This is a genomic window from Stappia indica, assembly GCF_001696535.1.
Lineage (GTDB): Bacteria > Pseudomonadota > Alphaproteobacteria > Rhizobiales > Stappiaceae > Stappia > Stappia indica.
In genome coordinates this window covers 399,115-456,785 of the sequence record NZ_MBQE01000002.1, presented here as the reverse complement: position 1 = coordinate 456,785, position 57,671 = coordinate 399,115, and the positions used below count along the sequence as shown (strand labels likewise).

At 61.0% G+C, this 57,671-nt stretch carries 53 protein-coding genes (2 of these 53 only partly in view); 27 read left to right on the top strand and 26 right to left on the bottom strand.

Annotated elements, in window-relative coordinates; translation table 11 throughout:
- Both BBX35_RS10000 and BBX35_RS09995 read left to right on the top strand, forming a co-directional pair.
- On the top strand, positions 1-309 hold the end of the coding sequence (locus BBX35_RS10000) for a TRAP transporter large permease (RefSeq protein ID WP_067219273.1). The gene continues 987 nt to the left of window position 1, outside the view; the window shows 309 of its 1,296 coding nt (coding positions 988-1,296); its start codon lies off the left edge, out of view; the stop codon is at positions 307-309.
- Positions 300-1,280, top strand: a complete 981-nt coding sequence (locus tag BBX35_RS09995; RefSeq protein ID WP_141687849.1) for an alpha/beta fold hydrolase — start codon at positions 300-302, stop codon at positions 1,278-1,280. Before BBX35_RS10000 ends, BBX35_RS09995 begins: the two co-directional genes overlap by 10 nt.
- A 326-nt stretch (positions 1,281-1,606) precedes the next feature.
- Here BBX35_RS09995 and BBX35_RS09990 read toward each other — a convergent pair whose 3' ends face one another.
- From BBX35_RS09990 to BBX35_RS09965, 6 genes are all read right to left on the bottom strand, one after another.
- The gene (locus BBX35_RS09990) at positions 1,607-2,671 is read right to left on the bottom strand and encodes a Gfo/Idh/MocA family protein (protein ID WP_067219264.1); all 1,065 of its coding nucleotides are present in this window, start codon (positions 2,669-2,671) and stop codon (positions 1,607-1,609) included.
- Between the two features lie 11 nt (positions 2,672-2,682).
- Positions 2,683-3,429: an SDR family NAD(P)-dependent oxidoreductase gene (locus tag BBX35_RS09985; RefSeq protein ID WP_067219261.1), complete on the bottom strand. Its 747-nt coding sequence runs from the start codon at positions 3,427-3,429 to the stop codon at positions 2,683-2,685.
- A gap of 187 nt (positions 3,430-3,616) precedes the next feature.
- Positions 3,617-4,552 (bottom strand): amidohydrolase family protein, encoded by a 936-nt coding sequence (locus BBX35_RS09980; RefSeq protein ID WP_171901424.1) that lies wholly within the window; start codon positions 4,550-4,552, stop codon positions 3,617-3,619.
- An 11-nt stretch (positions 4,553-4,563) separates the two neighbouring features.
- Positions 4,564-5,628: a TRAP transporter substrate-binding protein gene (locus BBX35_RS09975; RefSeq protein ID WP_141687848.1), complete on the bottom strand. Its 1,065-nt coding sequence runs from the start codon at positions 5,626-5,628 to the stop codon at positions 4,564-4,566.
- Positions 5,629-5,677: 49 nt separating this feature from the next.
- Positions 5,678-6,964 (bottom strand): TRAP transporter large permease, encoded by a 1,287-nt coding sequence (locus BBX35_RS09970; protein ID WP_067219253.1) that lies wholly within the window; start codon positions 6,962-6,964, stop codon positions 5,678-5,680.
- Between the two features lies 1 nt (position 6,965).
- Positions 6,966-7,517: a TRAP transporter small permease gene (locus BBX35_RS09965; RefSeq protein ID WP_067219251.1), complete on the bottom strand. Its 552-nt coding sequence runs from the start codon at positions 7,515-7,517 to the stop codon at positions 6,966-6,968.
- A gap of 159 nt (positions 7,518-7,676) precedes the next feature.
- On the opposite strand from BBX35_RS09965, the gene BBX35_RS09960 reads away from it, so the two are divergent.
- The 3 genes from BBX35_RS09960 to BBX35_RS09950 all read left to right on the top strand — a co-directional run bounded on the left by BBX35_RS09960 (position 7,677) and on the right by BBX35_RS09950 (position 11,005).
- Entirely contained in the window at positions 7,677-8,684 is a 1,008-nt protein-coding gene (locus BBX35_RS09960; protein ID WP_067219248.1) for a LacI family DNA-binding transcriptional regulator, read from the top strand.
- Between the two features lie 37 nt (positions 8,685-8,721).
- On the top strand, positions 8,722-9,897 hold the full coding sequence (locus tag BBX35_RS09955; protein WP_171901423.1) for an enolase C-terminal domain-like protein: 1,176 nt from the start codon (positions 8,722-8,724) through the stop codon (positions 9,895-9,897).
- 268 nt (positions 9,898-10,165) lie between these two features.
- The gene (locus tag BBX35_RS09950; protein WP_067219242.1) at positions 10,166-11,005 is read left to right on the top strand and encodes a fumarylacetoacetate hydrolase family protein; all 840 of its coding nucleotides are present in this window, start codon (positions 10,166-10,168) and stop codon (positions 11,003-11,005) included.
- 355 nt (positions 11,006-11,360) lie between these two features.
- Here the strand turns inward: BBX35_RS09950 and BBX35_RS09945 are convergent, their stop codons facing one another.
- Both BBX35_RS09945 and BBX35_RS09940 read right to left on the bottom strand, forming a co-directional pair.
- Positions 11,361-13,895, bottom strand: coding sequence for a GGDEF domain-containing phosphodiesterase (locus BBX35_RS09945; RefSeq protein ID WP_171901422.1), 2,535 nt, complete (start codon positions 13,893-13,895; stop codon positions 11,361-11,363).
- Positions 13,896-14,016: 121 nt separating this feature from the next.
- Positions 14,017-14,955: a GGDEF domain-containing protein gene (locus BBX35_RS09940; RefSeq protein WP_141402591.1), complete on the bottom strand. Its 939-nt coding sequence runs from the start codon at positions 14,953-14,955 to the stop codon at positions 14,017-14,019.
- A 266-nt stretch (positions 14,956-15,221) separates the two neighbouring features.
- On the opposite strand from BBX35_RS09940, the gene BBX35_RS22860 reads away from it, so the two are divergent.
- Positions 15,222-15,635, top strand: coding sequence for an RrF2 family transcriptional regulator (locus BBX35_RS22860; protein WP_083206181.1), 414 nt, complete (start codon positions 15,222-15,224; stop codon positions 15,633-15,635).
- Between the two features lie 320 nt (positions 15,636-15,955).
- Here BBX35_RS22860 and BBX35_RS09935 read toward each other — a convergent pair whose 3' ends face one another.
- The 6 genes from BBX35_RS09935 to ccoN are packed head-to-tail and all read right to left on the bottom strand — an operon-like array spanning position 15,956 to position 20,419.
- The gene (locus BBX35_RS09935) at positions 15,956-16,774 is read right to left on the bottom strand and encodes a DUF2189 domain-containing protein (RefSeq protein WP_067219234.1); all 819 of its coding nucleotides are present in this window, start codon (positions 16,772-16,774) and stop codon (positions 15,956-15,958) included.
- Positions 16,775-16,785: 11 nt separating this feature from the next.
- Positions 16,786-16,977, bottom strand: coding sequence for a hypothetical protein (locus BBX35_RS22855; protein ID WP_083206180.1), 192 nt, complete (start codon positions 16,975-16,977; stop codon positions 16,786-16,788).
- Positions 16,974-17,855: a cytochrome-c oxidase, cbb3-type subunit III gene (ccoP, locus tag BBX35_RS09930; protein ID WP_067219231.1), complete on the bottom strand. Its 882-nt coding sequence runs from the start codon at positions 17,853-17,855 to the stop codon at positions 16,974-16,976. Before ccoP ends, BBX35_RS22855 begins: the two co-directional genes overlap by 4 nt.
- Positions 17,843-18,016, bottom strand: a complete 174-nt coding sequence (locus tag BBX35_RS09925; protein WP_067219229.1) for a CcoQ/FixQ family Cbb3-type cytochrome c oxidase assembly chaperone — start codon at positions 18,014-18,016, stop codon at positions 17,843-17,845. The genes ccoP and BBX35_RS09925 overlap by 13 nt, the downstream gene beginning before the upstream one ends.
- Before the next feature lie 12 nt (positions 18,017-18,028).
- Positions 18,029-18,781, bottom strand: coding sequence for a cytochrome-c oxidase, cbb3-type subunit II (ccoO, locus tag BBX35_RS09920; protein ID WP_067219227.1), 753 nt, complete (start codon positions 18,779-18,781; stop codon positions 18,029-18,031).
- A 3-nt stretch (positions 18,782-18,784) separates the two neighbouring features.
- A complete protein-coding gene (gene ccoN / locus BBX35_RS09915) occupies positions 18,785-20,419 on the bottom strand; it encodes a cytochrome-c oxidase, cbb3-type subunit I (protein ID WP_425274578.1) in 1,635 nt (544 codons plus the stop codon).
- 634 nt (positions 20,420-21,053) lie between these two features.
- On the opposite strand from ccoN, the gene BBX35_RS09910 reads away from it, so the two are divergent.
- Positions 21,054-22,190, top strand: coding sequence for an HPP family protein (locus tag BBX35_RS09910; protein WP_208979811.1), 1,137 nt, complete (start codon positions 21,054-21,056; stop codon positions 22,188-22,190).
- A 238-nt stretch (positions 22,191-22,428) separates the two neighbouring features.
- On the opposite strand, the gene BBX35_RS09905 is transcribed toward BBX35_RS09910, so the two are convergent.
- A complete protein-coding gene (locus BBX35_RS09905; protein ID WP_341871218.1) occupies positions 22,429-24,708 on the bottom strand; it encodes a TonB-dependent receptor family protein in 2,280 nt (759 codons plus the stop codon).
- A 247-nt stretch (positions 24,709-24,955) separates the two neighbouring features.
- On the opposite strand from BBX35_RS09905, the gene BBX35_RS24085 reads away from it, so the two are divergent.
- From BBX35_RS24085 to BBX35_RS09880, 6 genes are read left to right on the top strand one after another with little or no spacing between them, the layout of a single operon-like run.
- Complete coding sequence (locus tag BBX35_RS24085) at positions 24,956-25,420, top strand: YbaN family protein (protein ID WP_083206179.1); 465 nt, start codon at positions 24,956-24,958, stop codon at positions 25,418-25,420.
- Complete coding sequence (locus tag BBX35_RS09900; RefSeq protein WP_067219215.1) at positions 25,417-25,914, top strand: hypothetical protein; 498 nt, start codon at positions 25,417-25,419, stop codon at positions 25,912-25,914. Before BBX35_RS24085 ends, BBX35_RS09900 begins: the two co-directional genes overlap by 4 nt.
- 3 nt (positions 25,915-25,917) lie before the next feature.
- A complete protein-coding gene (locus tag BBX35_RS09895) occupies positions 25,918-26,913 on the top strand; it encodes an ABC transporter substrate-binding protein (protein ID WP_067219212.1) in 996 nt (331 codons plus the stop codon).
- Positions 26,914-26,952: 39 nt separating this feature from the next.
- Positions 26,953-27,792 carry an ABC transporter permease gene (locus BBX35_RS09890; protein WP_067219209.1) on the top strand — a complete coding sequence of 280 codons (840 nt, stop codon included), beginning with the start codon at positions 26,953-26,955 and terminating at the stop codon, positions 27,790-27,792.
- Positions 27,789-28,538: an ABC transporter ATP-binding protein gene (locus BBX35_RS09885; protein ID WP_067219207.1), complete on the top strand. Its 750-nt coding sequence runs from the start codon at positions 27,789-27,791 to the stop codon at positions 28,536-28,538. Before BBX35_RS09890 ends, BBX35_RS09885 begins: the two co-directional genes overlap by 4 nt.
- Positions 28,539-28,594: 56 nt before the next feature.
- Positions 28,595-29,827 carry an NnrS family protein gene (locus BBX35_RS09880; RefSeq protein ID WP_067219205.1) on the top strand — a complete coding sequence of 411 codons (1,233 nt, stop codon included), beginning with the start codon at positions 28,595-28,597 and terminating at the stop codon, positions 29,825-29,827.
- A 297-nt stretch (positions 29,828-30,124) separates the two neighbouring features.
- On the opposite strand, the gene BBX35_RS22845 is transcribed toward BBX35_RS09880, so the two are convergent.
- The 8 genes from BBX35_RS22845 to BBX35_RS09840 form a co-directional block, all read right to left on the bottom strand.
- A complete protein-coding gene (locus BBX35_RS22845; protein WP_083206177.1) occupies positions 30,125-30,430 on the bottom strand; it encodes a DUF2249 domain-containing protein in 306 nt (101 codons plus the stop codon).
- A 210-nt stretch (positions 30,431-30,640) separates the two neighbouring features.
- Complete coding sequence (locus tag BBX35_RS09870; protein WP_067219200.1) at positions 30,641-31,636, bottom strand: FAD:protein FMN transferase; 996 nt, start codon at positions 31,634-31,636, stop codon at positions 30,641-30,643.
- A 9-nt stretch (positions 31,637-31,645) separates the two neighbouring features.
- Positions 31,646-32,173, bottom strand: a complete 528-nt coding sequence (locus tag BBX35_RS09865) for a nitrous oxide reductase accessory protein NosL (protein ID WP_067219197.1) — start codon at positions 32,171-32,173, stop codon at positions 31,646-31,648.
- A complete protein-coding gene (locus BBX35_RS09860) occupies positions 32,170-32,997 on the bottom strand; it encodes an ABC transporter permease (RefSeq protein WP_067219194.1) in 828 nt (275 codons plus the stop codon). The genes BBX35_RS09865 and BBX35_RS09860 overlap by 4 nt, the downstream gene beginning before the upstream one ends.
- Positions 32,994-33,911, bottom strand: coding sequence for an ABC transporter ATP-binding protein (locus BBX35_RS09855; protein ID WP_067219958.1), 918 nt, complete (start codon positions 33,909-33,911; stop codon positions 32,994-32,996). The genes BBX35_RS09860 and BBX35_RS09855 overlap by 4 nt, the downstream gene beginning before the upstream one ends.
- On the bottom strand, positions 33,911-35,281 hold the full coding sequence (locus tag BBX35_RS09850; protein WP_067219192.1) for a nitrous oxide reductase family maturation protein NosD: 1,371 nt from the start codon (positions 35,279-35,281) through the stop codon (positions 33,911-33,913). Before BBX35_RS09850 ends, BBX35_RS09855 begins: the two co-directional genes overlap by 1 nt.
- The gene (nosZ, locus tag BBX35_RS09845; RefSeq protein ID WP_067219189.1) at positions 35,281-37,197 is read right to left on the bottom strand and encodes a TAT-dependent nitrous-oxide reductase; all 1,917 of its coding nucleotides are present in this window, start codon (positions 37,195-37,197) and stop codon (positions 35,281-35,283) included. The genes BBX35_RS09850 and nosZ overlap by 1 nt, the downstream gene beginning before the upstream one ends.
- 18 nt (positions 37,198-37,215) lie before the next feature.
- Positions 37,216-39,531, bottom strand: a complete 2,316-nt coding sequence (locus BBX35_RS09840; RefSeq protein WP_067219186.1) for a 4Fe-4S binding protein — start codon at positions 39,529-39,531, stop codon at positions 37,216-37,218.
- Positions 39,532-39,776: 245 nt separating this feature from the next.
- Between BBX35_RS09840 and BBX35_RS09835 the strand changes: the two genes are divergently transcribed.
- From BBX35_RS09835 to BBX35_RS09800, 10 genes are all read left to right on the top strand, one after another.
- The gene (locus BBX35_RS09835) at positions 39,777-40,583 is read left to right on the top strand and encodes a ferritin-like domain-containing protein (RefSeq protein ID WP_244271602.1); all 807 of its coding nucleotides are present in this window, start codon (positions 39,777-39,779) and stop codon (positions 40,581-40,583) included.
- Between the two features lie 593 nt (positions 40,584-41,176).
- On the top strand, positions 41,177-41,593 hold the full coding sequence (locus BBX35_RS23640; RefSeq protein WP_171901421.1) for an integrase core domain-containing protein: 417 nt from the start codon (positions 41,177-41,179) through the stop codon (positions 41,591-41,593).
- Between the two features lie 579 nt (positions 41,594-42,172).
- Positions 42,173-42,535 carry a hypothetical protein gene (locus BBX35_RS22830; RefSeq protein WP_208979810.1) on the top strand — a complete coding sequence of 121 codons (363 nt, stop codon included), beginning with the start codon at positions 42,173-42,175 and terminating at the stop codon, positions 42,533-42,535.
- Between the two features lie 72 nt (positions 42,536-42,607).
- Positions 42,608-44,161, top strand: coding sequence for a multicopper oxidase family protein (locus BBX35_RS09825; protein ID WP_067219180.1), 1,554 nt, complete (start codon positions 42,608-42,610; stop codon positions 44,159-44,161).
- 126 nt (positions 44,162-44,287) lie between these two features.
- Positions 44,288-44,413, top strand: a complete 126-nt coding sequence (locus BBX35_RS23990; protein ID WP_256431521.1) for a hypothetical protein — start codon at positions 44,288-44,290, stop codon at positions 44,411-44,413.
- Between the two features lie 16 nt (positions 44,414-44,429).
- Entirely contained in the window at positions 44,430-44,816 is a 387-nt protein-coding gene (locus tag BBX35_RS09820) for a DUF302 domain-containing protein (RefSeq protein WP_067219176.1), read from the top strand.
- A 1-nt stretch (position 44,817) separates the two neighbouring features.
- Complete coding sequence (locus tag BBX35_RS09815) at positions 44,818-45,492, top strand: TVP38/TMEM64 family protein (RefSeq protein ID WP_067219173.1); 675 nt, start codon at positions 44,818-44,820, stop codon at positions 45,490-45,492.
- The gene (locus BBX35_RS09810; RefSeq protein WP_067219170.1) at positions 45,489-46,799 is read left to right on the top strand and encodes an APC family permease; all 1,311 of its coding nucleotides are present in this window, start codon (positions 45,489-45,491) and stop codon (positions 46,797-46,799) included. The genes BBX35_RS09815 and BBX35_RS09810 overlap by 4 nt, the downstream gene beginning before the upstream one ends.
- Before the next feature lie 80 nt (positions 46,800-46,879).
- A complete protein-coding gene (locus BBX35_RS09805; protein ID WP_067219167.1) occupies positions 46,880-49,213 on the top strand; it encodes a heavy metal translocating P-type ATPase in 2,334 nt (777 codons plus the stop codon).
- Between the two features lie 39 nt (positions 49,214-49,252).
- On the top strand, positions 49,253-49,732 hold the full coding sequence (locus tag BBX35_RS09800; RefSeq protein ID WP_067219164.1) for a DUF411 domain-containing protein: 480 nt from the start codon (positions 49,253-49,255) through the stop codon (positions 49,730-49,732).
- Positions 49,733-49,920: 188 nt separating this feature from the next.
- Here BBX35_RS09800 and BBX35_RS22825 read toward each other — a convergent pair.
- Positions 49,921-50,675, bottom strand: a protein-coding gene (locus BBX35_RS22825; RefSeq protein WP_088946071.1) for an IS5 family transposase whose coding sequence is annotated in 2 segments (ribosomal slippage) — positions 49,921-50,342 and positions 50,342-50,675 — 756 coding nt in all. Because the reading frame shifts where the segments join, the coding sequence is not laid out codon by codon here.
- A gap of 446 nt (positions 50,676-51,121) precedes the next feature.
- Between BBX35_RS22825 and BBX35_RS09785 the strand changes: the two genes are divergently transcribed.
- Both BBX35_RS09785 and BBX35_RS09780 read left to right on the top strand, forming a co-directional pair.
- Entirely contained in the window at positions 51,122-51,808 is a 687-nt protein-coding gene (locus BBX35_RS09785; RefSeq protein ID WP_171901420.1) for a type IV toxin-antitoxin system AbiEi family antitoxin domain-containing protein, read from the top strand.
- A gap of 2 nt (positions 51,809-51,810) precedes the next feature.
- On the top strand, positions 51,811-52,728 hold the full coding sequence (locus tag BBX35_RS09780) for a nucleotidyl transferase AbiEii/AbiGii toxin family protein (protein ID WP_067219158.1): 918 nt from the start codon (positions 51,811-51,813) through the stop codon (positions 52,726-52,728).
- Positions 52,729-52,743: 15 nt separating this feature from the next.
- Here BBX35_RS09780 and BBX35_RS09775 read toward each other — a convergent pair whose 3' ends face one another.
- Entirely contained in the window at positions 52,744-53,706 is a 963-nt protein-coding gene (locus BBX35_RS09775; RefSeq protein ID WP_067219155.1) for a hypothetical protein, read from the bottom strand.
- Positions 53,707-53,925: 219 nt separating this feature from the next.
- Positions 53,926-55,287, bottom strand: a complete 1,362-nt coding sequence (locus tag BBX35_RS09770; RefSeq protein ID WP_067219152.1) for a hypothetical protein — start codon at positions 55,285-55,287, stop codon at positions 53,926-53,928.
- Positions 55,288-55,465: 178 nt separating this feature from the next.
- On the opposite strand from BBX35_RS09770, the gene BBX35_RS09765 reads away from it, so the two are divergent.
- A complete protein-coding gene (locus BBX35_RS09765; RefSeq protein ID WP_067219150.1) occupies positions 55,466-57,025 on the top strand; it encodes a Fic family protein in 1,560 nt (519 codons plus the stop codon).
- A 254-nt stretch (positions 57,026-57,279) separates the two neighbouring features.
- On the top strand, positions 57,280-57,671 hold the 5' portion of the coding sequence (locus tag BBX35_RS23410; RefSeq protein WP_141687846.1) for a restriction endonuclease subunit S domain-containing protein. The gene runs 160 nt beyond the window's last position; only the first 392 of its 552 coding nucleotides appear in the window; it begins with the start codon at positions 57,280-57,282; its stop codon lies beyond the right edge, outside the window.

Here is a 57,671-nt window from a genome sequence, read left to right as displayed (position 1 = left end):
CTGCCCTTTTTGTTCCTCGGGGCCGTTGTCGACGGTCTCTCGATGATCCTGCTGATGATGCCGATTGTTTTCCCGATCATCACCGATGCCGGCATCAATCCGGTCCTCTTCGGCATCCTGGTTACCAAGATGACCGAGATCGGCGTCATCACCCCTCCGGTCGGCCTGAATGTCTTCGTGGTGAAGGGCGCCTATCCCGAGCTCAGGATTTCCGAAGCCTTCAAGGGCTGTATCCCGTTTGTCGTGATCGAACTGATCCTGACCGGGGTCCTGATCTTCTGCCCCGGCCTGGTGCTCTGGTGGCTGTGATGGAAAAGGGCCCGGCAATCGCGCTGGCCGATTTCGGCAGCTTTCACGTGGAAGGACGCCTTGTCGAGATAACCGGCGAAGACTGCACCAAGATCCGCCTCACGGAGACGATCACCGAATTCGTCCACGACCCCAACGGCCGCTACGCGATCGAAGGGGCCTATGTGCAATACATGATCCCCGAGGCGACGACGGGCGACCCGGTTCTCCTGATCCATGGCGGCGGCATGAACGGTTCCGTTTGGGAAACCACTCCCGACGGGCGCAAGGGCTGGATGCGCCTTCTGCTGGAGGCCGGGCACCCCGTGTATGTGGTGGACATGGTCGAACGGGGCAGAGCAGGTTTCTGCGCCCTGGAAAGCGTCTGGACTTCGCGCCCGATCATGCGCTCGCTCGAGGATGCCTGGGAAACCTTCCGTATCGGCGCCCGGCAACCGGGCGGCCTGGCGCCGCATCCCGGCCAGCGGTTCCCGACCGACCATTTCGTCAAGGGCGCATACGCCTGGTCGCCACGCTGGCCGGACACCGAAACCGCGGCAGGATGCGCCCTGGAGAAGGCGATCCGGCGCATCGGACCGTGCCACGTCATTGCTCACAGCAGTGGCTCGTCGACGGCGCTTCAGGTGATATCGGGACTAGCAACGGGAGAAACGTTGTCGCTCTGCCTCGTGGAGCCGGCAGGCCTGCCGCAGGTGCCGAGCTTCCCTGACATGCCGCTTCTTGCCGTTTGGGGCGACTTTCTCGACACCAGCCGCCTGTGGCAGGCGCTTCGCGACATGAGCAAAGCCGCCTGCTCTGCATCCGGGCTGGATCTCGAAGAGTTGCTGCTGGCGGACATCGGCCTTTCCGGACACTCGCACCTGCCGATGCAGGACCACGGCAACGAGGATGTGCTTGATGCCATCCTCGCACGCCTTGTCGGGCCGAAGGCGGGATCGCACCGACAGAACAAATCCTCAGAAACGGAATAGCAGCAGTCGAAGACTGCGACGCACGTAGCTGAGGCCGCGTTTCGGCCGGCCGCCGGGCCCATTTCGCAAGAAAGGGCGCAATATACTGAGATATATGTAGAATTTTGGTAGCGGAGGACCGCTACCGCCAATCCCCACACCTACCGGACATACGCTATAGGCTCCGATCGTTCTCTCGCCTTCTGGTGGCATAGGTGTGCTGTCCGTGTGAGCGGTCGAGACCGGGCGCGGGCCGAAACACAAGCAAAGTTTTCGCCATCACTCAACGCAACGCGCCACGATCAACACCGCCCTCGAAATTAGATTTTTTTTGATCAAATTTTACTTTATCTTCGAAAATCCAATGGCTTGCTGATCTGGATCGGCTGGCCGTCTTTGGCACTCGACTCCAACAAAGAAAAGATGGTGCTGGTCGTGAAGGCGCCAATGTGGCCCGGCGAGAGGTTTTGGCCAGCCCCGCCGGCAAGGTCTGCCAAGGCAAGCACTGGTGCCGCGCTGTCGACTGTCCAGTCGCCGGGGCACAGCGGAAGACGTTCGACATCACCGTTGTTCAACCTGATCTCACAACTGTCGAGATCGAAGTCCATCGCAACAAGGCCGCCGCTTCCCGCGATGAAGATGCGCATAAGAGCTTGGTGGCCCTGCGGCATCCCAGCTGCACCCGAAATCGATGCGACGGCGCCGTTCGAAAGCGTCAGCTGCGCAGCGTCTGCAATGTCGACATCGTTCCGATAGCAAGTAGACGACGAAACGCGAACCGGTTCCAGTCCAGTAAGAAAGAACATCAGGGCAAGAGAATGCGACAGTTGACCGTAGGCAAAGCCGCCGCCTGCCGCCGGGTCCCTCCAAGTTGCATCGTCGGGCCGGAAAAGCGCCGCCCTCCACTTGTCCAGTCCCCGAGCTCCCAGGAAGACATCCCGCGTCGCGGAAATGAAGGAGCACATGACATGCTCGATGTCGCCGATCAGGCCGGCTGCGATCCGATCCCGGATCGAAGCGACGTGCGGCAGATAGTTATAGCTGTTGGCGATCAGGAGATGCCGGCCCACTCGGTCGGCCAAGCGTACCAGCTGCCAAGCCTCGTTTGGCTCGAGCGTCATCGGCTTTTCGCATAAGACGTGCGCTCCGGCCTCAAGGGCCGCCGTAGCGTGTTCGAAATGAAACTTGTGGGGCGAGGCAACCACGACAACATCCGGCTTTCTCGCCAGGACTTCCCGGTAGTCTTCAGAGGCGAAAGCAAATCCGAACCTCTCGCGTACGCGCAAGAGATCAGCAGCGCCAATCCGACAAACGCCGTCAAGGATCACGTCATCGCGGGCGGCCAGCGCCGGGATATGGCATTCGCAGGCGAACCAGCCGGCACCGATCACCGCAGCCTTCAGTGGCATCATCGGTCCCGTCCTCAATAGGTCGCTCTGCCGCCGCTGAGATCGAACACGGCGCCGGTGGTGAAAGAATTTTCCTCGGTACAGAGCCAGGCGATCATCGAAGCAGCCTCGGCCGGTTCAAGAAACCGGCTGCGGGGGATCTTCGAAAGCATGTAGTCGATATGCTCCTGGCTCATCTGATCAAAAATGGCGGTGCGCGCTGCAGCTGGCGTTACGCAGTTGACTGCGATGTTGCGGTCGGCAGTCTCCTTGCCAAGTGACTTGGTCAGGGCGATTACGCCCGCCTTCGAAGCAGAATAGGCGGCAGCGTTGGGATTGCCCTCCTTGCCGGCGATGGAAGCCACCGTCACGATCCGCCCATAGTTCCGCTCGATCATCGATGGCAGCAGCGCCTTACAGCAGTGAAACGGGCCATCGAGATTGATTGCCATGATCCGCCGCCATTCTTGCGGGTCATACTCCCACACCACCCCATTGGAGCCGGCAACACCGGCATTGGCGACGAGAATGTCGACCTTTCCGGTCTTCGCTAACGTTTGGCGCCCGGCCTGAGAAACCTGATTCCAATCGGCCTGGTCGACCTCAATAGCCAGGCAGTTGGGACCGATTGTCTCTGCGCATCTTCTGGCGAGCGAGATATCGCGGTCCCAGATGACCACCTGCGCACCGTGCCCTGCAAGCTGCTCCGCCACAGCGCGGCCGATTCCCTGGGCGCCGCCGGTCACGACGGCCACGCGATTTTCGAGATCCAGCTTGTTCATGATTTCTCCTTTGAATGATGGGAAGCGGCGGTATCGGAGCGTTGGTCTATCCGCGAGCGGCTATACCTGCGAGACAACGCGCGGGCTCATCTCAGCAAGGCAGAACGGAGGCGACGTCGGCGGGCGTGTCCCACCTTTTAGATGCCGACATTCCAGGTATTGCGTCAGTGGCACCGGGATATCCCGTCTAAGCCATGAGCGCAGGTGGGGCGGTGCCGCTCGGAACACCGCACTCAGCGGGCTCGATCCCGTAGATGTGGCAAGCCGATCGCCGAAAAATGTCTTCGAGTGCAGCTCCGTCCACCTCGTTGAGAATCTCGAGCAGCACCGCGATCTGTTCACCAAGCTTGCCGAATATGGTTTCAATCGGAAAGTTCGAGCCCCAGATCGTTCGTTCGGGACCAAAGCTCTCAATCGCCTCAAGGACGAAAGGTCTCAGGCGATCGGCTCGCCACGCGCGATCGATCGGCCAGAGCATCGAGAGCTTGATCGCCACATTTCGATGCTTGGCCAGAGTGCGGATCATTGACCGCCAGTTCGAGAAACTGTCTTGCCCTGTTTCAATGCGGGGCCAGCCGAGATGGTTGAGGACGAAGGTCAGTCCTGGCCAGCGCGCGGCCAACCTCGCCGCTTCCGCCGCCTGTCCGGGAAATATGCTGAGATCAAACACTGTGCCGGCCGCCTCCATAGCCGCGAACGCGGGGGTATATCGCGCTGCATCGGCTGCCACACCGCCGGGATTGATCCGGCGATCAGCGTTCAGCCTCATGCGGAAGCCGCGCACGAACGGATCGGTGAGCGCCTCATTAACGAACCCCGCGGCACTCTCGTTCATCATGTCGATCTGCACCACATGTCCGAGAACGAACCCCGGCATCGCCTGGCTCGTCACCCACGCCGTTTCCGCCATGGGATCGGTGCAGCCAGCCTCGACATGGACACCTCCGCGAATGTCGACTGCCGGCGCCATCGCCAAGCGATAGTCTTCAAAACCTATCTCGTCCCTGATTGCATCGGCACTTCCGAAGGAAGGCGGCGGTGCGTCAGGTGAAAGCCACGGATAGAGGAGCCTTCCCGGCTGCCAGAGATGGAAGTGCCCATCGACAACCGGGAAGTCGAGCAAAGGGCACAAGGTCATTTGACCGCCTGGATTTGATCGAGGACGCCCTCGTCCCACCAGCCGGTCTGTCCTTCCATCTTGCGGGCGGCGGCGAGGGCCATTTCCCGCAACTTTTCCCTTTCGGCGTTGGGGAATTCAGCGACCTTTTCGGCACCCGCGAGCGCGGCGACGGCTTCGCGCTTGGCAGCGCTGTGTGAAATGTAGCTGCCCTCCCCCTCCTTCAGCATTTGAGCGATGGCTTCAATATTCTGCTTGCTGGCGCTTTCCGCCATCCAGGCATTAACTTCGTTGACCGCATGCTGGAGATCAGCCTGTTCCTGCTCGGAAAGCGCTTGCCATCGTCCCTCGTTGATCATCCAGACATGGACAGCAAACATATCCTCAAGGTCGGTGATATTGGGCGCTGCCATATGCCAGTTGTTCGGCTTCACGTCGACGGGCAGGCCATGGCCACCGTCGACCAGACCAGTCTGCAGCGCAAGGAAGACCTCGTTCCAGTTGACCGGGGTGGGGTTGGCACCGAGCGCCTTGTAGGACGCCAGCCAGTTGTCCAGTTGCGGCGAGCGGATCTTCAAACCCTCGAAGTCATTGGCGCTGCGAGGCTCGACGCTGGTAAAGTAAGCGCGCGACGGAAGTATCGCCGCACCGAGTATGCGGACACCCTGTTCGGCGGCAATCTGGTCTGCCAAGCCCTTCATGAAATCGCTCTCGAAGACGCTGGCAAGATGAGCATGGTCGCGGAAGATGAAGGCATAGGAGGTCGCCTTCAGAAAGTTCGAATAGGGGGTCGCCCACGCTGCGTCGGTGCCGATGACATCCACGCTGCCTTCGGCGACCTGATCGCGCACTTGCGCCGCATTGCCGAGGACAGGCCCCTCGATGTGCCTGACCTTAACCTTGGCACCGCGCTCCTCCAAGATATCACGCAGCTTTTTGCCGGCGAGGTTGCGGAGGGTTCCAGCCGCGTCGACCGTTGCAACGGTCAGTGTCGTTTCGGCCTGGGCCACGAGCGGCTGCAGCGCAAGCCCCCCCAGCACAACGGCCGATATGGCCAGATGGCGTGCTTTCTCCAAGATCATCTTCTTCTCCTCCAATCGGGTTTTGGTTGTTAGCTTCGCATCTCTCTGCTCAACGACCGACAACCCAACCTGGGACCGCGGTCGAAAGGGCTGGAAACAGGGTCATCAGCAGCAACACGCACAGGAGTGGGATGTAGAACGGCAGAATGGCGCGGGTCATTTGACCCAGAGTCATCTTGGTTATGTCCATCATGACGAACAGCAGCACGCCAAAAGGCGGCGTGAGTGCCCCGACCAAAAGGTTCACGATGATGACCATGGCCGAATGAATGGGGTCGATGCCCATCAGCACCATCGCAGGGCCCAAGACGGGCACGACGATAAGCAGGATCACCGTCGTTTCGATCAGGGCTCCTGCCACCAGCAGGATGATGTTGACCGTAAGCAGGAACAACAGCGGATTGTCGGATAGCCCCTCAATCTGGCTGGCGAACCAACTTACCATGTCGCCCATTGCGAGCGACCACAGGAAAGGGGCAGCCGCGGCGATCAGGAAGGCAAGAACACCAGTGGTGAGTACTGTCTGCACGGCACAGTCCCAGAGCCGGCGCAACGTCAGTTCCCCCTGAACAAAGCCCAGCACTATGGCGTAGACGGCCGTCAGAGCTCCCAATTCGGTTGGAGTGGCAACCCCTGTCAAAAGCCCGGCGATCAGCAACGCCGGGGCGGAAAGGGCCGGCGCCGCCTTGACGAAAGCCTGCCAACGCTCGCCGGCGCTCTTGCGAGGCTGGAGTGGAAACTCGTAAGTCCCCAACCGCGCCATTACAGCGATTGCAACCATCAGGCTTCCCCCCATCAGAAGGCCCGGCAATATGCCGGCAAGAAAGAGTGAGCTGAGCGGCACATTCGCGAGCACCGCATAGACGACCATGATGACTGACGGCGGAACGATGGGCCCTATCACGGAGGAGGCCGCGGTGATGGCGGCGGAGAAGCGTTCCGGATAGCCGGCACGCTTCATCTCCTCGATCTCGATGCGCCCGAGCCCCGCAGCATCCGCCTGGGCGACACCGCTCATGCCCGCAAAGATGATGCTGGCCAGAACGTTGACATGCCCCAAACCGCCTCGCGTATGGCCAACCATGCAGTTGGCGAAGTCGAATATCCTCCGAGCGATGCCGCCGGAACTGAGCACCGCTCCGACGAAGACGAAGAGCGGGAGGGCAAGGAAGGGAAAGCTCTCAAGCCCCGGGGGCATGCGACTGGCCACCACTCCGGGAGAAAATGTTCCGTCGAACAGGAGAAACAGCAGGCTTGCGCCGATAAGCGAAAATCCGACCGGTATCTCGAGCAGAACGAATATGAGCAGGAACAGGAAGATAAAACCGATGCTCACCTCACACCTCCAGCAGCGGCGTGCCGGCGTCTGCAGCGCGGCGTTTTTGGACAACGATATCCATCAAATAATAAAACTGGGTCGCCGCAATGGAGCACATGCCGAAGAAAAGCGGCCAGGCGAACATCCAGCTACGCGGGACGTTGAAGGGCAAAGAGACGGTCAGAGTGCGCGACTGGATCGCCACATAACCATAGGAATAGAAGGCAAGGAGAATCGCGATCAGCAGCACGATCAGGTGCGCCGAACCCGCCCAAATCAGTCGCGCACGCGGTCCTTTCAAACGAGAACTGAAGGTCTCAATCCTTATGTGCCGGCCCGCCTTTGCCGCCACAGCAGCACCAAGAAACGTGATCCAAATGAAGGCGATCATCGCGCCTTCCTCGACCCAGAACAGAGACGACGCCAGCACGTAGCGATAAAAAACCTCCCCGGCCACCATAGCAATCATGGCGAACACGAGCAGGCACGCCACAGCGAGCTCCACGTTGCCGAGTAGCACCAGACAGCGCTTCAGCCCCTGAAGCGCAATCGGTTGTTTGCTGCCAGCCATTTTTCTCCTCCCACACGTCACATCCATCAACAGCTCTTGCAATGGATAACGTTGTCCATTACTCATGGTGAAACTTTCGCCGCCTGTCAAGTTCGCTGGCGGCAGTGGCGGAGAGGCCACCAAGAATTGGTGCGGAGCAGGCGCGCCATTGGAGGATCAGTGAAGAACGACCTGGACACACCGAAGCTGCGGGATGTTGCGCAAGCGGCCGGCGTTTCGGTGATCACTGCCTCGCGCTGCATCTCCAATCCGGAGCGCGTATCCGAGAAAACGCGAACCAAGGTTCTCAGAGTTGCGGAGCAACTCGGCTACATCCCCAATCGGCTTGCCGCGGGTCTCGTTTCCTCCCGCAGCATGGCTGTCGGCGTTGTGCTGCCAACGATCGCCAACCCGATCCATTCGGTACTGCTGGAAGCACTGGCAAGGGAACTCGAGCCGTTCGGCTATCACACCTTGCTTGGCACCACCGACTATGACCGGGACAAGGAATGCGAGGTAATCCGCACGCTCCTTGCTCACAAGATCGACGCGATCGCTCTGGTCGGGAAGGCCCAGAGCGAGACGACGAGGAAGCTTCTCGGCGCCGCGCGCATCCCGGTGGCCGAACTCTTCGAGCTCTACGATGAACCTCTGGATATCAACGTTGGCCTGTCAAACTACGAGGCGGGGGCTGCGTTGGCGCGCTTCCTGCTCGCCAAGGGCAGGCAGCGCATCGCCTATGTGATCCACTCCCAGATCGATGACAGCCGGATGATGTCGCGGCTGGAGGGCTTCCGGACCGCCGCATGCGCAAAGCCGGGCGTACGCATGGAGATTTTCCGTGACAGCTCGAAGCCCGGTGACCTCAAAGAGAGCGTGATCGGCACCATCCTCTCGTCCATGCCCGATGCAGACGCGATCGTGTGCTCGGGCCATCAGGCTGCCGTGACTGCGATATGCACCCTGAGAAGCCAGGGCATCAGCGTGCCATCTGCTATCGCGGTGACCGGTTTCGGCGATTCGCCGGCCTCCTGCTGGGTGCAGCCGTCGCTTACCACTGTCAGCTATCCGATGTCCGAAATCGGCGCAAATGCCGGTCAATTGCTGCTTGCGCGCCTGCGCGGAGAAGAGCTCGAGAACAGTCAGGCTGATCTCGGATTTCGCATTATTGAACGAGGCAGCACCTGACCGAGTTGCGTCGGCCTCAGCCTTGGAGAGCAGAAACTTGAAAATCAAATCCGTCAGGGCATTTCCCATTCAAAGCGAGATGATCGGCGCGCTCTACCAGGAAGGAGCGACCAGTGGCCGCCGGCCGCCCTGGACGAAGACCGCCGAAGTCGCCGGCCCCATGTCCGGCTACACGCGCTTCAAGCGCTCCCGTACAGCATGGCGCTATGATGGTGCGGTGGGATGCCTGGTAACGGCCGAGGATGGGACATTCGGCTTTGGTGCGACACGCTACGATCTCCCGGTTGTCCATCTCATCAACGACCATCTTGGGCCAGTCATCGAAGGCGAGAATGCGCTGGCCATCGAACGAACCTGGGACATGATGGTGCGCGCGGCATCCCCCTATGGCACATCGGGCTTACCCTCCTATGCCATCTCGGCCGTAGATCTCGCGCTTTGGGACCTCAAGGGAAAGCTCCTTGAGCAGCCCGTCTATGCGCTGGCAGGGGGGCCTGTTCGCGACGACCTGCCCGTCTACGCCACCGGCAATGACACCGACTGGAACCTGGAGCTCGGCTTCCGGGGCACCAAACTCGCCTGTGCCTTCGGACCGCACGACGGCCTCCAGGGCCTTGCCCGCAATGAGGAGACGATCGCCAGAACACGCGAGTTGATCGGGCCGGACATCGAACTGATGCTCGACTGCTGGATGGCTCTGGACGTCGACTACGCCGTGCGTCTGGCCGAACGCATTCGGCCCTACGGTCTGCGCTGGATCGAGGACTGCCTGCTGCCCGAAAATGCTGAGGCGCACGATGAGCTACGACGGCGCTTGCCCTCCATGACGCTGGCAACCGGCGAGCATTGGTACAGCATACAGTCGTTCGCATCGGCCTGCATCAGACGTCCCGCCGATGTCCTGCAACCCGACATATGCTGGGCAGGCGGCTTCACCGGTTGCCGCAAGATTGCTCAACTCGCCGAAGCGCACGGGTTAGAAGTGTGTCTGCATGCAGGAGCCAACACTCCCTACGGCCAGCATTTATCGATCACGTCACCGGCGATACGCTGGGCCGAGTATTTCATGGGCAGCGCACCGGGGGTGCCTTTGGAGGACATCCGCATCTTTCCCGGGATGCCAGTGCCGGTTGACGGCTGCATCGTCCCTTCTGACGAACCCGGCTTCGGGTTGGGCCTGACGCTTGATCATATCCGGCAAATGCAGCGGTGAGCATGTGACTGACGGTACCGCGTTCCAGAGGATGCCCATCACGCATCCTGGCTCTCTGCTTTTCACGCCCCCTGCGGTTATCTCCGCGCCGTCGCGGTTCGCCCGGTCGACACGGCCTCATCGGAGCACGGAGGAATGAACATCGGCAGAGTGGCGGCGTTGTAAGACGGTTGGCCACCGCCATCCCGGCCGCCGCCACGCGCGCCCCTATATTCCCGCAAATCAGCAACCGACTGTGAACAAGCAGCAACGATGAAAGGCATGTTGAATGAAGCTTCTACGTGTTGGTGCAAGAGGGCTCGAGAAGCCAGCAATTCTCGATCCAAACGGGCAATTGAGAGACCTTTCTACGGTCGTTGACGACATTTCCGGCGAGGTATTAACCCCCGAAGGTTTGAAGACGATCTCGTCGGCAGACCTGTCGGCTCTGCCGATCCTCGACGGCACCCGCATCGGCCCCTGCGTTGGCAATGTCGGCAAGTTCATATGCATCGGATTGAATTTCGCGGACCACGCGGCGGAGAGCGGTCTGGCAGTGCCGACAGAGCCCGTCATCTTCATGAAGGCGACAAGCGCCATCTGCGGCCCGAATGACGAGATCAAAATTCCGCGTCGTTCCACGCGAACTGATTGGGAAGTGGAACTGGGCGTGGTGATCGGCCAGGGCGGCGTGTATATCGATGAAGCCGAGGCATTCGATCACGTAGCTGGCTACTGTGTTGTCAACGACGTGTCCGAGCGCGAATTCCAGATCGAGCGCGGCGGGACATGGGACAAGGGCAAGGGTTGCGACACTTTTGGTCCGATAGGCCCTTGGCTTGTTACTAAGGACGAAATCACCGACCCGCAAAAACTCAAGATGTGGCTCGAGGTCGACGGCAAGCGTTTTCAGGATGGATCGACTGAAACAATGGTGTTCGGCGTCGCGCACCTCGTCAGCTATGTCAGCCACTTCATGAGCTTGCAGCCCGGCGATATCATTTCCACCGGAACGCCGCCAGGCGTCGGCATGGGCCAGACCCCGCCTGTGTACCTGCGGGGCGGTGAGATGCTTGAACTCGGTATCGAAGGGTTGGGCGCGCAACATCAGCGCGTGGGTCGGGCCTAACCACCGGTACGTATCGTTCACATTTCCAATCCGACCTTCACTGCTGCGGGAGGGAGACAGCCCTCTCCCAGCGGTTCTTTTTCGCCTGTCCGGCAGAAAAATCGCAAGATAGCCTCGACCTTTTTGAGCCGGCCGAATTCTTCGCACTGCCCGAATGTAGAGTTCCTCAGCCTTTCGGGTCAGCATGCTAGCGACGTCGTACGGGATTGAGCCTCCAGCTGGGCGCCGTGTAGCGTCCCCAGCACCATGTCGCTCCGGGGCGTGTCTCGCCAACGAGCTCAGGCAGGCTGCGACGACACTCGTGAGCGCCTCCCCCGACGGGCCGCCCCAGTCGCAGGCAGCAAGAAGTACCGGATCACTGACCACCCAGGATGACAGCACGCCAGATCCGCGCAAATTCATGCGCCGGCAAAGGCCTGTAGAAGTGGTAGCCCTGAGCGAAACGGCAGCCCCATTCTGTCAACAGCGCAGCCTGCTCTGCCGTCTCCACACCTTCAGCAACAACATCCACCCCCATGTTGCGCCCCAGATGGATCATCGATTTCACAATCGCCGTCGCCGAACGGCTCTTGCCGAGGTCAGTAACAAAAGACCTGTCAATCTTGATCTCATTTACCGGAAGTCGCTGCAGGTGAGTAAGCGACGCAAAGCCAGTGCCAAAATCATCCAGCGAAACCCGCACGCCATGTCGTTGCAGTTGCTCCAGGCATTGCCGGGTTCCGGGAGCCAGCTCATCCACCAGGACACGCTCGGTGATCTCGACAGTTAGCTGATGCGGCTCCAGCGCCTTGCGGTCGAGCTTTTGCAAGAGCGAGCGCGCCAGACCCTCCTGCATCAGCATCTCGGTCGAGAGATTGACAGAAATACTGCCCAGCTGCGCAGGCCAAGACCCCCATTCCGCCACGTCCGCCAGCACAAGCGACAGGATGTGATCATTGATCGCCTTGCCGACCTTGGGGGCATCAAGGGCCGCCCAGACGGAGAGAGGCGAAAGGATCCCCTCAACGGGATGTCTGACCCGTAGCAAGGCCTCTGCCCCCGCCACTCGACCGGATGCCAGATCAATCATCGGCTGATAATACGGCACCAGCCAGCGGCATTTGAGTGCCTGCCTGGCGAGCTCAATCTGCTCCACACGATGATCGATTGCCTGTTGAAGCGCCGGACTGAACAATTTGACATCATGCCCACTGTCAGCTTTTGCCGCGTAAAGGGCAATCTTTGCACGACGGATCAAGTCGTCGCTCTTGTCGCCCCGCTTTGATCGCGCACAGCCAATTCTCACCCCGACATTGCGGGTTTTCGCGCTTCGGGCCAAATGACCCTCAAGCTTCCGAGCAAGCTGACCGGCAGAGCGCTGCAGTGCAGCCTCATCCCCCACATCACAAAACACCAGGGCAAACTGGTCACCGGCAATGCGCCCGATAGTGTCACCCTCAGACAAACACTCCCGCAAGATCCCGGCAAACAGGCGCAGGACCGCATCGCCGACCTCATGGCCAAAACGATCATTCAACGGTCGGAACCCCCGCAGGTCCATCAGCAGCAGGTCGACTGAGGTCCCGTCTTTGGCTTTCGCAATCGCCGCCCGCAGCCGATCCTCAAACGCTCGACGGTTTGGAAGCCGGGTCAGATCATCGATATCGGCCTGCTTGCGCAAACGCTCATGTGCCAGCTCCAGATCGTGAATGTCTTCAACCGCGCCATACCATTTTACAATCTGACCATTCGTATCCCGCCGCGGCGTCGCCCGCGCCCGGACCCAGCGATAGCCACCATCGCTCAGTCTGATCCGGTATTTCAGGTCCGCAGGATCTCCGGTCCGCAGACATTCAGCCCAATAGCCATGCACACGATCGATATCGTCCGGATGAAGCGACTGGAACCAGCCCGTACCGATCGCCCTGTCCACGGGCTGGCCGGTTGCCTCGCGCCACCTTGAAGAAACGCTCAAGATCCGGCCTTGCGGGTCGGCCGTCCATGGGATTTGAGGATTGTGCTCGACCGTATGACGATAGTGCTCTTCGCTCTCGCGCAGAGCCTGCGTGGTCCGCGCTTTATCGATCGCAACAGCGGCCAGCTGACGAAGAATGTCGAGGCTCTCCAGCTCATCGTCCGTGGGCGCACGCTCTTCGTCAAAGTAGAAGCCATAGGTCGCAAGCACCCGGCCATCCGTGCCATAAACGGGCCGTGACCAGCACGCTTTGACGCCCAGCGAGACAAAGGCCTCGCGCCAACCATCCCACAATGGATCCGTCGCAATGCTCGCCGAGATAATGTCTCGTTTTTCAAAGGCAGCCGTGCCGCATGAGCCAACGCCTGTCCCGACCTTCGTCCCGGGGATCATTGCCTGAAGCTCACGTGGCAGAAACGAAGCCGCGCCGCCCGTGAACTCAGTTCCATCCTCACTCAGCAAGAGGACCGTGCAGCGGCTTCCCGGCAGCTGTTCCTCACCCAATTCACACAGCGCTGTAAGGAGCGTCTCAACATCTTCCCCGGCAACCACTTTCTGGAGAATGTCGGCCTGAACCCGGTCTTTTGTCTGACTTGCAATGAGGTTGTGAATGTCAGCCGAATAACCGATCCAGTGGCCGTCACCATCTGCAACTGGATTGGCCCTCACAAGATGCCACCGATACCACCCATCGCGGCGACGAAAACGGATCTGGGTCTCATAAGCAGGGTTTTGCCCACTGGCCCGCAAGGGCCAGAGCGCTGCGATCACCTTCAAATCGTCCGGATGCACCACCTGCATCCACCCCACCCCCAGCGACGCCTCACTGGAAAGTCCGGTATATTCGCACCAGGCACAATTGACGAAATCAATGTGGCCATTGGCATCCGACAACCAGACAAAGCCCGGCACGGAGCGCGTAAGGGTGTCGAACAAGCGATCGACTCCCCTCTCCTGAGCATAGGGTCTGCTGGATCCAACCATGCCACGCTCCGCTCACCTCAAACCTGCACCACCCGCTTTCGACACTGCCGGCCGCATAATGAAACTCGCTGCATCAACCGGAAGGCTCATCTGTCGTATTTGAAGACGAGTGCCCTCCCCTTCCGATCTCTGCCAAGGTCACCGTGTTCCGACCCAGCTTCTTCGCCCGATAAAGCGCCCGATCAACGGTCGCAAAAATCGTCTTGGCGTTGCCACACCCCGCGAACAGTCCAAGCCCCATAGACACAGTGGCAACCCCGTGGGGTCGGTTTCCGCCATGCTCAATCGCAGCCTCCTTCACGCGATCGATGATGGCCCGGTGAAACGCGATTGCAGCAGCCTGATCCCGATGCAGGGATGTGATCGCGAACTCCTCACCGCCAATGCGATATGTCTCGGCCGAGTTTCGGTCGCAGGCCTCACTCAAAATCTCGCCAATTCGCTCCAGAACCTGGTCTCCCGCCGCATGACCGTAGCGGTCATTATAGGCCTTGAACCGATCGACATCGGCCAAGGCGAAAGACTTGACGGCCCCTTCCGCAGGCGACGACATGAATTCCGGCAATTCGCTGGCATAGGCACGCCGGTTGAGCAGTCCGGTGAGCGGGTCGATCCGCGCGCTCCAGGCTTCGGTTACGTCGCTGAAAATCCAGATGCGGCTATACCCGCCGTCGCCGGCATCCAGTGACACGCTACGGCGATTGAAGACGCGGCCATCATTGAACGTCAGCTCGTCCTCAGACGAATCCGGACGATGATAGAGACGCTCGACGAGCTCCAGAAACGATTGAGGATCGTCGAGCTGATCCAGCACATGCGCGAGCATCGTCCGATCTCCAGCTTCCACGACGTCTCGCGGAATTCGCCAAAGCCGCTCGAAGGCTTCGTTGAAGTACAGAACTTCGCGGTTGCGGCCGATGATCAGAACGCCGTCAGGCAGGAGATCCAACGTTTTTCGCATAAGCGAATACGATGTCTGAAGGCTCTGAAGATCGTTTGTTGGCTCAACCACCCTTCATTTCCAAGCGTCGCTAGATGGGATCGAGAATCTTGATGAAGATCTATTTATATTTCCTTAAAATACAAGAGAATATCCACCTGAACAAAAAAGAATCGGCACCCTTCGAATCCTGCTCGGGTCTGCAAACCGCATTCACAATCGGGAAGTTTGTTATTCGCACGCCAAAGAACCGCCGCACGCAATTGCGCCAGGATTGCATATGAGAATGATCCTGTTCATAAACATGACGGACATCAATTGGAAAGATCCTGAAAGCAATGCGCCTCACATCCTTCACCGATTTCGGCTTACGGATGCTAATGCGAATGGCGGGGGAGCCGACACGTGCTTTTTCTACAGCTGAATTTGCCAGGGAATTCGGTTTGTCGCGCAATCATCTGGCCAAGGTCATGCAACGCCTCGCAGAAGGTGGACTGATCGAGACGCGTCGTGGCAGCGGCGGGGGCGCCATTCTTGCACTACCGCCCAATCGCATCAAACTTGGTGCGGTCGTAAACATACTGGAAGATGGCCATTCGCTTGTAGAGTGTTTCGTCACAGAAACTAGCAGCTGCACGCTAGATGGGCGCTGCCGGCTGAAGGCGCGTTTGCGATCAGCCGAGTCCGCCTTCTTCGCCGATCTCGACCTCGGAACACTTGCCGACATAGCTCTCCCGCCACAAAACCATTAGGTGAGACGGTCGAAGCTGGTGCGTGGCAGATGCTGACAAACAGTGATCCTCCTCGTCACCGGCTGGGCAGGCATCACAAGACGGATTACCGCGGATATTACGCCCATGCCGCGATTATCGCGAGAATAGCTATAGCCAGCGCAAGCAGACTTGGCAGAATAACTGCAACCCCAGATGCCAATGCAAGTGCGGCAACCCAATCGAAACGCCTGTCAGAAGCATGCGACATCTTGTCTCCTCTCTCAGACATTCATGAGACCAGAATCGATGTGAGACGACACAGATCCTCCGTCGTGTGTTGGTTGGCCCATAGTCTGCTGTCAGTCGTCCTCTCGCACGACGCTTCTGTAAGCGTGCCAAGTGGCATGTCCTAGGAGCGGAAAGATCACGATCATCCCGATCAAGCCGGTCGCGACACAAAGGACGAAGAGGGCGAGCATGATGCCGCCCCACATGACCATCGTTGGCAAGTTGTTCCACACCAGCTTCATGCTGGTCCCCATTGCCGTCAGTGCGTCGACCCGGCGATCAAGAAGCATCGGAACCGCAAAGACACTGATTGCGAATGAAAAAGATGCAAAAAGACCCCCAATGGCGGATCCCACAAGCAGCATTGCCCAACCATAGAGCGTGCCAAACAGCACCGGCACGACCCCTTCGAGGCCCGGAAAAGCGCTCACTCCGAAGAAAAGCGCCCAAAGCAGGACTGCCGCGCGGTTCCACAACAGCATCAACAGGCAAAGCAGCAGGCCAGTAAAAAACACCTGCGCTCCTGCGCTCGGACGGACCCGCAACATCGCGCCGAAGCCGATCTCGCCTCCCTTCTCGATTGCCCGGCTCTTCTCATAAAGCCCGACGGCAAGGAACGGGGCCACGATCATGAACCCCGCCAGCGAAGGAAACAGGATGTAATCACGTCCGAATGCGACCAGCGTCCAGACGAACAGCACCGACAGGACGAAGATGCCGCCGCCATATGCCACGCTGGCAGCCGGTCTGATCCAGAAGTCTCGCCACCCGGCCTTCAACCAACGCAATCCCTCGAAGAGCGGAAGGTGGCGCTGAAGTTTCGGATCGCGGGTCTCGCCGATCCCCGACGTCTCGCTGAGCAACCAGTACGACTTGTTGGTCTCGCCCATCCTCGCTCTCCTCAACATGCCGACTTGGCCGCGCGATAGCCCTCGCCCTCAACCGGCGCCTTCAGATGATCCACGCAGTCGGGCTGCGATTGTACGGCCACATAGACAAGATGAACGTTTGCTCCGACAAAAAGCAGCAACCCGGCCGGCACCAGCAACCATGCGAGCCACGCTTTTCGCGAGCGATGCACGGGTGTCGTCATGGCTGTCGCATTCCAAGATCGTGGACATAAAGGGCAAGGGTCTTGATCTCGGCAGCGGTCAGACGCTCATCCCAGGTCGGCATGTGCCCCTGCCGTCCGCCGTGCACCGAAGCAATAATGGTGTCGAGGTCGCCGCCATAGACCCAGTACGGGTCGGTAAGGTTGGGGGCACCGACATCACGGATGCCCTCGCCGTTCTCGCCGTGGCACGCGGCGCAGGTCGTTGCGAACACCTCCTGTCCCGCCTGGATGCGGTCCAGATTGTCTGGCGTCGAGTAATCCGGGTGGGAGAGGGAATAGACATAGGCCGCCACGCTGCGAACCTGCTCTCGATCGAGCATCTGATCGCGCCCGAATGCGGGCATTTGGGCAATGCGTGTCTCCGGATGGAGGGTATTGATGCCGACGCGCAAGGTCTCCTCGATAAGCGCCGGTTCCCCGCCCCACAGCCAGTCGTCATCGGTGAGATCCGGATAGTTCGCGCGCCCCCTGCCATCGCGGCCGTGGCAGGCTGCGCAATTGTCGCCAAAAAGCTGCCGCCCGCTGCTTCGCACGACATTCATCAGATTCTCGTCCGAAAGGATCGCCTCGTAGGGCTCGCTCTCGAGGCGGGTCGCCCAGTTCGCCCGTTCCCGTTGTCCCTCAATGACGCGCGCCTCAACCGTAGTCTTCTGGTCGATATCGAGCAGGCCCTTTGTGTAGGTCGTTCCCAACGGCCAGGAAGGCACCAGAAACCACCAGACGATTGCCCAGACATGCGTCACGATCAGGAACATGAGCACACCACGCGGAACCGGAGTGTCCAGTTCCTTGATGCCGTTCCACTCGTGGCCAGTGGTCTCGCGACCGCTGACCGGATCGCGTTCTACTTCTGCCATGGCGTGTCGTCCCGGTCGAGAATGCTGTGTTTGGCCCTGTCAAAACGTGACCTGTTCGACGGCCAGAAGGCGTAGACAAGGACACAGACAAAGAAGGCCATCAGATAGAAAAGCCCCCAGCTCTTGGAGAATGCGACAACGGCATTGTGATCGAAATCCATCCGCACTCCTCCTCAATCGTCGGGATCCGGTTTTGTTTCCGGAGCAGCCGTATTCTCGTAGGCCGCGTTGGTGAGTCTGCCCAGAACCTGGAGGTAGGCGACCAGCGCGTCCATTTCCGTAACGCGCGTGGTCACGCCGTCGAATGCGCTGATGTTGGTCTCTTCGCCATATCTCTCGACGACGCCTGCGGCATAGTCCGTATCGGGCGTTGCCTGACCGTAGGCGTCGCTGGCCGCGTTCTCGATCATCTCCGCCGTGTACGGCACGCCGAGCGCCTGTTGCGCCGCCAGATGCAGATGCAGGTCATTTGTCTTCAGGGGAGTACGTGCCAACCATCGATAGGCTGGCATGTTGGACTCCGGAACGACATCACGCGGGTTGTTGAGATGGGCGACGTGCCAGAAGTCGGAGTATTTTCCACCGATGCGCGCGAGGTCCGGACCCGTGCGTTTTGAGCCCCACAGCATCGGGCGGTCATATTGCGACTCTACCGCAACCGAATAGGGCCCATACCGCTCCACTTCGTCCCGCAACGTGCGGATCATCTGGCTGTGACAGGCATAACAGCCTTCGCGAATATAAATGTTGCGCCCGGCGAGCTCCAGCGGCGTGTACATGCGCATGTCGGGCGCATCCTCGACCGTCTCGTCGATGGTGAAGAGCGGCGCAATCTCCACGATGCCCCCGACGCTGGCAGCCGCGATGATGCCGAGCACGAAGAGAACGGCGGAACGCTCGAGTTTACGGTGGAAGAGCTCAGGCATCGCTCATTCTCCAGGCACGGTTGCAGGTGTGACCGGGGCGTCCCTTTCGGGCGCGGCGTGCGGAGCGGATCGCACCGTCATCCACATGTTGTAGCAACCGATGATCGTACCGATGAGGAAAAGCAACCCACCGAAGGCACGGGCGATGTAATAGGGATACATCGCAACGAGAGAGTCTATGAATGAATAGGATAGAGCGCCATCCTCTGTATAGGTTCGCCACATCAGGCCCTGAATGATACCAGAATTCCACATCGCAAAGACGTAAATCAGCGCCCCGGCGATCGATAGCCAAAAATGAACCTCAACCAGAGCGTCGGAATACATGCCCTGACGCTTCCACAACTTGGGAACCAGGGTGTAGAGCGATCCGAAAGTAATGAGCGCGACCCATCCGAGCGCTCCTGCATGAACGTGGCCAACCGTCCAGTCCGTATAATGCGAGAGAGAATTGACGGGCCGGATCGCCATGAAGGACCCTTCGAAGGTCGACAATCCGTAGAACACGGCCGCAGCCATCATGAAGCGGAGCGTCGCATCCTGGCGCACCCGGTGCCAGGCGCCGTTCAGCGTCAGCAAGGCATTGCCTGCCGAAGCCCAGGAGGGCACCAACAGCATGACTGAGAAGGTCATGCCCAGCGTCTGAACCCAGTGAGGGAGCGCGGTATAGTGGAGATGGTGCGAGCCCGCCCACATGTAGAAGAAGGTGATACCCCAGAAGCTGAGGATGGAAAGCCTGTAGGAAAAGATCGGACGCTGTGCCCGGACGGGCAGATAGTAGTACAGCATTCCGAGGAAGCCTGCCGTCAGGAAGAAGGCGACGGCGTTGTGACCGTACCACCACTGGACCATGGCATCCTGCACGCCAGGCCATATCGTGTAGCTCTTCGCGTGCCCCCAGGAGATCGGGAGAGCGAGATTGTTCACGATGTGCAAGATCGCCACAACCACAATGAATGCCATGAAATACCAATTGGCAACGTAGATATGAGGCTCATTCCGGCGCGCGATCGTCTTGATGTAGAGAATGAAATACGTGACCCAGACAATGACCAGCCAGATATCCGCATACCACTCAGCTTCCGCGTATTCCTTGGACTGGGTGATCCCCATCAGGTAACCAGATATGGCCAGCACGCAGAACAGGTTGTAGCCCAGTAGCACGAACCAGGGGCTCACCTGCCCCGCAAGCCGCGCGCGCGATGTCCGCTGCACCACGTGGAAGGATGTCGCAATCAGCGCGTTGCCGCCAAAGCCGAAGATAACACCGCTCGTGTGTGTCGGACGGAGCCGTCCGAAGGACGACCAAGCGGCATCGAAGGCAAGATCCGGCCAGGCGAGTTGCGCCGCGACCCAGACCCCCATGAACATGCCGAAGACGGCCCACGCCATCGCAAGGGCGATACCGGCCTTGATCGGATCGTCATAATAGGAAACGGATCGGTCCTGCGTCGGTTCGGCTGCATAGAAGGAGGACATGATCCGCCAGGCGACAAAACCTCCGCAAAGCATAACGATCACACCGTGGACACCCAGCACGTCGGAGCGTCCGAGAACCGCCATCACCAAACCTGCAACGGCGACACCACCAGCCAGAACCAGCGCGGTCTGTCGCTCGGAGGAGGTGAGATTTGCCAACATGTTTCCCGATCCCTGCGCAGCTGTCACGACGGCAGCTTCCCCCGAATCTCCAATCACTTCAACCGTTGGAAAGCTAGAACAAGCCGAACCTGACGAATTCCCGAATAATTAACATCTGTATAAATGCTTATGCACTTGCCGACGACAAAGAGCTCGCGCAACGAAATTTTGGAACGCTCGAGAGATACTGAACTGCGCGGTGCAGATAGCTCCGCAAGTAGGTTTACGCAGCTCAAAACAAATTCACTATCCCCGCCTCTCGGCCACCCACCGCATTGCGGCCGGTTCTGTATTGGCTTAGGACACTCACGCTATGGAAATGGTCCTGCCTCCCTTTTCCGCTGCCAGCTCTTCTCCCTTGGGCATCAGTCCTTTGCAGCCGGCATCGAAAGCCGGATGACTGCGGAATTGCCTCGGACCGCTCAGGTGTGCGGCAGGCACCGGGTGTTCGTCGCCTTTTGCGCCTCGTACATCCGGATGCGACGCTCTCTTTCTGAAGATGACATCAGACGTGCCGCACAGCCCTCATAAACGATCAGATCCAGCCAGAGCAGCCAAATCGGTCACGGCACCGCTTCGCAACGGCTTGAAAGTCCGGGGTGTGCTCATGCTCAGGGCGCTAGGCCCAGCCATGTCCCGCCCCAAGCCAGCGGAGACCTTGCGTGCCGCCCTGGGAGCCGGACTTGGCCTTGCCGTGTGCGGCATCGTTCTTCTTGCTCTGGAAACCTGGCGCGGCGGTTCCTCGGATTTTCTGCTGATTGCGCCGCTTGGCGCAACAGCCTTTCTGGTCTTTGCGGTCCCCAACTCTCCGCTCGCGCAACCCTGGTCAGCTGTCGTTGGGAATTCCGTATCGGCCCTCGTGGCTGTCGCGGTTCTAGGTCTCAACCTTGGCACAGAAATGTCGGCAGGATTGGGTGTCGGAGGCGCCATCCTGGCCATGGCACTTCTACGGGCAATGCATCCGCCGGGAGCGGCCGTTGCGCTTGCGACAGTCCTTTCGTCTTCAGACATCGCAGGCCTGAGCTTCGGGTTCGTTCTATCGCCGGTCATGCTGGACACGGCGCTGCTAGTCGGGCTGGCGGTGCTCTACAACCGCCTGACGGGGCGCAAGTATCCGTTTCGCCAACCCTCTCCGGCAGGACAGCACGCAACAGCTGATGCAAGTCCGGAACGTCGCCTGGGATTGTCGGCAGACGACCTGGCGGCGGTTCTCGACCGTTTCAACCTCAGCGCCAATATCGGAGCGGAAGATTTCGGGCGCGTTCTCGCTGCAGCCGAAGCCGAGGCGGCTCGCAGATATTTCGATGATCTGACCTGCTCTGACGTCATGTCGCGCGACCTCGTTTGCGTCACGGAGGAAACCCGGCTCGGCCGCGTCGCCGACCTCTTTCGTGTGCATGGGTTCAAGACGCTGCCAGTGATCGACAATGATGGCCGGTTTCGCGGGCTCATCAGCCAGAACGATCTGATTCAGCGCGCGCGTGCCGACGCACTCTTGCGGCGGGACCGTTTCTCCTCAGCGCTTCTGGGAATGCTGGAAAATGTGCGCGGCGGTGCGCTCGCGCGTGACGTAATGACGGCAGAGACGTCCATCGTGGCGCCGGAAGACGGGATCGGCATTCTTGTGCAACTCCTCTCCGACAGCGGCGTTCAAGCTGCACCCGTTCTGTCCGACGGGCGGATCATCGGAATTGTGACCCGCTCCGATCTCCTGGTGGTCCTTGCGAGGCGGACGATCCTCGCTGGTCTCATACAGCGCGCGGCATAGCTCTATTGTGCAAGGGGTCCATGTCGTGAAGATCGACAAGCACTCTCCTGCGGCAACTATCGACTTTTCATCCTTTCTCAGGCGCGTAAAGCCGCAGGGCAATACCTTGCTCTACGGCGCCATCGTGGCCGCGCTCTCGTCTCTCTCGGCGCGACGACGATAGCTCCTAGAACGGAACTGATTGGCCGAGAAGAGACTTGGGACGCTCACGAACTGGAAAAGCCTTACTATATCCGCATCAGAAGGTTGCTTTCAGTCCAGCATAGAAGGCGCGCCCGTCTCCGGGCAGAAACGCTGCCTGATCAGGTCGAGCCTGGTCGACGATCAGTGTCGAGGACGCGTAGGTTGCATCAAAAAGGTTGGTTACTTCACCGAAGACCGACACGGTATCGCTAATCCTGTATTCGCTGCGCAGGTCGACCACGGCATAGGGATCGGCGAACAAGGTGTTCATGTTATCGACCGGCGTCCTGCCCGGCACCCATCTGATCGACGCTCCCAGGCTCCAGTTCTCGCTCGCCTGAACCTGCAAGGCGGCCTGGAGAAGATGACGAGGGGCCCCGGCCAGACGATTGCTGCCCCGTACGGGGTCATCGTGGAACCGGAAGTCCTGGAAAGTGTAGGCAATCCGCCCCCTCAGCCAATCGGTAAACGTCGCTCCCATGCCAAGCTCGACACCGAAGTGCCGAGTGTCGTCCGCATTGACCGCCCCCAGCGACGCGCCCGTGACATCGCGCAAGCTCAAGAGTTCGTTGTTCACCCAGGAATAGTAGGCGACGACATCCCAGGACAGGTGGCCTGTTCCTGTCCGCCCTCGCCAACCCGCCTCCACAGTGGTGGCGGACTGAGCATCGAGATCCGGCGTGCGGAAGGCTGGCGCCGCCGTTCCGGGGTTGCCTGGATTGGGCCTGCCCGGGCTGCTGTTCGGAGTGCCGTTGACCGTCGCAAGAAGGTCGTCGTGGGTCGGCGGCTCGAAGCTCCGGCTCACAGCAGCAAAGAGGGTCTGGGTATCGGTCGGACGGAATGTGAAACCGAGGCTCGGTGCCCAGCCGCTATAGGACCGGGAGTAGCTCGTGTTCTCCGTCGGCACCGCCCCGTTGGGGAGCGCAACGGAAGGATTGGCCGGATTGTAGGCGATGGTCGGGCGGGTTGCCTCGCCATAGACATCGTCATTGTCTCGGACGGAATGGGAAAACGAGATCGCTGGCGAAACGGTGACCTGTGCGCCCAGAGGAAGATTGAAACCCGCATGCACCGACAGCGTGGCCGCGTCGAGCGCGTTCTGACCGAACCGCGCGCCCTGCTCTCCCTGCTGGTTCAGAAAATAGTCGCGCGAGGCCGAACCGACGACATATTGTGCGGTCGCCTCGAACAGAGGCAGGGTCGCCGTCTCGTCAGGCTTGAACGCATATCGCAGCACGCCGGTGAAATCGCCACCTTCGGTTTGGCGAATGCCCGAGGAAATCGGAAAGCGGAAGATGTCTTTCGTGTAGGTGTAGCCGAGCGCCACATCAAAGGTGTGTTCATCGAGTTCGACCGTCGTCCTCGACCCGACCAGAAACTGGCTCGCGTCGCGTCTGGGTCGGTCTCGAACCACATTCGGTCCCGGAAACTGCACAGAACCCATGGAAACACGCGGTCCGGTAAAGACCTGGCGCGGATCCGCTTCCATGACGCTCTTTGGCAGCGGGCCGGCCACATCGAAACCAAGATCCGCGTAGCCCGCGAAGATCCGGGCCGTCACCCTGTCCGACACCTGCAGTCCAACATTCGCACCAAGGCTGACGCGGCTCGACTCGTTGTAATCTCGAAAACCGTCGCGGCGACTGACATCGAAACGGAGCAGCCCGTCATACCGGTCGACCCCGTAGCCGACTTGGCCCGATAGCCCTGCCTGACCGAAGCTCCCGCCGCGTGCCACCAGTTCGGCCCCAGGGTCGGCCCACCCGGTCGCGGAGATGAAGTTCAACGCACCGCCGAGAACGGTCGCGCCGAGACGGTTCGCGGTATATCCACGGAACACCTCAATCGCGTCGGCCTGACGTGGATTCGCAAAGCCCACGATATAGGACCCGTCAGCCCGATTGATCGGCAATCCGTCCTGCAGCACAAGCACGCCGCGCTCGACGGGATTTTGCTGCAGACCTGAGCCACGGATCTGGATCCTGGGCTGATCATTGCCGCCGAAGAAGTCCTGCACCACCACACCGGGAACCGCGGCAAGCGCCCGGGAAACCGTCATGTGCCCGGAGACCGGATACTCGGCTGCAGACACGACGGCAACGCCGCCGGCAAGCCCGTCAAGCAACTCCTGCAGATCGCCGCGCAACGCGGAGACCACGATCGTATCGAGGACGGTGGCTCCTGGCGCCGCAGACTGCGCATTGCCACTTTCGCTTCCCAGAAAGACCACTGCAGCCGTCGAGCAAAACAGGCGCAGGCTCAAGGTCCCAAAGACGGACAGAGCTACGGACGGCTTTGTTGCAGATTTCAGACAGACACGGCGATACGTAATCACGTTCAACCTCCAAACCGGTACGGGATGTTCGTCGGGTTTGGCTGCCGCGCCTGAAATCGACCAAAGGATTCAGGGCCGGTGGCTGGACCGGGATATTCGGCAAGGATCTCTGCAGCGATACCACGCCCGGATCTGCGCGATTTTGTCGCCGCTCGCCCTCGCTAAAAGTCGACTCTTCCAATCAGGATTGAGACGGCGTATAGCCTTAACATATAAATCGGTATTTAAAATACCTATTGAGGCTCACATGACCTCCACTGCGGCAAACAAGGCAAGATACGGCAGGCCACCTCGCCGCCATGTCTGGACAGCACTCGGATGGGCCGCCCTTTCTGCGGGCGCGGCAGGCATCGTCCTGCCCCTGGTTCCAACCACTCCCTTCGTGGTTCTCGCTGCGGCAGCTTTCGGGAAGGGCTCCCCGCAGCTGAAACGACGACTGGAAGACAGCGACACATTCGGTCCCGCTCTTGCCCGCTGGCGAGCAGGCGGTGCGATCGCTCCACGCCACAAGGCGGTGTCCGTCGCGACCATGGCCGCGATGTTCGGGACCAGTCTCGCGTTGGACGCGGCCCCATGGATCTTGGCCGTACAGGGCGCATGCATGTCCGGCGCGGCACTGTTCATTCTTACCCGTCCGGGCACAGGACGGCGCAATGCGACACCCAACCGGGAGGATGGCAATCCGCAACCCGCGGCGAGAACCACTCCATGACGAAGAGCCTGGGCACCGCGCTTGCGATCCATACTCTCGCCGTCCTCGGCCTGTTCGTCGCAGCGGTCGCACTCGCGACCTGGAACGGCGCGCTGTGGCCGCTGGATCTCGGTTTCTCGATCCTGGTTACACTTGTCGGGTTCGGCGTCCTTGTTCTCGACTGGGGGCCGGTCTGGCTGGGCCTTGTGATCGCCTCGGCCAGTCTGAAAACCACCTACGGCCGCCTCCTGCTGTGGCCATTGGCAACAGCAGCGATGATCGGCCTGCATGCCGTCGCTGGCCCGGACCGAGGCTTCATGAAGCTGGACCGTCTCGGAGCAGACGGGACGCTCTACCTCTACGCCATACCCATCGCCCTCGCCCTCGTCTTGGGCTCGCTCCTGCGGGAAGCCTTTCAGGTGATCCGCCGGGGATCAATGACCACCACCGCCCCGCCCCCCGGCGTCATGCCCAGAGCAGACACACGTCCTTGGCACGTCCATACTCGGAGATGAGACATGGTTTCCCTCTATCCCTCCCGCCGCACCGTACTCGCCGCCGCGATCGGTGGAACCGCCCTGCTCGCGCTGCCGGCGCCGCTGCGTGCTCAGGTAAAGATTCCAACGCTGGCGCTCTATGGGCCGCCGGCAGGCCCCTCAGTCACGCTAGCCCATGCGATCGCGGCAGGCTTGTTCGGCGGGATTGCAGCGGCGACCAGCCTGACGGCCTGGCGCAATCCGGACGAGTTGCGAGCAGGCCTGACATCCGGAGCGATCCAGCTCTCGATCGCCCCCGTGCAGGCCGCTGCGAACCTCTACAATCGCGGCTTCCCGATCCGGTTGGCCAACGTGATGACCAACGGACTGCTCTACATCGTCTCAGGAATTCCTGGCGTCGCCGCGATCCCGGATCTGCGCGGGCGCTCGGTTGCCGTGCCGTTTCGCGGCGACACGCCTGAAATCCTCTTCACCAGGCTTCTCGCTCATCACCGGCTCGATCCACAAGCGGATCTCGACATCACCTATGCCGGCTCCCCGATCGAGGCGATGCAACTTCTCCTGGCGGGACGGGTGGAGGCAGCACTGACTGCCGAACCCTCGACGTCCGCTACCGTGATTGCTGGCGCCCAGGCCGGCAAGGAGATCCGTCGAGCCATCGACCTTCAAACAGCGTGGGGCGAAATGACGGGAGCCGCGCCGGTCCTGCCGCAAGCCGGGCTGGCGATCATGGGTCCTTTCCTGGACGCCCACGGCGACGCAATGCCCGCAGTTCTGTCTGCGATCGACACCGCGACGTCACAGGTTCTTGCGGACCCGGCCACCGCTGCCGTCCATGCAACCGAGACGCTCGGGATGCCCGCGCCCCTGCTCGCCGCCTCGATCCCACATTCCAATCTCGTCGCACGTCCTGCCAACGAAGCCCGGGCCGATGTCGAGAGGATGCTTGCGGCGATGAGCGGACCGGAGATGGAAGCGATCAACGGCAAGCTGCCCGACAAAGATTTCTACCTGTAAGCGCCCGAGCACCGCTGCCAAGCAACCTATGAAGGTTCGATGATGCGCGCCCGAACAGCATCGTTTATTCCACGCCGCCTTGCCGACCGGGCCGGGCGCTTGCTGGAATTCGTGTGGTCCGCCTGGTCCGGACTTGCCGCCCTGTTTCTGCTTGCAGCCGTTTGGCAGGCTGGACACGAAGCCTACGGCCCCTTCATTCTCAGTTCCCCACAAGACACGCTCGCAGCCGTTTGGCACCTTGCCGGCGACCGGAAGGCATGGTCGCTGGCCGCACTGACGTTGCAACGATCCGTAACCGGGTTTGCGTTGGTTTCGGCGATGGGGATTTTGCTCGGTCTTGCCGCGGGATACTCGCCTGCAACGATGCGGATCGCGGCGCCGCTGATCACGGTGCTGACCGGCGTGCCGCCCATTGCCTGGATCGTGCTGGCAATGATCTGGTTCGGCGGCTCGGACGCCACCGTGCGAACCGTGATCGTCGTGACGGCGCTTCCCGTGGTGTTTTTGGGTGCCGCTCAGGGTGTCGCCATCCGCGACCGGAACCTCGACCGAATGGCCAAGGCTTTCGGCGCCGGACCTGTGCGCAGGTTTCTGGCCGTGGGGCTTCGTCAAACGACGGCGACACTGTTTCCAGCACTGACGCTGGCTCTCGGCACAGCCTTCAAGGTCGCGGTGATGGCCGAACTCCTCGCCAATGCGGGCGGAATCGGCGGGGCGCTGGCGAATGCCCGGGTCAATCTCGATATCGCGAGCGCACTGGCATGGGTGCTGATCGCCGTGTCGCTCCTGATCGCCGTCGAATATGCGCTGGTTCAGCCGGTCAAGGGCGAGGTCGACCGCTGGCGCCGCGCGGCCCAACCCTGGGGTGTCAAGAGATGACTGTGCTGGGAATCACCTCCATCGAACACGCCTATCTTGGCCGGTCAGTCCTCAAGGACATCGACCTCGCTGTGAGTGCTGGTGAAATCCTAGCCCTTGTCGGACCGTCAGGCTGCGGGAAATCGACACTTGCCCATGTAGCCGCCGGCCTTCTGGAGCCAAAGTCGGGACAGGTCGAGCGCCGATACAAACGACACGCCATGATCTTCCAGGATCCCGCGCTCCTGCCTTGGGCGACGGCGGCGCAAAACATCGGCTTCGGTCTGCGTTTCGCGCGCGTATCGCGGCGCGACAGGGCGAAGCGCGTTGCACAGGCAGCCCAACAGGTCGCTCTCGAGCCCGGCGATCTGCCGAAATATCCCGTAGAGCTGTCCGGCGGCATGCGCCAGCGCGTCGCCATAGCCCGCGCCTTGGCCGTGCAGCCGGACTTCATCTATTTCGACGAGCCATTTACCGCCCTCGACGTCGCGCTGCGCCGCCGAATGCAGGACCTGGTCATCGCAACCTGCGCGAATGCCGGGCTGTCCGGACTGTTCATCACCCACGATCTGCATGAAGCGGCCCGGATCTCACATCGGGTCGCCGTGCTCGACACTCACGGCGTCGGCATCCTCGGCCATCGACAATTGCCGGGCACGCCTGGCGAGCGAAGCGAAGCCGAGGAACGAGACTGGGTCGCCGCCGCGCTGGCACGCGATCCGCTGTTCCGCCACATTCACGACGTTGATGAGAGGCAAATCGCATGAGTTGCGCTCCCGCGACACCGACGAACCGCATCCGGCCGACATCCCGCAGCGGAATCTTGTCCGACGAAGGCTTCCGGCTGTTCTTTCCGCTCGGCGCGCTCTATGCGGCGATATTCCCCCTGCTCTGGGTGCTGGCGCTTGGTTTCGACCTGCCTCTTGCCCACACAGTCCCGCCCTCGCTCTGGCATGCCCACGAAATGCTCATCGGCGCCTTCGGTGCAGCCCTGATCGGGTTTCTCACCACCGCCGTGCCGGAGTGGACCGATACCGAGCCGCTGCGTGGGCGATCCTTGTGGACACTTGCCGGTTTGTGGACCACGGGGCGTCTCGTCGGAATCCTCGGCTGGGACGGACTGGGCGCCGTCGGAGCGCTTGCCGACCTTGCCTGGATGGTGGCCATGTTCGGTTATCTCATCTCCCTCTCGATCCGACGACGAACCGACCGGCTGCTGGCATTTGCATTCTGGGTGGCCGTTCTGATCGGCTGCCTAGCGATGACGCGCCTCGCGTTCCTGACGGCAGACATCGACCGCGCGACCACAACCATCCATCTGGCGGGCTATACCTTCCTCGGTCTGCTAGGCCTCGCGCTGGCACGGGTCACGGTGCCGGTGACAAACCTGGTGCTCGACCCGAGCGAACGAAGCTCCCCGTTCCGCCCCCACCCCGGTCGGGCGAACCTCGCCCCGGGGCTCCTTCTGGTCGCACTTGCGGGACATGCCGCCGAAGTCTCGCCTGCGGTGGGAGGATATCTCATCATGGCCGCGGGAGCCGCTTTCCTGGATCGCGTCGCAGAAGCCTTCATCGGACGAGAGGCGGCTCGGGCCGAGATCCTCATGCTGGCCGGCTCTTCCGCTTTTGCCGGGACCGGCCTGATACTAACAGGAGCATCCGCGCTCGGTGCGCCCTGGCCAGCGGTCGTGGGGCTGCATGTCGCCCTGATGGGCGGGCTGGGGCTTGGCGTCTTCGCGGTCTTCTGCATCGCGGGCTTGCTGCATACTGGCCGGCCGCTGGGACTTTCGTGGCCGGTTCGCCTTGGCGCCATGGCTCTGACCGCCTCGGTTCTGCTCCGCGTTCTTCCAGATCTCGGAGTTCCGCTGCCCGCACCGCCGCATGCGCTGGCGGCACTCACCTGGAGCGGTGGATTTCTAATCTGGACCGCAGCCTTCTGGCCCTTGGTCACGCGCCCTGCCCTTGCAGATCAATCTCGGGCGCCTGACCAGAACCAGCCTGCAACCTGCGGCACAGACCAGTCCAACCGGTGGCAGAGCCAAGTCTCTTCCCCGTGACGCCAGACGCTTGCCGGCAGGGCGAACATGGCCTTCCTGCCTCAATGCCAACTCGGCCGACCATCCGACGGCCGGATCATGAGACTCAGAGGACCATGCAACTGATGCTCTCGGATATCCGCCAGTAGACAGAAAAGAGAAATGGCTCACTACCCTGTGTAGGTGAAAAACGTACAGGCCAGCAAAACGTTGGGCCGCGTTTAATCGTGTAGAGTATCACGACGTTAGAAGACTGCCACGATACAGAGATGAAACGCAATAAACGAAAAGAGCGCCATTCGGCGCCCCAATTTCGTCTCACCCACATCCGCCTCCGCAACAATCATCGCGTCTTTGCGACTCCTCCAGTGCTTCCTTACCGACGAGAACGTGCCAGTCGACAGGGCCCGGGATACGATAGGTCCAGGAAAACTGACCGGGAACAGCTTGCTGAAACTGGTAAAGCAGCCCCTGCGGATCGTGATCATTGATCAGTTCAAAACACTCGCCCGGATGCAGCGCGTCATACTGGCGGAAAACCAACACGTGACGTTCTGGTCTTGGCAGCGACCGCAGGTCCACGATAGCGACAGGCTGGTCGGTATTGTACGGTGTATTAGTCATGGCACGCTCCGATAGTGATGCGGATGTCCATGATCCTATGGCGCGCGCGAGAGATCGTCCTTGTCGGGAAACAAACTTCGGCTGACGAGGCTCTGACGCGGCTCTCGCCGGGCGAACTGACCGGCTCTGCCCCGGCACATCTTGGTAGGCTTCAGGATTTCGGGAGCCAGACAAGAATGGCTTCTGCCAGTCTGAGCCAGATGTCACGGCTCACCGAGGCGCCTCCATGCCAGCACCCTCGTCGGAAATTATAGCTTCAATATCGTGCTCCCGCTGCAACACGGTCCGGATGTCTTCACGGGGCATCAAGCTGAAGGCGGTCGAATAAGCATCCGCTCGCATCGCATCCTGAGCAACGACGGTAACGTGTCTATTGCCATGCGAACCCGCCCCACTGCGCGGATCGATCAAATGGTTGAAGCGGCCGGCAGAGTCGAAACTGAAGCCAGCCCCGCTCGATGTGGCAACTGCCTTGTCGACAAGTTCCAGCATCTCCGGCCCGTCCGTAAGGAAAGTATCGTTCCCGATGGCGACCCGCCAAGGTCCACCGTCAGGTTTCGTTCCGGTCACTCGGATCTCACCGAGATTGACCATGCTTTTTTCGATCCCGCCGCGCCGCAAGAGTTCAACAGCCCGATCCGTGATATACCCTTGAGCTATGCCATTGAAGGTCAGAGCCATCCCGCGCCTGCTAAGCGCGATACGGTTGAGGTCGAATTTCACCTTGTCGAACCCGACCAGTTCGAGAGCACCGCGGATATCGGCCGGTGCAGGATCAGACCTGTCGGCATCTGGATCGGAAAAATGCCTCGCCAGCACCGTCCATAATGGCTGAACCGTCGGATCAAATGCGCCGTCAGTCAGTTCCCAGACGTTCCGGCACGTTTCAAGAACAGCGACCATGTCCGACGGAGGAGCGACCAATGCTCCCATCCGATTCAATTGCGAAAGTGCGGACTCGGCACGATAAAGACTGAAGATCTCCTCAAGCCTGTCGACTTCCCTAATCACTTGTCGAACAAGCCGTTCGGCGATGGCTCGATCTGGATGGTAGATGCGAAGGGATGCCAAAGCACCAAGCGCCCGCCCGCGCCAGTTCACCGCTTCCTGACTGGGAACTGCGGCAATGGCGCCCGACAAGGTAAGGCCGCATCCTGCGGCCGCGGCGGTGATAGAAATAAAGCGACGGCGGTTCATGACACCCATGGCATGCCCCTATTCTTCTGACCGTGTCCCAGATGCCCCCGTGTGATCGGAGCCAAGCACGTAGTCGACGGGAATGTTCTCGAACGTCACCACCTGACCTCCATTCGCTTGCGCAAACTGATCAGCCATTTCCTTGGTAGAGAACGGCACCGTCTCGGCCGCTCCCATCCCACCTTGAGCTGAACTTCCGATCACGTAGAAGGCCGTCCGCGCGTCGATCCAGTTTTCCGCGCCGGGGTTGTCCCAACTCGGCGCCTTCGACATGTCCGACACATAAATGGCGGAGTAGTTCTTGGGTTCCTCGGGCAGCATGGTAAAGGCAACAGCATCGCGAGCCGAGGAGAACCATATCGGCTCAGGGCCGAGAATGATCTGTCCCTTCGGACCGGCATGCTCGAGCACATTCATCCCGCAATAGCGTCCCATGGCTTCCTCTGTGAGCGCAAAGGGTTTCGGCATCCCCGGGGGCGCCTCTTCGCTGCATCCTGCCAGGATCAGGGCTGCCAGTGAGATAACCAAGAACCACAGGTGTCTCACAGTTCCCTCCTGGAAAAAGCCAGAGCAGCAGCGGACAGTGGTACCGCTACCCAGAGAAGCAAGGCGCCGATCAGCACGCCCGGTGAAAGCGCCATATTTTCCGCGACGCCGCCCATGCCTGACAGGGCACTAATATTGCCGGCCCCCAGGTTCAACAGCCGGTACGCATCCGTCGGATTGGCGAGAAGCAGAGCATTGAGCACGCCACCGCTGATGATGCGGCCCTGATCGACAACCAGCAGGCCCAGAAGCGCCATATCATAGATGAGCACGTAGAGCAGCCACACTCCAACCGCAATGCCGCCAGCCGTGCCGCGCTCTCGAACCAGCGTGCTGACGAGGTAGCCGATGGCGATAAAAACGGCACCGAGCAGCATCGACGACAGGACCATCGAGGCGAAAGCGCCAAAGCTGCTTCGATCAATATCCGCGCCACTCGCCGCCAGCGCAACAGCAGCGGCACCGTAGCCAAGCAAGGTGGCGAAGGCGAGGATGGCCAGATGGCCGGCAAACTTGCCTGCGATCACCTGCCAGCGCCCGACCGGATAGCTGAGCAACAGCAGCATGGTGCCGCGCTCCATTTCCCCGACGATGGCGTCGTGCGAAATCAGCAAAGCAATCAGCGGCACGAGGAAGATCGAGAGGCTCGACAGGCTGACGATGACGACGTCCAACGCGCTGGCTCCGACATTCCCGGTCGGGGCGCTGCCGAGAAAGGTCAGCGTCAGGGCCAGCGCGGCCAGAAGCAGCGTCGTGGCGAGGACCCAGCGGTTGCGCAGCCCCTCCTGGATTTCCTTGCGGGCGATAATGAAGACGTTTGTCATTCGTTTCTCTCCCGCGCCTCAAGGAAATGCGCGTACAACTCGTCCAGCGTCGGCGGCATCACGTCGAAGTCGGCAACGGGAGCGCCCTGCTCGGCGACCCGGCGCAGCACCCCGACCTTCTCCCCCGGTTCCGCGTCGATCTCCAGCTGGCGTCCGTTGACCCGTCGCCAACCGCCGGCGCGGGCCCAATCGTCGGTTGCGGAAACGGGCTCGCCGGTCAGCGTGAGGCGGATGCGTGTCGGCAGAGGGGCGATGCGCCGGAGATCGTCGAGCGTTCCGTCGGCGATCTTGACGCCCCGGTCGACGATCACGACGCGGTCCGCCCTGCCTTCCAGCTCGGTCAGCGCATGGGAGGACAGCAGCACGGTCGCGCCGCCGGCGCGCAGGTCCGCGACGATGTCATAAAAGCTGCGGCGCAATGCCGGATCGAGGCCGGTGGTTGGCTCGTCCAGCAGCAACACTCGCGGCTGCCCCAGAAGCGCCTGCGACAGTCCCAACCGCTGGCGCATCCCCTTGGAATAGGTGCCCACGCGACGGTCGGCCGCAGCCGCCAGCCCCACCCGCTCAAGCAGCGCTCCGGTCGTCTCCACGGGCACGCGCTTCAACCGGGCGTAGAAGGAAAGGGTCTCGCGGCCCGTCAACGCCATGTTGAAGGAAACGTTTTCTGGAAGATAGCCGAGCCTGCGCCGCGCTTCGAATTGTCCGGCCGCCGGATCTTCGCCAAGGACCCGGACCATGCCGGCGGTCGGCTTCACCAGGCCAAGCATCAGCTTGATGAGCGTCGTCTTGCCGGCGCCATTGTGACCAACGAGCGCGATGGTCTCGCCTTCGCGAAACACACAGGAGAGCTCCCGCACCGCCTGCACGGCACCGTAGGACTTGGCAACGCCCGACGCTTGGATCGTCTCGACCATCATTGCTCCATCCGCATCGGTCTTGGGGGCGTCATCAGCGGCCGGCTGTCAACAACGCCACCGGGCAGGAGAGCCGGGAATTGTGCCTGTGCCCAGCGGATTACCTGGACCGCGGGGCTGTTCACGAGAACCTTCGCCTGCGGGGCGGTCCACAACACCCTGTCGATGATGTCGTTCGGACGGTAGGGGCTATCACTGATCCCGTCACCATCGAGATCGAAGGCCGGGTTGTCGCTCCAGTAATTCCCCCGGCCCTTGACTGACCAATCAAGATGCCGTGTGCCGACATATTTGACCTGGTGCCTGTTGCCGATGAAGGCATTGTCGGTCATCGCATTGCTTTCCGATCCGGCCGTGAAATGGATGCCGATGGCGCAGCCCTCGAACCAGTTGCCGCTCAACTGGTTGCGGTTCGCATTGTAGATAAATACGCATTTTTCCGGACCGAGCCGCATGCCGCCAGGCGCGCTGCGGGTGGCCTGAGGCTCGCTAGGAAGACCATGAACCCCGCCGATTCTCGCCGCCGCCGTCCATCTCTGGATCGGAAGTTCCCGGCCACGTACGATATTTCCGGATATCGTTGACCCGTTGGCGTAGTTCAGCAACAGACCGTGGTCGCGGTCGCCGTCAGAAACATTACCCGTGACTTGCAACCTGTCAGAAAACATGATCGCATAACCCACTGTATTCCCCAGGGAAACGTTTTGGCTTATCTCACTATTATTAGTGTACATATAGTGAATACCAAAACGAACGCTCTTCAGCGTATTCCCCTTGAAAACGTTTTGTTTGCTTGTTTTCGTAAAAATGCCGTCCCGGCCATAGCTGATCTCGTTGTCGACAACCTGTGCGCCTGACGCGTTCCATACGGAGACGCCATCTCCGGCTTCACTGGTGCGCCCCTCGCGCAAGCCGACGATTCGATTACCTTTAACCAGCGAGTCCTCGGCTCCGTGGATATAGACGCCGACGAGATTACCGAGGATGGCGTTGTCCTCGACGCGCGCTCCCCTTGCCGTTTGGGCGAGGAAGACGCCGGAATCCATATCGAACAGGTTCTTTCCGGAGCCTTTTATCTGCAAACCACGGATGACAGTTTGCGGAGCCTCCACCGTAATGACGCTGCCCTTGTCATTACCGATGATCACAGCACCCGGCTCTCCTTCGAGTGTCAGCGTCTTGTCGATCGTGATCGGCCCCTGGTGCTCACCCTTCTTGAGCGCGATGATATCACCGGGAACCGCACGGTCGATTGCCGCCTGAAGCGGCGCGATCTCGGCAGCCACGCGAACAGTCGCTCCCCAGGACGGAAGAGCCGGAATGGCGACAAACGCCGCCACCCCGATTGTCAATACGCCGCGATAGAACATCAGGCGCCCTGAGGCTCAACAAGCATGCGCCCCTTCATTTCCATGTGCATAGCATGGCAAAACCATGAACAATAGTACCAGTAAACACCCGGCTTGCTGGCAACGAACGTCACCGATGCCGTCGCTTGCGGCGCCACCTCCATGTTGATTCCATAGTTTATTATGGAAAATCCATGCGTCAGATCTTCAACTTCATCGATATTTGTCACATAAACCGTGACTTCATCGCCTTGTTTGACCGTGAACTGCTCGAGACCGAACGCCGGCGCGACCGACGTCATGTAGACCCGCACCTTGTTGCCATCCCGAATGACTTCAGAATCCGCCATGAGATCGATGCCATCGGCCTCGGCTTGCGCAACCGCGTCCGCAAAGAACGGATCATCGCGGCTCCAGACATGGACCGGATTGATCTTGGAGCGGTGCACGAGCGTCGCGTCGTGCGGCTCGGCAAAGGTCGGGTTGTCGTGCACAAGCACCATCTCATCGCCGGAAATGTCGATGAGCTGGTCGTTTTCCGGCTTGAGCGGCCCTACGTTGAGATAGCGGTCTTTCGAGAACTTGTTCAGCGAGATCAGCCATTTGCCATCCGCCTCCTTGGTCTGCCCCATGGAGGTGTGATTGTGGCCGGGCTGATAGTGAACATCCAGCTTCTGCCGGATCGGGTCGGCCTGTTCGCCGGCATACGCACGTTTGGCGTCCTCGATGTTCCATTTGCAAATCTGGCTGTCGATGAACAAGGTCGTGTAGGCGTTGCCGCGGCCGTCATACGCGGTGTGCAACGGCCCGAGGCCCAGTTCCGGCTCGGCGACGACCGTATCCCGCGGGTCGATCTTGTCCTCGAAGAGATCGTCGAACTTGCGGACGTCAAACACGGTGACCGTCGGCGAAAGTTTGCCGTTCGCCACCACATGGATGCCGTCCGGCGCGGTGTTGATCCCGTGTGGACTGTTCGGTACCGGAACATAACGCGTATATGGCGACCCCTTGCGGCCATCGACGACCGGAACGCCATTAAGCTCCTGGTAGTCGCCTTTGGCCACAGCCTCCTCGATACGAGCCAGGTTGAAGATGACGATCCAGTCCTGCTCGTTCGCCATCATCTCGGCGAGGTTCACCCCCTCCTCGGAGTTGTAGCAGGTGGCAAAGGCATACTTGCCTTGATAGTCGGCATCGACATTGTCAAGATTGCCATCGACCATGACCTGCCAGGCGACCTCCATCGTCTCACCGTCAACGGCGGTGAAGATGGCGTGGTAGCTACTTCTGTCGTCCATCGTCGTGCCGTCATTAGGGATAGGCACGCGGTCCTCGCCGTTGCAGAAGACGTAGCCGGTCTTCGGATACTTCTGTACCCGCAACCCGTGCACAGTGTGCTGGTTCGGCAACTGAATGATCTTGTCACATTTCATCACGTCGAGACGGATGCGGCAGACGCGGGTATTGGCCTTGTCGTTGGCATAGAGGTACCGGCCGTCATAGGTGCCGTCGGTGAAGGATGGGTGCGGGTGATGCAGGTCGCCGTTGAGGTAAATACCACCTTTATCCTTGAGAAATTCCCTGGTTTCCGGAAGCAGGCCCTCGGTCAGAATCTTCCGGCTTTCGTTCGTCTGCCCCCAGCCTGTCGCACTGTCGCGATTGAAAACCGGAATGCGCATCATTTCGCGCATCGACGGCGCACCGACGACCCGGATCTCGCCCGTCTGGCCACTGGAAAAGAAAACATAGTACTCGTCGAGTTCACCCGGCTTGACCTCATAGGCATTGTCGCCAGCTGCTTGCGCGGCGGCCGGCGGAATCGCGCCCGCCGAAATCGTGAGGCCGCCGGCCACGCCCGTCGCACCTGCTGCCACCACAGCCGTTGTGCCAAGCAGTTGCCGCCGGTTCATGCCGTTTTTCTTTTCGTCCGACCTCATGACTAACTCCTTCTGTCTTCAGGTGGTGGGTCGCGTCGCCGTATCCGGCTTTGCGATCCGGTTTCCCTTGTGTGAAATGACCGTTTTTGCGGGCCCCTCGCCCCGTGATGCGGGCGAGGAAAGGGCCATGAACTTCTCGCGCTTCAACCGAACCTGGATCATGTGCGGGCAGCGGTGGTCGTCGTGATAAAGTTCCTGGCAGTTCATGCAGTAGATGCATTCGTTGACGTTGATCTGCCCCTCGGGATGGATGGACTGCACCGGGCATTCCTTCGCGCAGCGCTGGCAGGGCGAGCCACATTCCGGCCAGCGCTTGAGCCATTCGAACATCCGGATGCGCCCGGGTATCGCCAAGGCGGCGCCGAGCGGGCACAAGTAGCGGCAGTAGAACCGCTCGATGAACAGACCCGCGACGAGAAGCGCGACGGCGAAGACGACGAAAGGCCAGTCGCGAACGAACTTCAAAATGATGGCCGTCTTGAAGGGCTCCACCTCGGCCACCATCTCGGCCATCGCCACCGAATAGAAGGACAGGCCGAAAAGACCGAGGAAAATGACATATTTGATCGGCCAGAGCCGCTCATGCAGGCCGAAGGGAACCTTGATCTGCGGCACCTTCAGCCATTGGGCGATGTTGTTGGTGAGCTCCTGCAGGGCGCCAAAGGGGCAAAGCCAGCCACAGAACGGACCACGGCCCCAGAACAGCAACCCGGCCGCCACCGCCGCCCAAAGGATGAAGATCAGCGGGGCGGACAGGAAGAACTCCCAGCTAAAGTCGGAGACAAGGGCATTTGTGAAGGTGAGCACGTTGACCACGGACAACTGTGCATTGGCGTACCAGCCCAGCCAGAACAGGGTGAAGACGAGATAGCCGCGCCGGATCCAACCGAAAAGTACCGGACGGCGGACCAGCCAGTCCTGGAAGAAGAAGATCGCGGTCAGGATCAGCAGCGCCACGACGGTGATGGCTATCGAAATCGTATTCATCTTCCAGATGCGCTGCCACAGTGGCTCCTCGTCCGAGGCCAGAAGCGCATCGGTGGCGGTGTCGAGGACCGCGGGCACCGGCTTTGCGACCTGCTCGCTCGCCGCCGCCCTGGACATAGCGGGTACCTTCGTCACCGTCACATACGGGTCGGGCAGCGTGTAACCGAGTTCATAGGACAGCGTCGCCTTGTCGCGCGCACCTATGCTTCGCTGCACCAAAAGCTGAAGCTCCCAAGGCTCGGTCACGTCGAAATCGAAATCCTCCGGCACGACGAAGAGGGCGATCTCGCGCAACCGCGGGGCGCCTTCTGCCGCCAGATCTCCTAAGCGGGTGTGGTTGCGGTCGCGGAAGCGGATACCCTGGCCGCTCTGCAGAAGCTCGATGCGATCGAAGATGCCGCCGCGGACGTAGCCGGAGCCCTTGAACGAATAGGCACCGTCACCCGCCACCACAATGGCCTGCTGGCCCGGCTTCAGCCGCTGGACCAGCCGTTCGTACTGAACATCCCCCAACAGGCTGCGGCCGATCGTCGGTACGCTGACAGGGGCAATGTAGAGTTCGATGAACTGATCTCGAGGATCGCGCGTCTCGGGTCGCTCCGCAGCTTCCGGACGGCCAATCTCGCGGAATGCCTCGCTCACCTCCCCCACCGACAGTCGCAGGACTCGCACGGACCCGTCGCCGACGAGCGTGTGCCAGTCGCGCAGTTCGCTTCTGGTGAGATCGACGGCCCGGGTCTCGGTCGGCGCTGTGACCTGCGCCTGCGCCGCTCCAAGCCGATTGCCGCGGATCAGACGCACGGCAGATCGCACGACGCTGTCCCCCATCACCAGTACGGTCACCGTGGCGCCGCTGACGATATCAACCTGTGGCGGTCGGACTGCCCCGGCCGAGACGCGCCCGAGGTCCTGTCCGATGAGCGTATTGAGCGACGCGACAACCTTCTCCTCAGGGATGCCGATCAGAACGATCGGCTCCTGATGGTCCACCATCTTCAGGCCATGGATAACGCCCGCTTCGTCGATGCCAACGAGAATGTGGATGGGCTTGCCTGAATAGCCGATGGCGCTGGTGACGTCGGAGTTCAGATAGACATGTCCGACAAGGTCCTGGCCACGAAACACGGAGGCCATAGGAGGATCGCCTTCGATCTTGCCGAACCGGTCAGCGCCGGCAAACAGCTCGCCAGGCTGCACCTTGGGCAGAAACTGCTCAAGACGACCGGCAGCGCCCGCTTCGAACGGCAGACATGCGACGAGCAACAAAAGACCCATCACCTTCAACAGGGCGAGTAGCAGGACCCTTGACGGGTTGGAATAGCGGGCTCCCAATTGGATCCAGTGCATGTTTCTGCAGCCCTCTTCGGAACAACCGGAGCCTGCTGCCAACGATGCGTCAGCAGTGCGAAGTTGTAACCCTACCCTTTTCATGTGCTACTTCAAGGGGACCGTCTTTGATCCATGACAAGCTCCGGAGCGGACGGGATGATATGGCTGACGGGAGACGTTTGGGTGGTTGCCATGCTAGGGAGGCTGCTGTGATGTTACTGAGATCAGAACCTTTCGCGGAAGTGAAGACGATGGAGGAGCTGTTGGCCATCGCCTACCACATGGAACAGGAAGCTTGCGATAATTACGCCGACCTCGCCAAGCGGATGCAGCGGGAAGGACGAGCGGACTTGGTTCCGGTCTTCGAGCAACTCGCCCAAGAAGAAGCTCAACACCTTCACAACGTGGTGAACTGGTCGGAACGGATCCACGGCACCAAGCCGGATCTCGCGGATCTGCAATGGGAACCGGCAGATACGTTCGACGATGAAGGCGCAAGTACCATCGCCCCCGAATTGATGGGAGCGTACAGATCATTCTCCATGGCAGTGCGCAATGAAGAGCGGGCTTTTCTCTTCTGGACCTATGTCGCGGCACAGACAGACCGCAGCGACTTGCGTCTGGCGGCCGAGCAGATGGCGCGCGAGGAGCTTGGGCACCTATCCACCTTACGCGCAGAGCGACGTCGCGCCTTTCATGCCGAGCGGGCTCAAAGGACACATTCCAGGACGATTTCGTTGCCGGAACTCGAGCTCCGCCTCTCGGATCTGCTGCAATCTTTGGTTGGCCGTCAGCAGGGTTGCGATAGCTCCAATTTAGGCATCGCAATCGAGGAGGCTCGCGAGCGGGCGGCCATGCTGGCCGATGGACAATTCGACATATCGCCGCTGGTGGGAAATGGCGTTTCACACGATGTTTTTGGACGCGCGGTACCGCTGTGTGAACTGCTGCTCGATTGCTACCTGGACTATGCCGAACGCCTACCGCGCGAAGTGGAGCGGACACGGGCTCAAGCTTTTGCCGGCCAACTGGTCGCATGCCGTTCAGCACTAAGGGAAGTGCTGCAATAAGACCTAGGTGTGGAGTCCGAGGAGGTTGTACATCCGAACTGACGGTCTGAGAGTGGTCGTTGCGACACGATTCACTGGGGACCGCGAGGATGAACAACCCGCATCAGAATGCCGGATGGCGCCGCTCGGTCGAGCGGAGATGGTGAGACGGATTGTCGAGGAGGGCCGGCCGGTTGCTGAAGTGGCGGCCGGTTTCGGGGTGAGCGAGCGCACGGCGCGCAAATAGCTGGGGCGCTCCCGCAAGGAAGGGGCGGCGGGGCTGGAGAACCGCTCTTCCCGGCCGCGCTCGGTGGCCAACCGCACGCTGGATCCCTGGATCGACCTGATGGAGAAGCTGCGGCGCGAGTATCGGCTCACCGCCGAGGAGATCGCCGCTAAGCTCAAACTTTCACGCTCCACCGTGGCGGCCTGGCTGAAGCGGCGCGGAATAAGCCCTCTGAAGAGCCTGGAGACGCCGGCGCCGGTCTTCCGCTACCAGCGGCGGGCTCCTGCACCTCGGCATCAAGAAGCTCGCCCGCTTCGAGCGGGTCGGCCACCGCATCACCGGCAACCGCCCCGAGGCCAGTGCCTACGTCGGCTACGACTTCTTCCATGTGGCGATCGACGACGCCACCAAGCTCGCCTACGTCGACGTGCTGCCAGACGAGCGGCGTCAATCCACCACCGGCTTCCTGATCTGCGCGCTGCGCTGGTTCCGGGCGCGTGGCATCAGGGGCAAGCGGGTGATGACCGACAAGGGCTCCGGCTACGTCGCCAAGCTCTTCCACAAGGCGCTGAGGATGCTCGGCATCCGTCACATCCGCACAAGGCCCTACACGCCCAGAACCAACGGCAAGGCCGATCGCTTCATCCAGATCCTCATGCGAGAATGGGCCTACGCAATCCCCTACCGCTCATCCGACAGCCGAGCCGCCGACCTGCCAAGATGGCTCGCCTGGTATAACCATCAGCGACCTCATGCTAGCTTCGGCCGACGATCACCCGCTCAGGCCCTCGCCGGAACAACCTGATCAGATTCCACACCTAGCCGGACGCGGAGTTTTTATTTGCATTACCATGACTTCAGACCAGACCGAGCGTTATCGGCGAAGGTTTCGTGTATTAACTAAAGCAGGACAACAGCTCTGAGCGCAGCCCTCCATCCGTCAATACCTGCATCACACAGATCCATTTAATTAATGGCGCCCTGTACAAGCAGTTCTTCAGACCGCCACCACGAATCAAATCAGATTTCCCTACCGGGAATAAGAGAGGCGCCGCACGGCGCACTGCAATGGTAGCGCTCCGAGTTGAACCCCCGAGCGAAATTTCCGTTAGAAATTACTGTCTTGCTCAATACAGAACACATTCAAAAAACTAACCGCAGCGCAAAGATAAATTATTTCATAAATAAATCATATAGATAAAAGAAATAACTGGTAGCGGAGGACCGATACCGCCAATCCCCACACCTACCGGAAATACGCTACAGGCTCCGATTGTTCTCTCGGCTTCTGGCAGCATAAATGTACACTCCGCTGACCACGGCCGGCAGTCACCAGTGGCTCGATCCAATGGACATTGTCGTGAGCAATACCTATCTCTAAAGCATGTTCGCACGTCTCGTCACCATGCTGGCCATATTCGCGATCACCGTGGTGACGACGGTGACCTCCGCGCATGCGGCGCGCATGAGCATCAAATTCAGTCCGGAGCACGCGATCCATGTCGGCGAGATGATGCACTCTCCCGGCCTTGCCCAGCCGGTTTGTGAAGGTGAACATCACTGTGGATCGGCCGATGCCGGGATGTGCGAGTTTGTCTGCGCGGGTCTTTCGGCCTTCCTGACATCGCCAGTCGGAGAATCCGGACACGCCTACGGCCCCGTCAGCCATGACTTCCCGTTCGAGGCAAGCCACGTCGGCCATCCACCAGGACTGAACGAACGACCTCCCAAGTTCCGTCTCCTCTGATCGCGCCGGGGCCGACGCCCGCGGCGTCCCATCGGCATTGATGAACGGGACGGATGTCCCGAGGAGACGACCATGAACACCCTGTCGCGACGCGGCTTTCTCGCCGCAAGTGCTGCCGCCATTGGTGCGGCACATATGCCCCGTCTTGCCTTCGCGCAGACCGTGGCCCCAATCAGCCTCTCCGCTGCAACCCGGACGCTCGACATTAACGGGCGCGCGGCCACGGTCTTCGGTCTTGCCGGTCCCGGCGGTCAGGGGCTTGTCCTCGACCCCGGCCAGAAGTTCCGTGTCGATCTGACCAACGATCTCGACGTGGGCACGATAATCCACTGGCACGGCCAGATTCCGCCAAATGCTCAGGATGGTGTGCCCGACATGCCGATGCCGCTACTCGCGGCGGGCGAGACTCGATCCTATGATTTCGAGGCGCGGCCGGGCACCCACTGGATGCACGGCCATGTGCCGGTTCAGGAGATGCAGTTGCTCGCCGCCCCGCTGATCGTGCGCTCGGCCGAGGACGTCGCCGCCGACCGGCAGGAGGTCGTGATGTTCCTGCATGATTTCTCCTTCAAGGCCCCCGAGGAGGTTCTGGCGGAGATCAGCGGTGGCCAGGGCGGCGGACACGGCGCAGGCCACGGTGCCGGTGCAGTGCCCGATCAAGGCGCTCCCATGGGAGGCATGGGGGCGATGCAGGGCATGAATCATGGTGCCATGGGGCGCGGCGCCATGGGCGGCATGCCGATGGGCAACATGCCGGGAATGGGCGGGATGATGGGCATGGGCCGCCAGATGGGCGGCATGGCCATGGACCTGAACGATTACGACTGGGACGCCTATCTCGCCAACGACCGGACCCTGTCGGACCCCGAGGTGGTGCAAGTCGAGCATGGCGGGCGCATCCGGCTTCGGGTCATCAATGCCGCCGCGGCGACGGTGTTCTGGATCGAAACCGGTGGAGTAGAGGCGCGACTGGTCGCGGTGGACGGGCACGCCGTCCAGCCTGTCCCGGGCACGCGGTTCGGGCTGGCGATGGGCCAGCGGCTGGATATCGAGATCGACCTGCCGAACGAAGGTGGCGCCTGGCCGATCCTCGCCCTGCGCGAAGGCGCGCGGGAGCGCACCGGCCTGATCCTTGCCTCGCGGGGTGCCGAGGTCCGGCGCCTGGATGCCATGGCGGAGTCCGAAGCACCCGCTTTCGACACCGATTTTGCGCAGGAGGCGCGCCTCATTGCGCTGGATGCCTTGCCGGATCGCCCTGTGGACCGCAGCCATGTTCTGATGCTGGGCGGCTCGATGCAGCCCTATGTCTGGACGATCAACGGAGCGGTCTGGGGCCAGCACCAGCCGATCATCGCGCGCAGCGGCGAGCGGGTCGTTCTGTCGTTCCACAACATGTCGATGATGGCCCACCCGATACATCTGCACGGGCATGTGTTCCAGGTCGTCGGCCTGAACGGGCGCCGCGTCGCCGGGGCCCTGCGCGACACGGTTCACGTGCCGCCGATGGCGATGGTCGATGTCGCCCTCGACGCCGGCGAGGCTGCGCGCTGGATGCTGCATTGCCATCACATGCCGCACCTTGCGACCGGCATGATGACCGAGTTCGCGGTCACGGCATCAGCCTGACCCGGGTGGGGCGTCCGGACAGGGCGCCCCGACGTGCCGGAACCGACCCCAGCTGTCCTGCCCCATGTTGTCGTGAGGGCCGGTCAAAAGGCGTACCCTACGGGTGAAAATCAGGAGGATGAGATGATGAACTGGAACGACATGGGCTCCGGAATGGGTTTCGGAATGGGATTTGGCTGGCTCTTCGGCCTGCTGATCCTCGCGCTGGTGGTTTTGGCCATAGCGGCGCTGATCAAATATCTTCGAAAATAAGAGAAAGGACTTCTCAATGGCTTACACAATCAATCGCATGATCCCGGACACCGGTATCGACGATGTCGACGCCCGCACGCGCAAGGCGCTGGCGGACCATGGCTTCGGTGTCCTGACCGAGATCGACGTCAAGGCGACGATGAAGAAGAAGCTCGATGCCGAGATGCCGGCCTATCGCATCCTCGGCGCCTGCAATCCGAAGATGGCGCATCAGGCTATCGGGATCGAGCCGCGTGTGGGCGCGATGCTGCCCTGCAACGTGATCCTGCGCGAAGTCGAGGGCGGCGTGGAAGTCAGCGCGATCGACCCGGTGGCATCGATGCAGGCGATCGAGAACGCCGAACTGACGGCGGTCGCGGGTGAGGTGCGCGGCCTTCTGGCGAAGGCCGTCGCGGCGATCTGAGATGAGCCTGCGCGCAATCATCCTCGCAGGCATGGCGATCCTCGGGATCGCCATGCTCGGTGTCTGGCAGTTCGCGCCGTCGGTGTTCGCCGATCTGCGCGGCCTGATGGACGGCGAGCGCCTGGAGATGCTTGTCGCGCGCGCGGGTCTCTGGGGGCCGGTCCTGATCGTTACGCTCATGACCCTCGCGGTCGTGGCCAGCCCGATCCCGAGCGCGCCCATCGCGTTGGCGGCGGGAGCTGCCTACGGGCATCTGTGGGGGACGGTGCAGATCGTGATCGGCGCGGAACTCGGCGCGCTGATCGCATTCGGCCTCGCGCGGGTTCTGGGGCATGATGTCCTGCGGCGCGTATTCGGTGACCGCGTCGATGCCGGGCTCTTCGGGTCGCAGACCGCGTTGACGGCGACGGTCTTTGCCAGCCGCCTGATGCCCTTCGTATCCTTCGACATGATCAGCTATGCGGCCGGGCTCAGCCGTCTGCACGCCTGGCGGTTCGCCGTCGCGACACTGGCCGGCATTGTCCCGGCAAGCTTCCTGCTCGCCCATTTCGGCGGGGAAGCAGTGAGCGGAGACCTCGGCCGGGCGACTTGGGCAGTTCTCGGCCTCGGCCTTGTGACGGGCTTGCCGCTGCTCTGGGTGGCGATGCGCAGAAGGCCGGAAAAGGAAAATCCATGACGAAAAGCGATTACGAGAAGAACAGCATTACCCTTCCTGGCGCGGTGGCCATGGGAACGGGTGTGATGATCGGCGCGGGCATCTTCGCGCTCACCGGACAGATCGCCGAGCTTGCCGGGCCGCTCTTCCCGCTCTCGTTCGTCGTGGGCGCCATCGTGACCGCGTTCAGCGCCTATACCTACATCAAGATGTCGAACGCCTATCCCTCTGCGGGCGGCATCGGGATGATCCTGAAGAAAGCGTACGGGCCGACGACGGTCGCGGCGGGCGCCGCCCTCCTGATGGCGCTGTCGATGGTCATCAACGAAAGCCTCGTCGCGCGCACGTTCGGCACCTACACGCTGCGGGCATTTGGCGGCGATCCGGATAGCGTGCTGGTGCCAATCCTCGGCGTCGGGCTGATCGTCCTCGCCTGGCTCGTGAACGTCTCGGGCAGCCGGTCGGTCGGGCTGTTGTCCATCGTTATGGCTGTTCTCAAGGTGGGCGGCATCGCGCTGTTCGGGGCGGCCGGTCTGTGGGCCAGCGGCATCTCGTTCGAGGCGTCGGCCGGAGATTCTAGCGCAAGCGGGTTCGTCGCGTCGCTCGCGCTGTCCATCCTCGCCTTCAAGGGGTTCACGACCATCACCAACAGCGGCGCCGAGGTCACCGACCCGCACCGCAATGTGGGCCGGGCCATCGTCCTGTCGATCGCCATCTGCGTCGTCGTCTATCTGCTGGTCGCCTTCGCCGTCGGCTCCAGCCTGCCGCTCGACCGCATCGTGGCGGCGAAGGACTATGCGCTGGCTGAAGCGGCCCAGCCCGCCCTCGGGCAGACCGGCTTCTACCTGACGGTGGCGCTGGCGCTGGTGGCCACTGCCTCGGGTCTGATCGCCAGCGTGTTCGCGGTCTCGCGGATGCTGGCGATGCTGACCGACATGAAGATGATCCCGCACAGCCATTTCGGGATGCCGGGCACTATCAAGGACCACACGCTCGTCTACACCGTCGTGATCGCGGGCTTCCTGACGGTCTTCTTCGACCTCAGCCGCATCGCCTCGCTCGGGGCCTTCTTCTATCTGGTGATGGACATGATCATCCACTTCGGCGTGTTCCGGCATCTGCGCGAGGAAATCGGCGCACAAGGCTGGGTGTTGCTGACGGCCATCGCACTTGATGCCGTGGTGCTGGCCGCCTTCGCCGCGATGAAGTGGCAATCGGACCCGCTCATCGTCGTGGTCGGCATCATCGGCATGGCGCTGGTGTTCCTGTTCGTGGGGGTTTTCCTCGCGCGCAATCCTGCTCCCAAAGTCGATCACGACCATCACTGAGAAAGAGCTTGAGCTTCCAGTCTCTGGAAGGCGTAAGCTGAAACAAGAAATGAAAGGTTGGCAGGAAAGGTTGGCAGGATATGGACCACGATCATCATCACGCGGCGCCCGACATCCCGGCGGGGAGCGAGACGGCAAAGGACCCAGTCTGCGGGATGACGGTCGCAGTCAAGCCCGATGGGCGTCACGCCGAGTTCGAGGGCGAGACCTTCCATTTCTGCTCGGACAAATGCCAGACGAAGTTCAAGGCGGATCCGTGGTTCTATGCCTCGGGCCGGGCCGCCGGGCGGAAGAAGGCCGCTCCGGCCAACGTCCAATACACCTGCCCGATGCATCCCGAGATCGTCCGCGATGGACCGGGAGCCTGCCCGATCTGTGGCATGGCGCTCGAGCCGGTGGTGCCCTCGGACGAGCCCAGCGAGGAATTGACCGACTTCACCCGCCGAATGTGGATCTCGGCTGCCGCGGCGGTGCCGCTCATCATCCTGACGATGGGCGAACTGGTGGCGCTGCCGGTGCGCGACTGGATCGGGCACCAGACCGCCAGCTATCTCGAATTCGTGCTGGCCACGCCGATCATCCTGTGGGCTGCCTTGCCATTCTTCCGGCGCGGCTGGGACTCGATCGTGAACCACTCGCCCAACATGTGGACGCTGATCAGCCTCGGCGTTGCTGCGGCCTACCTCTACTCGATCGTCGCGACGTTCCTGCCGGGCGTCTTTCCGCAACAATACCGGATGGGCCACGGCGTCGGCACCTATTTCGAGGCGGCGGTCGTGATCGTGGCGCTGGTTTTCGTAGGCCAGGTTCTGGAACTGCGCGCACGAGAGCGGACGGGCGACGCGATCAGGGCGCTTCTGGACCTCGCGCCCAAGACCGCACGGCGCATCCTTCCCGACGGCACCGAATATGATGCGCCCCTGGAGAATATCGTGGAGGGCGACCGGCTGCGCGTGCGGCCAGGCGATGCGGTCCCGGTAGACGGGCTGGTGATCGAGGGGCGGTCATCGCTTGACGAAAGCATGCTGACTGGCGAGTCGATGCCGGTGGAAAAAGGCCCGGGCGATGCGGTGACCGGCGCCACGATCAACAAGAACGGCAGCCTGGTGATCGAGGCGGGCAAGGTCGGGTCCGATACCGTGCTGGCGCAGATCGTCGCGATGGTGTCGAACGCGCGGCGGTCCCGTGCGCCGATCCAGGGTCTGGCCGACCGGGTGTCGGCGGTGTTCGTGCCGACGGTGGTCGCGATAGCGATCGTCGCCTTCGTCGTCTGGCTCATCTTCGGCCCGGAACCCGCGCTTGTCTTCGCCATCGCTTCGGCTGTGTCGGTGTTGATCATCGCCTGTCCCTGCGCGCTTGGGCTGGCGACACCGATCTCGATCACCACGGCGGCGGGGCGCGGCGCGCAGGCGGGGGTGCTGATCAAGGACGCCGAGGCGCTGGAGCGCATGGCCGGCGTCGATACGCTGATCGTCGACAAGACCGGCACCCTGACCATGGGCAAGCCGAAGCTGACCGATACCGTGGCGCTGGCGGAACTGCCCGAGGCCGACCTGCTGTCGCTGGCCGCAGCTCTGGAGCGCGGCTCGGAACACCCTCTGGCCGAAGCGATCGTAGAGGGCGCCGAGGCGCAGGGCGCTCCGCGTCAGGAGGCTGCGGACTTCGATGCCGTCACCGGCAAGGGCGTGCGCGGCAAAGTCGGCGAACGCGCGGTGGCGCTCGGCAATGCGGCGATGATGCGGGAAATGGGGCTTGAAACGGGTGAGGCTGAAGCCAAGGCCGATGCTCTGCGCGCCGAAGGGAAGACGGCCATGTTCATTGCCGTCGACGACGCGCTTGTCGGAATCGTGGCTGTGGCCGACCCGATAAAGGACTCGACGGCTCAGGCCATCCGCGAACTGCATGCTCAAGGGCTGCGCGTGATCATGGCGACGGGCGACAACGAACGCACGGCGCAGGCGGTGGCGGGCAAGCTCGGGATAGACGAGGTGCGCGCGGGCGTTCTGCCCGAGGCCAAGAAGGATCTGATCGACCAGTTGCGGCGCGAGGGTCACAAGATCGCCATGGCGGGCGACGGGGTGAACGATGCGCCTGCGCTGGCCGCTGCCGACGTCGGCATCGCCATGGGCACCGGGGCCGATGTTGCAATGGAAAGCGCGGGCATCACCCTGCTGGGCGGTGACCTGATGGGCATCGTGCGGGCGCGCAAGCTCGCCCGTGCCACCTTGCGCAACATCAAGCAGAACCTGTTCTTCGCCTTCGCCTACAACGCGCTTGGCGTGCCCATCGCGGCCGGGTTGCTCTACCCCGTTATCGGCCTTCTGCTTTCGCCGATGATCGCGGCGGCGGCGATGAGCCTGTCCTCCGTCTCGGTGATCACCAACGCCTTGCGGCTCAGACGGGTCGATCTCTGACCTGTCAGTCCACGCATGCAATCTCGAAAGGAAAATCAGATGATCCAAGACAGTTTTTCCCGCCGCACGCTCCTGATCGGTGGAGCTGCACTGCTGGCTGCATCGCCCTTGGCGGCGCTGGCGCAAGGCGCCGGACCGGCGATCCATGTGATGAAGGATCCGAATTGTGGCTGCTGCTCGGCCTGGATCGAGATCCTGGAAAATGATGGTTTCGCGGTCACGACCGAGCACAGCGCCGGGACCGCGCTCATGCGCTACAAGCTGGACAGTGGCATTCCGCAGGAGATGGCCTCTTGCCATACTGCGCGGGTCGAGGGCTACATGATCGAGGGTCACGTCCCTGTGGCCGACATTCGCCGTCTGCTGGATGAGCGCCCCGATGTGGTTGGCCTCGCTGTGCCCGGCATGCCCTACGGATCGCCTGGCATGGGGCCGGAGAACGAGCGCGAGGCATACGACGTGTTCCTCATTCTGCGCGACGGATCGACCGAAATCTTCACCAGCTACGCTGCTGCTTGATGACGGGCCGGCGAAACAGTGACCGGAGGCGCGGCAGTGGCGCTAAAGACAGCGGCAACTGAAATAGCCTTCCGTCGCAGACGCTTGTTTCGCTTCTGCGACGGGTTGGAATGGTCAGTTGCCGAGATGTCTCCCATCAAAAGGGAACCCCCTTTATGAGCATGTGACCTAGGCTCAGGACTCATTGATCATATCCAGAAGATGACGGTTGCTGCGATGCAGATGGCGGAGAAGAAGGTGTGTGCGCATCGGTCGTAGCGGGTTGCGATGCGCCTCCAGTCCTTGAGCTTGGCGAACAGGTTCTCGACCTTGTGGCGCTGGCGGTAGAGCGCCTTGTCGTAGTCGTATGGGACTTTGCGGCTTCGGCTCGACGGGATGCAGGGCTCGATGCCCTTGGCTTCGAGTTCCTCGCGGAACCAGGTGCTGTCATAGCCACGATCGGCGATCAGATGAGAGGCTGACGGCAAGGCGTCGAGCACGAGACGGGCGCCCTTGTGGTCGCTCATCTGGCCTTCCGACAGGAGCAGGATGATCGGCCGGCCGTCGCCGTCGCAGACGGTGTGGAGCTTGGAGTTCAGCCCGCCTTTGGTTCGCCCGATACGACGGGGAACATCCCCTTTTTGAGCAGGCTCGCCGCCGTGCGGTGGGCCTTCAGATGCGTCGCGTCGATCATGATGCGCTCGGGCTTGGGTCCTTCGCCGGCGAGCCCGGCGAAAATGCGGTCGAACACACCCATCAGGCTCCAGCGGATGAAGCGGTTGTAGAGCGTCTTGTGCGGACCGTAGCCGGCTGGCGCGTCCTTCCACTGCAGCCCGTTGCGGATCACGTAGACGATGCCGCTCACCACCCGCCGGTCGTCGACCCTCGGCACTCCGTGCGACAGCGGGAAGAACGGCGATATCCGCGCCATCTGGCGCTCGCTCAGCAAAAACAAATCACCCATCACGACCTCCTACTCAAAGACCGTGAATCACATCTCAATCGGAATTAATAGGTCCTGAGCCTAGCTGTCGGGCGCCCCAGGGTATCGAGTCTAAGGACCGCTACCGCCAATCCACACACCTACCGGATATACGCTACAGGCTCCGATTGTTCTCGAGAAGCCTGGCAGCGTAGGTGTGTGTACCGGGTGTGTGCCCGGACGCCGACTTTCTGAAGCGCACATTCGCTGTCTGGCTCGCCGGGGATGGAACGGCTTCATTGTTCCCCATCCTTCGTCTCCATGGGCTTTCCGTCTCCGGCTAAAAAAGGGCCGAAACAGAATCATCCAGTCCTAGCGGAAATTATAAAGCCACACTTTATAAATTGAATCCGTTCTGAAACTTCTCATCTTGACAGCGCAGCACTTAAGCCCAAATATATAGCATGGCTTTAGAAAAGTATGGGCTTTTGAAACAGGTTCTGACTCATGCCCGGCCGGGCCAGCCGCTGACAGCGGCCTGGCTTGCCGAGCAGGGCGTGTCCGCGCAACTGGCCTATCATTACGTTCAGGCGGGTTGGCTCATCAGGCTGGGGCACGGATGGTTCCTGCGCGCCGGAGATGAACCGGAACTGCTCCTTTCCCTGGCGGCCTTGCCAGGCACTTTCCATATCGGCGGCAAGACGGCGCTCGCCTGGCACGGCTACCAGCACAATCTTGCCAATCGCCCCGATACCGAACTTTTCGCGCAAAGCCCGTTCCGCCTGCCTGAATGGATGCAGGCGCATTTTCCCCTCACAGTACGGCGGCGTCACCTTTTTGACGATCATGTCCAGGGCGTTGCGCCATGGCGCGACATGGCAAGTCTGCGGGTTGCTGAACCCGAACGCGCCGTTCTGGAAATGCTGTGGGGGGTCCCGCAACATCAAACGCTGGAAGAGGCCACCCACCTCGTCGAAAGCCTGTTCGGCCTGCGCGCAATGCTGATGCAACCGCTTCTGGAAAGCTGTCGCAGCGTCAAGGCAGTACGGCTTTTCCTGAACCTCGCCAAGCAGGCTTCCCTCCCCATCATGGAGGAACTTGACATGACCCGGATCCACACTGGATCGGCCACGCCCTATGTACGGCGCCACGCAACTGGCACGATCAGGACCTGACCGTGGATAAACGCTATTTCGAGACCGTGCAGCTTCTGCTCGATGTCGCGCCGCTCATTTTTAGGGGTGGGGATTTCGCCATGAAGGGCGGCACGGCCATCAATCTATTTCACCGCGACATGCCCCGGCTCTCGGTTGATATCGACGTGGTCTATATTCACGGAGATCGCGTGCGCGAGGAGGCGCTCGGCGCCATATCCCAGGCACTGGATCAGGCAGCGACCGAGCTGGAGCGGCGCGGACTTGCCGTCAGGCGGCAAGCATCAACTGGCGCCGGCGATATCAAGCTGTTTGTGCGCCGCGGTCTTTCCGAGGTCAAGGTTGAGGTCAACCCGGTCGGCCGCGGCACGCTGCTGCCTGTGCGTTCGGCCGAACTCTGCGCATCGGCGGCGGATGAATTCAAGCGCACCCTCAGGCTGCCGATCCTGGCGCCCGCGGAACTCTATGGCAGCAAACTTGTCGCCGCGATGGACCGGCAGCACCCGCGCGACTGGTTCGATTGCCTGCTGCTACGACGGAACGAAGGGTTGACCACCGACATACGCCAGACATTCGTCGCCTATGTTGCCGCCCACAATCGCCCTATCAACGAAATCCTGACCCCGAACCCGCAACCGCTCGAGGCCACCTATCGCAATGACTTTGTCGGCATGACGCGGGATGAGGTCGGCCTGGAAGCACTTGAGGAAACCCGCATCTGGTTGTTCGAGGAGTTGCCCAAAAGCCTGACACGCACGGAGCGGGATTTTCTCATCGGCCTGAAAGCGGGAGAACCCGACTGGAGCCTCCTGCCGTTTCCCTCACTGCAGCACATGCCCGCCGTGAGATGGAAGCTTGAGAACATTCGCAGGTTGAAGCAGTCCAACCCGCGCAAACACGCTGACCTGCTGGCAAGGTTGGAAGAGAAACTGGGGCTGTGAGGACCAGAGCACCGGTCACTCCCGCATCACCTTTTCCCAAGTGTATGCGCAATAGCTGCACAGGCCGGGATATTCGGGATTGTACTCATGAACCGTAATATCCGCGCTGCAGCGACTGCATTCACCGCCAACCGTTTCCTTGCAGGCAAAGCAGACGCTGACTTCTCCATTTTCCACATAGGCCTCGGCGTTGCATTCAGGGCAAATCGCAACCGGTGACGATTCACCATCTTTGGCGGCATAGTAGGCATCAATCTCATAGCTCGCCGATACCACCATTTCAGCCAGTTGCTGCTGATCGTATTCTTGGCCGCACTGAAAACATTTGCCGTCAGCCGCTTCGGTGTTAGCATTGTCGCGGTCAGCCTGCCCGATAAGCGACGAGCCACAGTTGCGGCAAGATATACGATCCAGCCTTTGGACCTCACCGGGCCAATTCAGGCGCAGGAGGCTGTCTATGCAGCTCTGCTGGACCCTGTTGAAGGCATTCGTCTCTTCAAGGATCGTGTCCCATACTTCTGCCAGCACATCTTGTGGGTCTTCCTTCAGCGTTTCCAAGAAGTCGATAATCATTGGAAATGAGGCGGCGATCGCCTCCTTCAATGCACCGACGGGTTCTGCCAAATGATAGTGCTCAAGATTGTTTCGGAACCGCTGTAGCTTATCGATATTCACGTCCGGCCACGACAGGTCGAATTTCTTGAATCGATTCTTGAGCTGGCTGAGATCCACCGTCGAATAGCCGACAACTTCGTGATCGACGCCGCCGTCGCCATCAGGAACAGGCTCGAATTTCGCGCCAATGATCTCCATCGGATCGGCTTCAGGAGCGGCGCGGATGAGGCATTCCTTGCCCAATAGCAGCAGGCCTGCATAGTAGTTTCGTGCCGCACTCAGCATGCGCGCATCCGAACCTTCCCGGAAGTCTTCAATCCCGAGCACAATCGAGGTTACCGCATTGTCGAATATATCCGCCATGTTCCCCGTAGGCCCGCCGCTTTTGGAGGGTCTATTCTAAACTATGCGCAGCGGGGCGTCACCGCGGTTGAAGCGTTGGCCGAGCGTGCCGTCGCAGCCTGGGGAACAAGAAGATGGCATAGAGCCGCGCGACATCCGGCATTCTCGCGACTTCTGGCGGCGTAGTGCTGGAGTGGAAGATCGAAGGCTGCAAACCGGAACTGTTGGGCAAACAGACTTCTATCTGCCGTCTTCAAAATGCAGATTCAACGTGTCCTGCAGTTTGCCCAACGTGCCATCTTTGCGAAACCGCGTGCCGCTGATGATGAAGGTGGCGCCCTTATCGCTTGCGTAGAGGGTAACTCCCGTGACGGAAAGGCGTAGGAAGCGCCCGCGATTTTCCGCTGCCACGATGTCCTCGATTTCAATGCCCAGGATGGACTGGGCCAGCGCAGAGCGCTCGGCTTCCAACTCCGTCTCCCAGTCGGCCAATTCATCCTCAATGCGCGCCAAAGCTTCCCGAGCCGACCGAAACGGGCGTTCCCTTCCGAACCATATACGGTCCGCGAGCAACAGCTTGTCGTCTGGGACCTGCCGTTCAATCGCGTATGTGGCGTGAGATATCATCTCGTATACGCGATCGGCCTCGAGCAATCCCTCTAGACGCTCTCGGTAGGGTTTCACGGTGGCTCGGGAAACGCTCGGAGGCAGCTCGATTTCCCGAACCGGCATGTAATCGATCGGCATAATTTCGCGCAGCTTGAGTCTGCCGGTGGCGACCCGCTCAGGCGGATCCTCGTCGCGCCACGCTCGCCGAGCACTTTGCACCCAGACTTCGGTGGCCGAAACACACAAGGTACTGTCCAAGAAAGCATGCGCTGCCGGCGCATAAAGATACCGGGCCGACCACGCGTGATCCGCGGCCATGAGCGGCATGACCACGTGGTCTAGTTTCTGGTCCCGGACGATGCGCACCAGAGAGGCAATCCTCTCCTGCAGGTGTGCCGTCAGACGTACGAAGACGGCAGGGCCATTTGCCGTGTATCGCGAGGGCTCGCGATCGCTCTCGAATATCAAGAGCTGTGGCCGTGCAAGTGGCAGGAGCTTTCCAACCAGACTGGTCGCACTGGATTGAACCGAGTGGCTCCAGTTGGCGGCGACTCGCCCCTCCATGACCCAGTGGTGCCCGCGGTTTTGAATGAGGAGCAGGATCTGCGCGGCGAGATCGGGGTGGAGTACGGGCAGCCTGGCCCCGCGTGTCCCACTCCCACCCAAATCCACACCACGAGCGGCCAACTCTTTGAGCGCAGCCTCGTAGAATTGCTGCTGCAATTTCGACAGTGATCCAGTTGTTTTCGCACGCGCCGTTTCCCGGCGTTTGCGATCAACCTCCTCCCGAAACGCGGCAAGTGGCGGACGTTTGGGAGTCTGCCCGGATTGAACCCGGGCCCAGTAGCCTCGCGGCGGTTTGGAAACCTGACGGCGGGCGCACAGCTTGGCGATGGCGACATCCGAAACGCCAAGTTCCCTAGCCACCTCCTGCGTCGGCTTCTCCCAAACCAGCGCGAACAGTTCCTCGCGCGAGAGCTCTTTTGACGGCATTTTGGCTCCTTTCTGGTCAATGGTCAGCGGGTATGTTTCGCCTTGTTATCGACAGCCACGTCCCTTCGTGAGCGATTTTCGACATTGGTGATTGATTTTCAATCTTTGAACTGTAAATTCATTTCGACAGATGCGCGATTACATGATCGCCTTTCGACAATCATGAGAGAAAGCCGACATGAAGCTGGACATCGGGAAGCCCGCCCATTTTCAGAACGAGCCCGTTCCAGAGGGCACGCGGCTCGCAGGGTGGGCTGGGCTTGTCCACGCGCTCGACGTGAAGGCGCCCGTGAGGAACCCTGCCTGTATTTCCGAACGGCATGTGCGCGGCAACCGCCGGGGAGAGGGCATCTGGGAGGTCTATGACAAGCGATATCAGCCGGACGACACTCTGGATGGGCATCTCGGCTTTGCCCTGCGCCATGAGCCGATCGATCTTCTGGTGCTCAAGCGCATCCTCGATGCGTTGCCGGAACAAGACCTCATAGACTTCATCCAGCGAACACCGACCGGCGCGGTGACGCGGCGCGTGTGGTTCTTTTACGAAACCCTGAGTGGCAAGCGCCTCGACATCGACGACGCTCCCACAGTCACCGCCGTCGATGCACTCGATCCCGAAGTCTATTTCACCGGTCCCGCTTTGCTGTCCCTGCGCCATCGTGTGCGCAACAATCTGCTCGGCACGGGCGCGTTCTGTCCGATCATCAGGCGTACCGAAAAGCTGGAAGCATTTCTGGCCCTCGACCTTTCGCATAAGGCGCAGGAGACGATAGGGCGAACGGGCACCCATGTCGTTTCCCGGGCTGCAAGCTTTCTCCTTCTCGCCGACAGCCGCGCCAGCTTCGAGATCGAGGGGGAACGCGCGCCAGCCAATCGGCTCGAACGCTGGGGACGTGCCGTACTCGAAGCCGGCAAGCGTCCGCTCAACAGAGAAGAAATCTACCGTTTGCACCGCATCCTGATCGGCGACGACCGGTTCACCGAGATCGGATATCGCAGCGAGGGCGTATTTCTGGGGGAGCGGGACCACAACCATGATCCGATGCCCGAGTTCATCGGAGCCCGGCCTCAGGATGTTCCCGACATCATGACCGGCCTCAATGAGTGCAATAACAGGCTGCGGACCTCAGACGTCGATCCGGTCCTGCAGGCTGCGGCAATTGCATTCGGGTTTGTTTACGTGCATCCGCTGGCCGACGGCAACGGGCGCCTGCACCGCTGTCTCATCCACCATGTGCTCGCCGAGCGCAAATACACTCCGCCAGGCATGGTGTTTCCCGTCTCGGCCGTCATGCTGGATCGCATCGACGACTATGCCGCGGCCCTGAAGCGGCACTCCGGTTCTCTGATGGAGTTCATCGACTGGCGCGCGCTGCCCAACCACAATGTCGAAGTCACAAACGACACGGCGGACTTCTACCGCTATTTCGACTGCACAGTGGAGGCCGAGTTCCTCTTTAGCTGCGTGCAGCGAACCGTCGAGATCGATCTGCCGCGCGAGATCGACTATCTCAAGTGCCGAGATCAGGCGCTGGTCGCCATCATGAACCTGGTCGAAATGCCCGACCGCATGGCCCAGGACGTCATCCTGCATATCCGTCAGAACGGCGGTTCGCTCAGCAAACGCCGCCGAACGGGCGTGTTTGAGAAATTGCGCGACGACGAGGTTCAGCAGATTGAGGCAATTGTCGCGGATGCCTTCGACGGATTCGACGGCAAATACAGGATAGAATCGTGACCCTCATCCAGCGAATCGTAGAGCATTGAACGACAGCGCAGCACCTCGCTGGGTCGTGAACCATGTCACGATATCCGCACTTGGCGCGGATATTCTGGAACAGAGCGTAGGATCCTAGCCCTCGGACTATCGTACCGGTCGAACGTCGGCCAGCTTCGTATCAAGCCCAATCGGATCGATATAAGAAAGTCTGTATGAGATGGCCTCATACGATTTTTCTTGATGCGGGCCGTTTTTAGACGCATAACACCCAGATGAAGCATCTGAGCGAAATCGCGGAAGTTTTTAGCGGCATCCTTCCGCCGAAGGGCGCCGACCGAGAAGCGGTATACGTTCAGATCAAGGATTTGCGTGATTACAATAGTGAGTTTCTTCGGGGGGCGGCGCCAAAAGCAAGGCGGGCGACGCGTATTGCTGTGCACGATCTTCTTGTGCCGTCACGTGGCGATCAGCTCGCTGCATTTCGTCCAACGCCGGACATGATCGGGGCTTTTGTTGGACTTGATGTCTACCTGGTCCGACCTGCAATCCGGCGTGTTGATCCTGACTTCCTGTTTATTGCGCTCAATGACATTGCCGCTGTCCGGCAACTGAAAGCCTCGGCAACAGCAGGAGCTTTGCCTCGCATTCCGAAGCAGGCGTTGGA

What these genes read in the sequence shown, in the direction of transcription:
- BBX35_RS09990 (WP_067219264.1), bottom strand. Translation starts at nt 2,671, where the DNA reads ATGATGCCACTGAAGGCTGCGGTGATCGGTGCCGGCTGGTTCGCCTGC.
- BBX35_RS09985 (WP_067219261.1), bottom strand. Translation starts at nt 3,429, where the DNA reads ATGAACAAGCTGGATCTCGAAAATCGCGTGGCCGTCGTGACCGGCGGC.
- BBX35_RS09975 (WP_141687848.1), bottom strand. Translation starts at nt 5,628, where the DNA reads ATGATCTTGGAGAAAGCACGCCATCTGGCCATATCGGCCGTTGTGCTG.
- BBX35_RS09965 (WP_067219251.1), bottom strand. Translation starts at nt 7,517, where the DNA reads ATGGCTGGCAGCAAACAACCGATTGCGCTTCAGGGGCTGAAGCGCTGT.
- BBX35_RS09950 (WP_067219242.1), top strand. Translation starts at nt 10,166, where the DNA reads ATGAAGCTTCTACGTGTTGGTGCAAGAGGGCTCGAGAAGCCAGCAATT.
- BBX35_RS22860 (WP_083206181.1), top strand. Translation starts at nt 15,222, where the DNA reads ATGCGCCTCACATCCTTCACCGATTTCGGCTTACGGATGCTAATGCGA.
- BBX35_RS09935 (WP_067219234.1), bottom strand. Translation starts at nt 16,774, where the DNA reads ATGGGCGAGACCAACAAGTCGTACTGGTTGCTCAGCGAGACGTCGGGG.
- BBX35_RS22855 (WP_083206180.1), bottom strand. Translation starts at nt 16,977, where the DNA reads ATGACGACACCCGTGCATCGCTCGCGAAAAGCGTGGCTCGCATGGTTG.
- ccoP (WP_067219231.1), bottom strand. Translation starts at nt 17,855, where the DNA reads ATGGCAGAAGTAGAACGCGATCCGGTCAGCGGTCGCGAGACCACTGGC.
- BBX35_RS09925 (WP_067219229.1), bottom strand. Translation starts at nt 18,016, where the DNA reads ATGGATTTCGATCACAATGCCGTTGTCGCATTCTCCAAGAGCTGGGGG.
- ccoO (WP_067219227.1), bottom strand. Translation starts at nt 18,781, where the DNA reads ATGCCTGAGCTCTTCCACCGTAAACTCGAGCGTTCCGCCGTTCTCTTC.
- BBX35_RS09910 (WP_208979811.1), top strand. Translation starts at nt 21,054, where the DNA reads ATGTCCCGCCCCAAGCCAGCGGAGACCTTGCGTGCCGCCCTGGGAGCC.
- BBX35_RS24085 (WP_083206179.1), top strand. Translation starts at nt 24,956, where the DNA reads ATGACCTCCACTGCGGCAAACAAGGCAAGATACGGCAGGCCACCTCGC.
- BBX35_RS09900 (WP_067219215.1), top strand. Translation starts at nt 25,417, where the DNA reads ATGACGAAGAGCCTGGGCACCGCGCTTGCGATCCATACTCTCGCCGTC.
- BBX35_RS09895 (WP_067219212.1), top strand. Translation starts at nt 25,918, where the DNA reads ATGGTTTCCCTCTATCCCTCCCGCCGCACCGTACTCGCCGCCGCGATC.
- BBX35_RS09890 (WP_067219209.1), top strand. Translation starts at nt 26,953, where the DNA reads ATGATGCGCGCCCGAACAGCATCGTTTATTCCACGCCGCCTTGCCGAC.
- BBX35_RS09885 (WP_067219207.1), top strand. Translation starts at nt 27,789, where the DNA reads ATGACTGTGCTGGGAATCACCTCCATCGAACACGCCTATCTTGGCCGG.
- BBX35_RS22845 (WP_083206177.1), bottom strand. Translation starts at nt 30,430, where the DNA reads ATGACTAATACACCGTACAATACCGACCAGCCTGTCGCTATCGTGGAC.
- BBX35_RS09870 (WP_067219200.1), bottom strand. Translation starts at nt 31,636, where the DNA reads ATGGGTGTCATGAACCGCCGTCGCTTTATTTCTATCACCGCCGCGGCC.
- BBX35_RS09860 (WP_067219194.1), bottom strand. Translation starts at nt 32,997, where the DNA reads ATGACAAACGTCTTCATTATCGCCCGCAAGGAAATCCAGGAGGGGCTG.
- BBX35_RS09855 (WP_067219958.1), bottom strand. Translation starts at nt 33,911, where the DNA reads ATGGTCGAGACGATCCAAGCGTCGGGCGTTGCCAAGTCCTACGGTGCC.
- BBX35_RS09850 (WP_067219192.1), bottom strand. Translation starts at nt 35,281, where the DNA reads ATGTTCTATCGCGGCGTATTGACAATCGGGGTGGCGGCGTTTGTCGCC.
- nosZ (WP_067219189.1), bottom strand. Translation starts at nt 37,197, where the DNA reads ATGAGGTCGGACGAAAAGAAAAACGGCATGAACCGGCGGCAACTGCTT.
- BBX35_RS09840 (WP_067219186.1), bottom strand. Translation starts at nt 39,531, where the DNA reads ATGCACTGGATCCAATTGGGAGCCCGCTATTCCAACCCGTCAAGGGTC.
- BBX35_RS22830 (WP_208979810.1), top strand. Translation starts at nt 42,173, where the DNA reads ATGTTCGCACGTCTCGTCACCATGCTGGCCATATTCGCGATCACCGTG.
- BBX35_RS09825 (WP_067219180.1), top strand. Translation starts at nt 42,608, where the DNA reads ATGAACACCCTGTCGCGACGCGGCTTTCTCGCCGCAAGTGCTGCCGCC.
- BBX35_RS23990 (WP_256431521.1), top strand. Translation starts at nt 44,288, where the DNA reads ATGAACTGGAACGACATGGGCTCCGGAATGGGTTTCGGAATGGGATTT.
- BBX35_RS09820 (WP_067219176.1), top strand. Translation starts at nt 44,430, where the DNA reads ATGGCTTACACAATCAATCGCATGATCCCGGACACCGGTATCGACGAT.
- BBX35_RS09815 (WP_067219173.1), top strand. Translation starts at nt 44,818, where the DNA reads ATGAGCCTGCGCGCAATCATCCTCGCAGGCATGGCGATCCTCGGGATC.
- BBX35_RS09810 (WP_067219170.1), top strand. Translation starts at nt 45,489, where the DNA reads ATGACGAAAAGCGATTACGAGAAGAACAGCATTACCCTTCCTGGCGCG.
- BBX35_RS09805 (WP_067219167.1), top strand. Translation starts at nt 46,880, where the DNA reads ATGGACCACGATCATCATCACGCGGCGCCCGACATCCCGGCGGGGAGC.
- BBX35_RS09800 (WP_067219164.1), top strand. Translation starts at nt 49,253, where the DNA reads ATGATCCAAGACAGTTTTTCCCGCCGCACGCTCCTGATCGGTGGAGCT.
- BBX35_RS09775 (WP_067219155.1), bottom strand. Translation starts at nt 53,706, where the DNA reads ATGGCGGATATATTCGACAATGCGGTAACCTCGATTGTGCTCGGGATT.
- BBX35_RS09770 (WP_067219152.1), bottom strand. Translation starts at nt 55,287, where the DNA reads ATGCCGTCAAAAGAGCTCTCGCGCGAGGAACTGTTCGCGCTGGTTTGG.
- BBX35_RS09765 (WP_067219150.1), top strand. Translation starts at nt 55,466, where the DNA reads ATGAAGCTGGACATCGGGAAGCCCGCCCATTTTCAGAACGAGCCCGTT.